60 protein-coding genes and 1 riboswitch (2 of these 61 cut by a window edge) are annotated in these 57,671 nt (G+C 38.2%); of the genes, 50 read left to right on the top strand and 10 right to left on the bottom strand.

The window, feature by feature from the left end:
* The 6 genes from ACFQRG_RS00290 to ACFQRG_RS00315 all read left to right on the top strand — a co-directional run.
* A protein-coding gene (locus ACFQRG_RS00290; protein WP_380962447.1) for a pyridoxal phosphate-dependent decarboxylase family protein crosses the window boundary here: on the top strand, positions 1-952 show its 3' portion. It extends 461 nt beyond the left edge of the window; 952 of the gene's 1,413 nt are visible here — the last part of the coding sequence; the start codon falls outside the window, past its left edge; its stop codon occupies positions 950-952.
* A 12-nt stretch (positions 953-964) separates the two neighbouring features.
* Positions 965-1,471, top strand: a complete 507-nt coding sequence (locus ACFQRG_RS00295) for a GNAT family N-acetyltransferase (protein WP_380962449.1) — start codon at positions 965-967, stop codon at positions 1,469-1,471.
* A gap of 32 nt (positions 1,472-1,503) precedes the next feature.
* Complete coding sequence (locus ACFQRG_RS00300; protein ID WP_380962452.1) at positions 1,504-2,394, top strand: DNA-3-methyladenine glycosylase family protein; 891 nt, start codon at positions 1,504-1,506, stop codon at positions 2,392-2,394.
* A 141-nt stretch (positions 2,395-2,535) separates the two neighbouring features.
* Positions 2,536-3,153 carry a LysE/ArgO family amino acid transporter gene (locus ACFQRG_RS00305; protein WP_380962454.1) on the top strand — a complete coding sequence of 206 codons (618 nt, stop codon included), beginning with the start codon at positions 2,536-2,538 and terminating at the stop codon, positions 3,151-3,153.
* 189 nt (positions 3,154-3,342) lie between these two features.
* Positions 3,343-3,525: a hypothetical protein gene (locus ACFQRG_RS00310; RefSeq protein ID WP_380962456.1), complete on the top strand. Its 183-nt coding sequence runs from the start codon at positions 3,343-3,345 to the stop codon at positions 3,523-3,525.
* On the top strand, positions 3,513-3,809 hold the full coding sequence (locus tag ACFQRG_RS00315; protein WP_380962458.1) for a type II toxin-antitoxin system RelE/ParE family toxin: 297 nt from the start codon (positions 3,513-3,515) through the stop codon (positions 3,807-3,809). Before ACFQRG_RS00310 ends, ACFQRG_RS00315 begins: the two co-directional genes overlap by 13 nt.
* Before the next feature lie 284 nt (positions 3,810-4,093).
* Here ACFQRG_RS00315 and ACFQRG_RS00320 read toward each other — a convergent pair whose 3' ends face one another.
* Positions 4,094-5,794 carry a sigma-54 interaction domain-containing protein gene (locus ACFQRG_RS00320; protein WP_380962460.1) on the bottom strand — a complete coding sequence of 567 codons (1,701 nt, stop codon included), beginning with the start codon at positions 5,792-5,794 and terminating at the stop codon, positions 4,094-4,096.
* Positions 5,795-6,172: 378 nt separating this feature from the next.
* Between ACFQRG_RS00320 and ACFQRG_RS00325 the strand changes: the two genes are divergently transcribed.
* The 6 genes from ACFQRG_RS00325 to ACFQRG_RS00350 all read left to right on the top strand — a co-directional run bounded on the left by ACFQRG_RS00325 (position 6,173) and on the right by ACFQRG_RS00350 (position 14,003).
* Entirely contained in the window at positions 6,173-7,897 is a 1,725-nt protein-coding gene (locus tag ACFQRG_RS00325; protein ID WP_380962463.1) for a urocanate hydratase, read from the top strand.
* A gap of 89 nt (positions 7,898-7,986) precedes the next feature.
* Complete coding sequence (gene hutI / locus ACFQRG_RS00330; RefSeq protein ID WP_380962466.1) at positions 7,987-9,279, top strand: imidazolonepropionase; 1,293 nt, start codon at positions 7,987-7,989, stop codon at positions 9,277-9,279.
* A 16-nt stretch (positions 9,280-9,295) separates the two neighbouring features.
* Positions 9,296-9,427: a hypothetical protein gene (locus tag ACFQRG_RS00335; RefSeq protein ID WP_380962468.1), complete on the top strand. Its 132-nt coding sequence runs from the start codon at positions 9,296-9,298 to the stop codon at positions 9,425-9,427.
* On the top strand, positions 9,415-10,464 hold the full coding sequence (locus ACFQRG_RS00340) for a M20/M25/M40 family metallo-hydrolase (RefSeq protein ID WP_380962470.1): 1,050 nt from the start codon (positions 9,415-9,417) through the stop codon (positions 10,462-10,464). The genes ACFQRG_RS00335 and ACFQRG_RS00340 overlap by 13 nt, the downstream gene beginning before the upstream one ends.
* Before the next feature lie 237 nt (positions 10,465-10,701).
* Entirely contained in the window at positions 10,702-12,213 is a 1,512-nt protein-coding gene (gene hutH, locus ACFQRG_RS00345) for a histidine ammonia-lyase (RefSeq protein WP_380962473.1), read from the top strand.
* A 428-nt stretch (positions 12,214-12,641) separates the two neighbouring features.
* Entirely contained in the window at positions 12,642-14,003 is a 1,362-nt protein-coding gene (locus ACFQRG_RS00350) for an aspartate kinase (protein WP_380962475.1), read from the top strand.
* Positions 14,004-14,085: 82 nt separating this feature from the next.
* On the opposite strand, the gene ACFQRG_RS00355 is transcribed toward ACFQRG_RS00350, so the two are convergent.
* The gene (locus ACFQRG_RS00355; protein ID WP_380962478.1) at positions 14,086-14,889 is read right to left on the bottom strand and encodes an HAD family hydrolase; all 804 of its coding nucleotides are present in this window, start codon (positions 14,887-14,889) and stop codon (positions 14,086-14,088) included.
* A gap of 192 nt (positions 14,890-15,081) precedes the next feature.
* Between ACFQRG_RS00355 and ACFQRG_RS00360 the strand changes: the two genes are divergently transcribed.
* The 3 genes from ACFQRG_RS00360 to ACFQRG_RS00370 are packed head-to-tail and all read left to right on the top strand — an operon-like array spanning position 15,082 to position 18,522.
* On the top strand, positions 15,082-16,398 hold the full coding sequence (locus ACFQRG_RS00360) for a spore germination protein (RefSeq protein WP_380962480.1): 1,317 nt from the start codon (positions 15,082-15,084) through the stop codon (positions 16,396-16,398).
* Positions 16,395-17,471, top strand: coding sequence for a GerAB/ArcD/ProY family transporter (locus ACFQRG_RS00365; RefSeq protein WP_380962481.1), 1,077 nt, complete (start codon positions 16,395-16,397; stop codon positions 17,469-17,471). The genes ACFQRG_RS00360 and ACFQRG_RS00365 overlap by 4 nt, the downstream gene beginning before the upstream one ends.
* On the top strand, positions 17,464-18,522 hold the full coding sequence (locus ACFQRG_RS00370; RefSeq protein ID WP_380962482.1) for a Ger(x)C family spore germination protein: 1,059 nt from the start codon (positions 17,464-17,466) through the stop codon (positions 18,520-18,522). Before ACFQRG_RS00365 ends, ACFQRG_RS00370 begins: the two co-directional genes overlap by 8 nt.
* Positions 18,523-18,704: 182 nt before the next feature.
* On the opposite strand, the gene corA is transcribed toward ACFQRG_RS00370, so the two are convergent.
* Positions 18,705-19,658, bottom strand: coding sequence for a magnesium/cobalt transporter CorA (gene corA, locus ACFQRG_RS00375; protein ID WP_380962485.1), 954 nt, complete (start codon positions 19,656-19,658; stop codon positions 18,705-18,707).
* A gap of 271 nt (positions 19,659-19,929) precedes the next feature.
* Here corA and ACFQRG_RS00380 point away from each other — a divergent pair, with 271 nt between their 5' ends.
* Positions 19,930-20,169 (top strand): hypothetical protein, encoded by a 240-nt coding sequence (locus tag ACFQRG_RS00380; RefSeq protein WP_380962487.1) that lies wholly within the window; start codon positions 19,930-19,932, stop codon positions 20,167-20,169.
* Positions 20,170-20,510: 341 nt separating this feature from the next.
* On the opposite strand, the gene ACFQRG_RS00385 is transcribed toward ACFQRG_RS00380, so the two are convergent.
* Both ACFQRG_RS00385 and fdhF read right to left on the bottom strand, forming a co-directional pair.
* Positions 20,511-20,990, bottom strand: a complete 480-nt coding sequence (locus ACFQRG_RS00385; RefSeq protein WP_380962489.1) for a helical membrane plugin domain-containing protein — start codon at positions 20,988-20,990, stop codon at positions 20,511-20,513.
* Positions 20,962-23,946, bottom strand: a complete 2,985-nt coding sequence (gene fdhF / locus ACFQRG_RS00390) for a formate dehydrogenase subunit alpha (protein ID WP_380962738.1) — start codon at positions 23,944-23,946, stop codon at positions 20,962-20,964. Before fdhF ends, ACFQRG_RS00385 begins: the two co-directional genes overlap by 29 nt.
* Positions 23,947-24,276: 330 nt before the next feature.
* Between fdhF and ACFQRG_RS00395 the strand changes: the two genes are divergently transcribed.
* The 3 genes from ACFQRG_RS00395 (at position 24,277) to ACFQRG_RS00405 (ending at position 26,547) form a co-directional block, all read left to right on the top strand.
* The gene (locus ACFQRG_RS00395; protein ID WP_380962491.1) at positions 24,277-24,633 is read left to right on the top strand and encodes a Na-translocating system protein MpsC family protein; all 357 of its coding nucleotides are present in this window, start codon (positions 24,277-24,279) and stop codon (positions 24,631-24,633) included.
* Position 24,634: 1 nt separating this feature from the next.
* On the top strand, positions 24,635-25,444 hold the full coding sequence (gene fdhD, locus ACFQRG_RS00400) for a formate dehydrogenase accessory sulfurtransferase FdhD (RefSeq protein ID WP_380962493.1): 810 nt from the start codon (positions 24,635-24,637) through the stop codon (positions 25,442-25,444).
* Between the two features lie 452 nt (positions 25,445-25,896).
* Entirely contained in the window at positions 25,897-26,547 is a 651-nt protein-coding gene (locus ACFQRG_RS00405; RefSeq protein ID WP_380962495.1) for a trimeric intracellular cation channel family protein, read from the top strand.
* Positions 26,548-26,787: 240 nt separating this feature from the next.
* Here the strand turns inward: ACFQRG_RS00405 and ACFQRG_RS00410 are convergent, their stop codons facing one another.
* From ACFQRG_RS00410 to ACFQRG_RS00420, 3 genes are all read right to left on the bottom strand, one after another.
* On the bottom strand, positions 26,788-27,276 hold the full coding sequence (locus ACFQRG_RS00410) for a hypothetical protein (RefSeq protein ID WP_380962498.1): 489 nt from the start codon (positions 27,274-27,276) through the stop codon (positions 26,788-26,790).
* Positions 27,277-27,909: 633 nt separating this feature from the next.
* Entirely contained in the window at positions 27,910-28,275 is a 366-nt protein-coding gene (locus tag ACFQRG_RS00415; protein WP_380962501.1) for an avidin-fold protein, read from the bottom strand.
* 428 nt (positions 28,276-28,703) lie between these two features.
* On the bottom strand, positions 28,704-30,095 hold the full coding sequence (locus ACFQRG_RS00420; protein WP_380962504.1) for an MFS transporter: 1,392 nt from the start codon (positions 30,093-30,095) through the stop codon (positions 28,704-28,706).
* Positions 30,096-30,213: 118 nt separating this feature from the next.
* Between ACFQRG_RS00420 and ACFQRG_RS00425 the strand changes: the two genes are divergently transcribed.
* From ACFQRG_RS00425 to ACFQRG_RS00460, 8 genes are all read left to right on the top strand, one after another.
* Entirely contained in the window at positions 30,214-30,906 is a 693-nt protein-coding gene (locus ACFQRG_RS00425) for an ArsR/SmtB family transcription factor (RefSeq protein WP_380962507.1), read from the top strand.
* Positions 30,907-31,002: 96 nt separating this feature from the next.
* Positions 31,003-31,512, top strand: a complete 510-nt coding sequence (locus tag ACFQRG_RS00430; RefSeq protein WP_380962509.1) for a cysteine hydrolase family protein — start codon at positions 31,003-31,005, stop codon at positions 31,510-31,512.
* 29 nt (positions 31,513-31,541) lie between these two features.
* Positions 31,542-32,459, top strand: a complete 918-nt coding sequence (locus ACFQRG_RS00435; protein WP_380962511.1) for a DMT family transporter — start codon at positions 31,542-31,544, stop codon at positions 32,457-32,459.
* Positions 32,460-32,720: 261 nt separating this feature from the next.
* Positions 32,721-34,667 carry an aconitate hydratase gene (locus ACFQRG_RS00440; RefSeq protein ID WP_380962514.1) on the top strand — a complete coding sequence of 649 codons (1,947 nt, stop codon included), beginning with the start codon at positions 32,721-32,723 and terminating at the stop codon, positions 34,665-34,667.
* A 35-nt stretch (positions 34,668-34,702) separates the two neighbouring features.
* Positions 34,703-34,879, top strand: a complete 177-nt coding sequence (locus ACFQRG_RS00445) for a hypothetical protein (protein WP_380962517.1) — start codon at positions 34,703-34,705, stop codon at positions 34,877-34,879.
* Between the two features lie 181 nt (positions 34,880-35,060).
* Positions 35,061-35,957 (top strand): PhzF family phenazine biosynthesis isomerase, encoded by an 897-nt coding sequence (locus tag ACFQRG_RS00450; RefSeq protein WP_380962519.1) that lies wholly within the window; start codon positions 35,061-35,063, stop codon positions 35,955-35,957.
* A gap of 35 nt (positions 35,958-35,992) precedes the next feature.
* On the top strand, positions 35,993-36,559 hold the full coding sequence (locus tag ACFQRG_RS00455; protein ID WP_380962522.1) for an MOSC domain-containing protein: 567 nt from the start codon (positions 35,993-35,995) through the stop codon (positions 36,557-36,559).
* A 102-nt stretch (positions 36,560-36,661) separates the two neighbouring features.
* The gene (locus ACFQRG_RS00460) at positions 36,662-37,114 is read left to right on the top strand and encodes a GNAT family N-acetyltransferase (protein ID WP_380962524.1); all 453 of its coding nucleotides are present in this window, start codon (positions 36,662-36,664) and stop codon (positions 37,112-37,114) included.
* A 111-nt stretch (positions 37,115-37,225) separates the two neighbouring features.
* On the opposite strand, the gene ACFQRG_RS00465 is transcribed toward ACFQRG_RS00460, so the two are convergent.
* Entirely contained in the window at positions 37,226-38,137 is a 912-nt protein-coding gene (locus tag ACFQRG_RS00465) for an aldo/keto reductase (protein ID WP_380962527.1), read from the bottom strand.
* Between the two features lie 221 nt (positions 38,138-38,358).
* Here ACFQRG_RS00465 and ACFQRG_RS00470 point away from each other — a divergent pair, with 221 nt between their 5' ends.
* From ACFQRG_RS00470 to ACFQRG_RS00480, 3 genes are all read left to right on the top strand, one after another.
* Entirely contained in the window at positions 38,359-38,811 is a 453-nt protein-coding gene (locus ACFQRG_RS00470; protein WP_380962740.1) for a GNAT family N-acetyltransferase, read from the top strand.
* 48 nt (positions 38,812-38,859) lie between these two features.
* On the top strand, positions 38,860-39,168 hold the full coding sequence (locus tag ACFQRG_RS00475; RefSeq protein ID WP_380962530.1) for an antibiotic biosynthesis monooxygenase family protein: 309 nt from the start codon (positions 38,860-38,862) through the stop codon (positions 39,166-39,168).
* A 243-nt stretch (positions 39,169-39,411) separates the two neighbouring features.
* Entirely contained in the window at positions 39,412-40,902 is a 1,491-nt protein-coding gene (locus tag ACFQRG_RS00480) for a peptide MFS transporter (protein ID WP_380962532.1), read from the top strand.
* A gap of 45 nt (positions 40,903-40,947) precedes the next feature.
* Here the strand turns inward: ACFQRG_RS00480 and rarD are convergent, their stop codons facing one another.
* Positions 40,948-41,913: an EamA family transporter RarD gene (rarD, locus tag ACFQRG_RS00485; protein WP_380962535.1), complete on the bottom strand. Its 966-nt coding sequence runs from the start codon at positions 41,911-41,913 to the stop codon at positions 40,948-40,950.
* Positions 41,914-42,166: 253 nt separating this feature from the next.
* Between rarD and ACFQRG_RS00490 the strand changes: the two genes are divergently transcribed.
* The 20 genes from ACFQRG_RS00490 to lysA form a co-directional block, all read left to right on the top strand.
* Entirely contained in the window at positions 42,167-42,709 is a 543-nt protein-coding gene (locus ACFQRG_RS00490) for an NUDIX domain-containing protein (RefSeq protein ID WP_380962538.1), read from the top strand.
* A gap of 69 nt (positions 42,710-42,778) precedes the next feature.
* A complete protein-coding gene (locus tag ACFQRG_RS00495; protein ID WP_380962541.1) occupies positions 42,779-43,945 on the top strand; it encodes an endonuclease Q family protein in 1,167 nt (388 codons plus the stop codon).
* A 160-nt stretch (positions 43,946-44,105) separates the two neighbouring features.
* A complete protein-coding gene (gene spoIIM / locus ACFQRG_RS00500; protein WP_380962544.1) occupies positions 44,106-44,738 on the top strand; it encodes a stage II sporulation protein M in 633 nt (210 codons plus the stop codon).
* Between the two features lie 112 nt (positions 44,739-44,850).
* Positions 44,851-45,309, top strand: a complete 459-nt coding sequence (gene fur, locus ACFQRG_RS00505) for a ferric iron uptake transcriptional regulator (RefSeq protein ID WP_380962546.1) — start codon at positions 44,851-44,853, stop codon at positions 45,307-45,309.
* A 124-nt stretch (positions 45,310-45,433) separates the two neighbouring features.
* The gene (locus tag ACFQRG_RS00510; RefSeq protein ID WP_380962549.1) at positions 45,434-45,664 is read left to right on the top strand and encodes a YqzK family protein; all 231 of its coding nucleotides are present in this window, start codon (positions 45,434-45,436) and stop codon (positions 45,662-45,664) included.
* Positions 45,665-45,668: 4 nt separating this feature from the next.
* Positions 45,669-46,562: a site-specific tyrosine recombinase XerD gene (gene xerD / locus ACFQRG_RS00515; RefSeq protein WP_380962551.1), complete on the top strand. Its 894-nt coding sequence runs from the start codon at positions 45,669-45,671 to the stop codon at positions 46,560-46,562.
* Between the two features lie 57 nt (positions 46,563-46,619).
* Positions 46,620-47,804 carry a phosphopentomutase gene (gene deoB / locus ACFQRG_RS00520; RefSeq protein WP_380962554.1) on the top strand — a complete coding sequence of 395 codons (1,185 nt, stop codon included), beginning with the start codon at positions 46,620-46,622 and terminating at the stop codon, positions 47,802-47,804.
* A 19-nt stretch (positions 47,805-47,823) separates the two neighbouring features.
* The gene (locus ACFQRG_RS00525) at positions 47,824-48,648 is read left to right on the top strand and encodes a purine-nucleoside phosphorylase (protein WP_380962557.1); all 825 of its coding nucleotides are present in this window, start codon (positions 47,824-47,826) and stop codon (positions 48,646-48,648) included.
* A 127-nt stretch (positions 48,649-48,775) separates the two neighbouring features.
* Positions 48,776-49,960: a D-alanyl-D-alanine carboxypeptidase family protein gene (locus tag ACFQRG_RS00530; RefSeq protein ID WP_380962559.1), complete on the top strand. Its 1,185-nt coding sequence runs from the start codon at positions 48,776-48,778 to the stop codon at positions 49,958-49,960.
* 171 nt (positions 49,961-50,131) lie between these two features.
* Positions 50,132-50,482: an anti-sigma F factor antagonist gene (gene spoIIAA, locus ACFQRG_RS00535; protein WP_380962561.1), complete on the top strand. Its 351-nt coding sequence runs from the start codon at positions 50,132-50,134 to the stop codon at positions 50,480-50,482.
* Complete coding sequence (gene spoIIAB, locus ACFQRG_RS00540; RefSeq protein WP_380962563.1) at positions 50,483-50,923, top strand: anti-sigma F factor; 441 nt, start codon at positions 50,483-50,485, stop codon at positions 50,921-50,923.
* A gap of 14 nt (positions 50,924-50,937) precedes the next feature.
* Positions 50,938-51,696 carry an RNA polymerase sporulation sigma factor SigF gene (gene sigF / locus ACFQRG_RS00545; protein ID WP_380962565.1) on the top strand — a complete coding sequence of 253 codons (759 nt, stop codon included), beginning with the start codon at positions 50,938-50,940 and terminating at the stop codon, positions 51,694-51,696.
* Positions 51,697-51,927: 231 nt separating this feature from the next.
* Positions 51,928-52,551, top strand: a complete 624-nt coding sequence (locus ACFQRG_RS00550; protein ID WP_380962567.1) for a stage V sporulation protein AA — start codon at positions 51,928-51,930, stop codon at positions 52,549-52,551.
* Positions 52,544-52,963 carry a stage V sporulation protein AB gene (locus ACFQRG_RS00555; RefSeq protein ID WP_380962569.1) on the top strand — a complete coding sequence of 140 codons (420 nt, stop codon included), beginning with the start codon at positions 52,544-52,546 and terminating at the stop codon, positions 52,961-52,963. Before ACFQRG_RS00550 ends, ACFQRG_RS00555 begins: the two co-directional genes overlap by 8 nt.
* 15 nt (positions 52,964-52,978) lie before the next feature.
* On the top strand, positions 52,979-53,437 hold the full coding sequence (spoVAC, locus tag ACFQRG_RS00560; protein ID WP_380962571.1) for a stage V sporulation protein AC: 459 nt from the start codon (positions 52,979-52,981) through the stop codon (positions 53,435-53,437).
* 13 nt (positions 53,438-53,450) lie between these two features.
* Positions 53,451-54,464: a stage V sporulation protein AD gene (spoVAD, locus tag ACFQRG_RS00565; protein ID WP_380962573.1), complete on the top strand. Its 1,014-nt coding sequence runs from the start codon at positions 53,451-53,453 to the stop codon at positions 54,462-54,464.
* Between the two features lies 1 nt (position 54,465).
* A complete protein-coding gene (gene spoVAE, locus ACFQRG_RS00570) occupies positions 54,466-54,816 on the top strand; it encodes a stage V sporulation protein AE (protein WP_380962575.1) in 351 nt (116 codons plus the stop codon).
* Positions 54,816-55,415, top strand: a complete 600-nt coding sequence (gene spoVAEA / locus ACFQRG_RS00575) for a stage V sporulation protein SpoVABEA (protein ID WP_380962742.1) — start codon at positions 54,816-54,818, stop codon at positions 55,413-55,415. The genes spoVAE and spoVAEA overlap by 1 nt, the downstream gene beginning before the upstream one ends.
* Positions 55,369-56,868 (top strand): spore germination protein, encoded by a 1,500-nt coding sequence (locus tag ACFQRG_RS00580; RefSeq protein WP_380962577.1) that lies wholly within the window; start codon positions 55,369-55,371, stop codon positions 56,866-56,868. Before spoVAEA ends, ACFQRG_RS00580 begins: the two co-directional genes overlap by 47 nt.
* Positions 56,869-56,977: 109 nt before the next feature.
* A riboswitch (Lysine riboswitch) is annotated at positions 56,978-57,160 on the top strand.
* A 275-nt stretch (positions 57,161-57,435) separates the two neighbouring features.
* A protein-coding gene (gene lysA, locus ACFQRG_RS00585) for a diaminopimelate decarboxylase (RefSeq protein WP_380962579.1) crosses the window boundary here: on the top strand, positions 57,436-57,671 show its start. Its footprint extends 1,087 nt past the window's final position; 236 of the gene's 1,323 nt are visible here — the first part of the coding sequence; it begins with the start codon at positions 57,436-57,438; its stop codon lies off the right edge, out of view.

The raw sequence follows: 57,671 nt of genomic DNA on the forward strand, positions 1-57,671 counted from the left end.
GTTGGCCCATAAACAGGGCGTTAATATTGCTCAAGAAGGTCTCTACGGACTTGCGCCTTTTAAGATTTTGAGCGCCAGCCCGCATTCCAGCATTTTTAAGGCGCTTTCTATGTTAGGCATGGGTAAAAATAGCGTTGAGTTAATGCCAACCTTACCGGATCGTGAAGCTATTGATGTGGCTGAACTGAAAAAGCGTTTAATAGATTTTAAGGAACCATGCGTTGTTGTCGCAAATTTAGGTACCGTCAACACCGGTGATTTTGATCATCTTCTGGACATTGTTAAACTTAAACAAGAACATGATTTCTGGCTGCACGCAGACGCGGCGTTTGGAGGATTTGCTGCTTGTTCACCAAAACTAAGCCATCTTGTCGAGGGACTTGATTTTGCCGATTCCATTACAATTGATGCTCATAAGTGGTTGAACGTCCCGTATGACTCGGCGATGCAGTTTACCCGTTACAAAGACCTGCAATTGGAAGTGTTTCAAAACAGTGCGGCCTATTTAGACAGTTCCTCCTCAGAAATTGACTATGTTCATCTGACTCCTGAAAATTCCCGCCGGTTTCGAGCTTTGCCGGCTTGGATGACCTTAATGTCCTACGGTAAAAAAGGCTATCGGGAGGTTGTTGAGAGAAACTGCAAGTTTGCTGGTGAACTTGCCTTAAAAATTGAACAATCGAACAATTTTAAGCTATTAGCACCCGTACACCTGAACATCGTATGTTTTACATTACTGCGGGATAATAAAATATTGTCAGCTAAAGAAATCCGTCAATTTTTGAAAATGCTACGAGAGGATGGAAGGATTTTTCTAACGCCAACGATTTATAAAGGCATCCCGGCTGTTCGCGCAGCCTTTAGCAATTGGCGCACAAGTGCTGAAGACGTTGAAATAGCGTGGAAAGCATTAACTGAAACATTTGAAAAATTTAAAGAAACGAAGGAATAGGTGGGAAATAAGGTGGAAATTAGACGTTTAACACCTAAAGACGCAGAAAATTATTGGAGAATAAGGTTAGAAGCATTAAAAAGAAACCCTGAAGCCTTTTCAACAAGCTATGAAGATGCAATAAAAAAGGAAAATCCAGTAAAACAATATATTAAAAGTTTTCAATCTGAAGATACGTTTACTTTAGGTGCCTTTGAAAATGAACAAATGATCGGAGTAATAACGTTATTGCTAGAAAAAACTGTTAAATTGAGGCATAAGGCAAACATTGCTGCGATGTATGTTTCTGCGGAGAAACGGAGAGAAGGTATAGGTAAAGCGCTAATGAAAGAAGCCATTAAAAAGGCAAAAAGTTTTAAGTATATCGAGCAAATCAATTTATCTGTCGTATCAAGCAATAAAATAGCCAAAGGCATCTACTTATCAATGGGGTTTAAGGTGTTTGGAACAGAAATGAGAGCATTGAAACATAATGGTGACTATTTTGATGAGGATCTGATGGTGCTGTTTTTAAGATAATTCAACAATAGCCTAAAATAGGGGGGAGCAAAGTGCAAGTAAAAACCTTCTTGCTTCATCCAATATTACCTTATAATTTAAACTTGTCTCTCCAAAGGTTGAGGCGTGATCCGATATACATTTTTGAAAAAGAGGCAGTGTATCGAACGTTAAAAGTTAATCAGTCCCTTTATTTGTTAAAAATCTATTTTCAAAAACATAATGAAAAGACTGTTAAGGTTGAATCAGTTTGCTTAGACGGGAATATGGAACCGGAAAAGGTACAGAATACTTTGGAGCGAATGCTATCGATTGATCAAGAACTTCAAATTATATACGATATCATGAATCAATTACCTAATTTAAGTGATTTAACAAAAACATTCTGCGGGTTGCATATCTTTCAGGAACCTGATTTATTTCAATGTATGGTGAAACTTATCATAGCTCAACAAATTAATACATCATTTGCTGCAGAACTGACAAGAAACCTCATTGAAGGCGTTTCAGAAACAGTTCAGTACGGCCATCAGACTTATTCAGTCTTTCCGAGTGCGTCACAAATCACAAGCCATTGCGTTGATGATTTAGTTAAAAGGAAATTCAATCAACGCAAAGCGGAGTATATTATAGATTTCGCACAGGATGTTCATAACGGGAAAATAGATTTATCCAAGCTTAAACACTTGTCAGATTCGGCTGTTATGGACGAGTTATTAAAAGTCAGAGGTATTGGCCCTTGGACAGCCCAATGCTTTATGATATTTGGTTTGGGCAGAAAAAATATTGTTCCCGAAAGTGATATTGGCATTCAGAAAGCGGTTCAGAATGTTTATAAACTTAAAGGGCGTCCAAAGAAAAATGATGTTTTGCGGTTATCAGAAACATGGCATCCTATCGGAAGCTATGTTACACGATATCTTTGGGAAACACTTCGTTCCTAATTCCTTTTTAAAAGCTTTCTAATAATCTGTGACAATCGAACAAGCCCATCCTCTAAATCACAAATAGAAGCGTAAGAATAAGAGATTCTTAGATATTGTTTGCTTCTTTAAAATACAGTTAGAAATAGAGGAGGGATCAAAATGGAGGCGTTCATTCACGGCATATTGCTCGCCTTTGGTCTGATATTGCCGCTTGGGGCACAAAATATTTTTGTATTTAACCAGGGCGCACTCCAACCAAATTTTTTTAAGGCGCTGCCTGTTATTATCATGGCATCTGTTTGTGATACAATCCTGATAACGCTTGCTGTTCTTGGTGTTTCAATGATTGTTTTTTCATTTTCTTGGCTGCAAACGATTGTTTTTGGCATTGGCTTTATTTTTTTAATATATATGGGATGGACAATTTGGAAAAGTAAACCTTCAAAAGAGGAAGAAGTACGTAAGAAGCTGTCAGCAAAAAGGCAAATGACCTTTGCGTTATCAGTATCGTTATTAAATCCTCATGCAATCTTAGACACTGTCGGCGTAATTGGTACGAATTCAATTAGCTATACCGGAGTTAACAAATTAGCGTTTGCCCTAGCCTGTATCATTGTTTCATGGTTATGGTTTTTTAGCTTGGCGATAGCCGGAAGAATACTTGGTAAAGTGGATACAAGCGGCAAATTGATTATGATGTTAAACAAATTGTCAGCTGTTATTATTTGGGTTGTAGCTATCTACATTGGGAGAGAATTTACTGATAGTCTATTTTAAATGACTTTCTGCCGTTTTTGATAGAAGTTTATCAAAAACGGTTATTTTTAAATTCAACTGGCTTATTTTAGTCAGAGTCCGTTGGGTACCATTGATAATGATAAGGTGTTAATGTATATTTATACTGAACTTTGTAAACAAAAAAGAATAAAATAAAAATAAGATTTAAACGGAATGGAGGGACAAACGTTGAGTACTAAAAAGGAAGTTATCGAACTAATCAAGGGTTTACCCGAGGATGTAACGATTGATGAGATTATGAAGAAGCTCTCTATACGGGCAGAGGTTAAAAAGGCTATACGTCAAATTGATGATGGTAAAGGCATTTCACATGAACAAGTCAAGGAGCATTTTGAAAAATGGTTAAGATAGTTTGGTCTCCTGATTCAGTTATTGATTTAGAGGAAATATCAGAATTTATTGGACAAGAATCAGACAAATATGCTTCAAATATCGTAATTCAAATTATTAAATTAGCAGAAGTTATAGCTTCTTTCCCGTTATCAGGAAGAATCGTTCCGGAAATCAACAACATGAATGTACCTGAAAAATTGTATAAAAATTATCGTATAATTTATAGAATAAGTAATGATCATAGGGTAGATATTCTACGAATCTATCATCAGTCACAAAGATTAAAAAATAATGTTGATTAATTTTTTCATTTTTTTCTTAAAAAGCCTTCCATATTTCACCTCAATCATATGCCAATCTAAAATTTTTTGGATTCTTAGCAATCGCTTATCAACTTACTTTCCGTAAAAAGTTCAAATCTTACTATTCCACTATAACTTTCTTCCCGTTGTATGTTAATAAAGTAAAGCAATACAGTTTATAATAGGGTTTTAACTGTCTAAAACTTACTTATGCTTTAACTAACTATATTAAGAGGTGAACATGACGTTTAAAACCCTATTATTTAGGATTTCAGACTCTATAGTTATTTCTTTATATTAAATTTCTTCATATGATATTGCATATTTTGGCGGGTTGTACCAATACTTTCAGCTGCTTTAGTAATATTCCAGTCTGTCTTTTCAAGCGCGTCAAGTATATATTGCGCCTCTGCTGATGCAACAGCCGACTTTAATGGTCTTCTTCGTCTCTTTTGGTTCTTCGGAGTGCGGGTAAAGGTTTCACGTAAAAATGATGGAAGATGATCAAAACTAATCAGTTTATCATTTGCTTCAGCATTAATCATAAGATTTTCAATCACATGCTCCAATTCCCTTGTATTTCCCGGCCATTTGTATTGAAGAAAAACACCAGATAGATCCTCACTTAAACCTTGGACATCCTTTTTGAATTTAAAATTGAAACGGTGGATAAAAAAATCAATAAGGCTTACAATATCATCTTTACGTTTCCTGAGTGGCGGAATGGCGAGACAAGTCCTGGCAATACGATAGTATAAATCGGAACGCATCTTGTTAAGTGAAATGAGCTCTTCAGGCTCTTCATTTGAAGCGCTAATGACGGTGCAGTGTACAGGGGTTGTCTCATTTGTACCAAGCCTCCTGATTTTCCGCTCTTCAAGAACCCGCATCAGCTTAGTTTGTAAAGCAATTGGCATGGAGTTGATTTCATCAAGGAAAATTGTTCCTTTTTGTGCGTATTCAAATAATCCTTTTTGATTTGTTGCCCCGGTGTAGGCCCCTTTAACTGTGCCAAAAAGCGTGCTTTCAAGTAAGCTTTCCGGAATGGCTGCACAGTTAACAGCTACAAAGGGATGCTTTGCTCTGTGACTGTGGTTATGAATACTTTGCGCAAATAACTCTTTTCCAGTGCCGGTTTCACCCACAATCAATACATCTGTATCATGTACGGCAACGTTCTGCGCTTCCTTTATTAAGTTTTTTAATGCCAAACTGGACCCTTTAATATTATCGAACGTATAAGTTGTTCCGTTTGTATATTCAATTTTTTGTTCATTGTCTGTGGTTAACATTTTTCTTTTTAATTCAATCGTCTCATGAAGCAGCGTTTTTAACTTTGTTTCGTTCGTGCTAACAGAAAATACCGCGACAGTCTTGCCATTTTTTATGATGGGATATGTACTGTACCTCACGTATTGCGGTACACCATTAATGTATGTGTTGTGTGCCTGATAATCTCCAATAACAGGTTTTTTTGTTTGATAAACTTGCCGATGCTCAGACAAAGAGGGATTATTATAATTATAAGCATCCCAGATATACTTACCGATCATATCCTTCTTTTTAAGGTTTTCCAATTTCTCCTCGGCCTTATTATATAAAGTGATTTTTCCTTCATAATCGCTCATAATAACCCCTTCATCAAGGGTATCAATAATTTCTTCAAGACAGGCTAATCTTGCTTCTTTATTCGATGCAATATCAGATAGATCATCAAGCAGAACAATCGTGTATGAGATATGATCAATCGAAAATGGTTTTATTCGGAGCAAAATATTTTTGCCGTTTGATGTTTTTATAGTTATCGATTTTTTGGCTTCGTTCTGAATCTTTAAAGGGAAAATGTTAGTCAAACACCTGTCTTTTTCAACCCCCAAATTGTCATCTAGGTGCCCTCCAAACCACACAATTTTACTTTTATCATTAAAAATGACAACTCCGCCGGCAAAATCAAGCAAAAGCGATCCGATGACCGAGGCATTCATGCTTTTCACGCTCCTTAATATAGATTTGATTCGTCAAAATATTCTATTATACGTATCATAAATCCTCCTTAATAGGCTTTTAAAAAAGCAAATAGTTTTTGCCCCGCAAATAATACTTGCTAATATGATTTTTTATATGATAACTCACCAAGAATAAATCCTTCGGCTCTTATTAAAAAACGTTGAATGAACAAGAGAAATAATGATAAATGTGGATGGAAGGAAAATTTATTGAGAGTTTTATTAATTTTGGCACAAGTGTTGCAAATATAAGTTTAAAGATGTAAAAGAGCGCGAACAAAAGAAGGTCAAAATTTTTAGCTCTGCAGTTAACAGTCTTTTGTAAATTAACCCAATATAAAAAAGGAGAATGATACCATGGCGAAAATTGAAACAGAAAAAAAGCCTGAAATCTTGTATTCTGTTAAAGCACAAAGAGGAACGACTTTGCGTTGCAAAGGTTGGCGGCAGGAGTCTATTCTTAGAATGCTGGAAAATAACATGGAGAATGCTGAAAAACCAGAAGAGCTGGTTATTTACGGAGGCATCGGAAAGTGCGCACGTAACTGGGAGTCCTATCATGCTATTGTTAAATCGTTAAAAGAATTAGAGGATGATGAAACGCTTGTTGTGCAATCCGGCATGCCAGTCGCTGTCTTTAAAACTCATAAATATGCTCCGACAGTTGTCATGGCGACAACAAATATTATGAAGCCATCTTGGGAGACATTTTATGATTTACAAGATAAAAACTTAACGATTTTTGCTCAATATACTGCGGCGCCTTGGGAGTACATTGGCACACAAGGCGTTATTCAAGGCACGTTCGAAACACTTTCTGCTATTGCCCGCAAACACTATAACGATTCTCTAGTCGGCAAGATTTTGCTTACCGCAGGCGCCGGCGGGATGGGCGGTAACCAAACAAGAGCTATGACGATGCATGGCGGGGTAGGTATCATTTGTGACGTTAACGAAGAGACTATTCGCCGCAGGATGGATGCCGGTTATATTGATGTACTTGCTGAATCACTGGATGAAGCGATTGAAATGGCAAAAGTATCCGCGAGCAAAGGAGAAGCGATTGGCATCGCTGTAGTCGGTAATTCAGCTGATATTTTTGAATCCGCTTTCAAAAAAGGTTTCAACCCAGATATTCTAACCTCGATGACGCCTGCGCATGATCCGATCTCTTACCTCCCATCGGGTTATACAGCTGAAGAAGCGGATGAATTGAAAAGAAGGGACCGTGAGCTTTACTTAGAAAAGGCAAGAGAAACAATGATTCGTGAGCTTAAAGTAACAAATGAATTTTTTGATAAAGGCGTACATGCTTTCGAATATGGCACAAGCCTGCGCAAGGAATGCCGTGATGCCGGAATGCCTGAAACTGAAGCTATGAAAATTCCCGGTTTCGTTGCAGAATACATTCGGCCGCTCTTCTGTGAAGGTCGCGGGCCGTTCCGCTGGACTTGTCTCTCAGGCGAAGCTTCAGACCTTAAAAAAATTGATAACATGGTGCTTGAAAAATTCAAGGATGACCTGCTTGTGACACGATGGATCAAGTTAGCGAAAAAGCACATTCCAATTGAAGGACTTCCAGCCCGGATTTGTTATCTTGGCTTCGGTCAACGGAAAGCATTTGCTCTAGAAGTTAACGAGATGGTCAAGCGCGGAGAACTGGCAGGGCCGGTCGCATTCTCCCGTGATAACTTGGACTCCGGCTCCATTGTTAACCCGACATTCGAATCCGAAAATATGAAAGACGGCGGAGATCTCATTTCCGATTGGCCGGTGCTGAATGGGCTGCTTAATGCGGTCGGCATGTGTGATCTCATTGCCCTTCAAGCCAACTATTCTATGGGTGAAGCGGTGCATACCGGCGTAACAATGATTGCTGACGGAACAGAGGATGCAAAAACACGTCTTGAAGTTTGTATGACTGTTGACTCAGGGATTGGTGTGATCCGGCATGCCCAAGCAGGTTATGACATAGCAAAGGACGTTGCGAATGGAAAAGGTAAGTTAACAGATGAAAGTATTAAAGTTCCTCTTTGGTGGACTCCAAAAGCGACATTTGGTCCTAAAGATTTAGAAGATTAATTAAAAGAATAGGGGATAATTTTTTTAACAGCTATCCCCTTCTTCTATTAATGATCAAATTTTGATCAAAAAAAGGAGAATCAAATAAAATGAGCCGGCAGAACGTAAAACTACAAGCTGATCTTATTATTTCAAATGCTTCAGAATTAATTACTTGTACTGGAGATAACACCGATGATATCGGAAAAATGACCGGCGGTTGGGTTGCCCTATCGGGGAAAAAAATTGTTGCAGTCGGCACACGGGATGAAGTTGCTGCAAAAGTTGATCTTGAGAACACAACGGTCATTGATGCTTCAGGAAAAGTTGTTGTGCCCGGATTTGTGGATTGCCATACTCATACGGTATTCGGCGGTTCAAGAGTTGCAGAATATGCCGCAAAAATAACAACCAAAGATCCTGAAAAGCTTAAAACCATGGGGATTGAAACAGGCGTTCAAGTCTCTGTTCGGAAAACCCAGGAAGCAACCAGAGAAGAACTTGTTGCATCTGCTTCAGACCGATTATTAAGAATGCTTGAATCTGGCACAACAACAGTAGAGATAAAAACTGGATACGGTTTTACCGTAAAAGATGAAGTGAAAATGCTTAAAGTTAATGCAGATTTAAATAAAACGCTGCCTATAGATGTTGTTAGTACATTTCTTGGTGCTCACGGCTGGCCTGAAGATATGTCAAAAGAAACTTACATTGACCTGCTTCTTAATGAAATGATTCCTAGGGCGGCCGGGCTTGGCAATGTATCTTTTAATGATGTTTGGTGCGAAGACAGCCATTTTACAGCAAAAGAATCGGAACGAATTTTACAAGCAGGGCTTGATGCAGGACTTAAAGCAAAAATACATACAGATGCTTACTCATATATAGGCGGTTCAGATTTAGCTGCCGAAATGAAGGTTGTCTCAGCCGATCATTTAAACTACACGCCGCCTGAGGTACTTGATAAGCTGGCAGCATCGGGGGTAACGGGCGTGATTATGCCGGCGTTAGACTTTGCTGTCAGCCATCAAAAGCCATTTAATGCACGGGCTATCATTGATTCGGGCATGAGTGTTGCCTTAGCTACGGATCTTTGTCCAGGCTGTTGGACAGAGTCAATGCAATTTGTGATGGCCTTAGCCTGCCGGCTGTACCAAATGTCACCAGCTGAAGCCATTCGGGCGGCGACACTTGGCGGGGCGAAGGCATTGGATTTGGATGGTAACAGGGGTTCAATCGAGGTTGGTAAACTGGCTGATCTTCAAATTTGGAATGTCCCTCGTTATGAACATGCGATTTATCGACTTGGCGGAAACATCGTTGAACAAGTGATTAAAAATGGAGAAATTATTGTTGATCGGTCAAAACCGAAAAAAAGATCTGCTGTACAAACATTATCTTAAGAAAGGATTGATTGAATTGGCAACTACGAATCAAGCAGTAACAGCGGTTAATGAGGAACGTTTATTAAACAGCTTTTTGGAACTGGCAAAAATCAATGCACCAAGCGGAAAGGAAAAGCCGGTAGCGATGTTCTTGTGCCGCGTCTAGAGCAGATGGGTTTCAATATCACATTTGACGAAGCGTATAAAGAATTTGGAGGCAATTGCGGGAACTTAATTGCTTATTGGGAAGGGACCAATCCAAAAATAGAACCTTTATTTTTCTCTACACATATGGACACAGTCCTTCCGACTGAAGGATTAAATCCGGTTATTAAAAACGGTGTCATTTATACTGATGGCACGACTATTCTTGGCGCTGATGACCGGGCAGCCTTAGCATCATATCTGGAAGGGATTCAAGCAATCCAGGAATCAGGAACCCCGTGCGGTCCTATTGAGCTTGTTCTAACCGTTAACGAACAGCCGGGTCTCGTCGGTGCAAGATACCTAGATTACTCAAAGGTTAAAAGTAAAAAAGGATATATTTTTGACAGCAGTGGCGATGTCGGCCAGATTATTTTACAAGGCCCATACAGCAGCCGCATCTTCTGTGAAATTGAAGGTAAATCATCGCATATTGGACTTAATCCTGAAGAAGGCATCAATGCTTTACTCATTGCCGCTGACGCCTTGAAAAATATGAAACTTGGAAAGATTGATGAGGAAACGCTTGCGAATATTGGTGTCATTAAAGGAGGCGAAATGTCGTCAATTATTCCGGGAACGGCAGTATTAGTCGGCGAAGTGCGCTGCTTTCATGCAAAGGGGCTTAAGGAGCAGCTTGATAATATAACCAATGCTGTCTTAACGGCTGCTGAAAAACACGGCGGGAAGGCAAAAGTACGGGTTGAGAAAAAATATTTAGGTTTTAATGAGAAATCGGAATCAAAACTCTCCAAGACTGCTATTAACGCTGCAAAAAACATAGGCGTCAACGGTTACTTAACAAAAACACTTGGGGGAGCCGATACTAACGTCTTAAATGAAAATGGTCTCACTTGTATTACACTTGGGAATGGGTTCCGAAATATCCATACATTTAATGAACATATCAGCATTGAAAATTTGATTAACACCGGAAGAATGGTTACTGGTCTTATAGAAGAATGGTATAACGCTCATTCGGGGGAACAGGAGAAGTAATCTTTAGATATTTGCCGGGTCGGCTTTTCAGATAGCCGGCCTGTTAATCCTATTGAATTCCTGATTCTTTAGTATTATGAGTCCAAGGACAAAAATGCAACTTGTATAATTTCTGATCCCTTTTATGCTGATCTTAAATAGATAAACTCTAGTTTCAGATGACTCAAAAATATAGTACCCGTGAATCTCTCTCATTTTGTATAAATATACTTGAAAAATGAAAGGATCTGATCAAATATGACATATGTAAAAGAAACCACAGTTGTTGAACTTGATGGCAATCAATTAAATCGTGAAAATTTAAAACTAATCATGGATAGAAAAGTAAAATGCGAGATTTCTAAGGATGCAATGCTTCGTGTAGAAGAAAGCTATAACCGCGTTCAAGAAAGGGTTTCATCAGGTGAAGTGATTTATGGTGTCAATACCGGCTTTGGCAAGCTGAGCGATGTACGTATTGATGATAAGGATGTTGAACAATTGCAAATTAATTTATTGCGTGCAGATGCGGTCGGGGTTGGAGATCCGCTGCCGACGCCTGTTGTTCGTGCGATGTTAGTGCTGCGAGCGAACGCATTAGCTAGAGGATACTCAGGAATACATCCGAAAACCTTGCAAACATTAGTTGATTTTATTAATCTTGGCATTCATCCGGTCATTCCTTGCAAAGGATCTCTTGGCGCAAGCGGTGATTTAGCACCGTTATCCCATATGGCTTTAGTGTTAATAGGAGAAGGTCGGGCTGAGTATCAAGGTGAGGTTTTACCAGGAAGTAAAGCTTTAGCCCGGGCCGGTTTGTCTCCTGTAAGACTCGGACCTAAAGAGGGCTTAGCATTAATCAATGGCACCCAAGCGATGACAGGTGTTGGCGTCATTGCGCTTACGGAAGCGGAGCATCTCGGTCTGGCGGCAGATATGGCAGCCTGCCTGACAATGGAAGCGTTGCAAGGAATCATATCTGCCTTTGATCCGGATCTCGTTGCCACACGCCCGCATAAAGAACAGGAAATGGTTGCTTCACGTATTCGAAAATGGTTGACAGGCAGTAAAAGAGTGTCTGAACAAGGTGAACTTAGGATGCAAGATGCTTATTCAATTCGTTGTATTCCGCAGGTTCACGGAGCTTCTTGGCAGGCGGTTCATTATGTAGATGAGAGACTTAATATCGAAATGAATGCTACGACCGATAATCCAGTTGTTTTGGATGATGGACGCATCCTTTCCGGCGGGCAATTCCATGGACAGCCGATTGCGCTTTCAATGGATTTTCTTAAAACGGCATGTGCCGAATGGGCTAACATCTCAGAACGAAGGATCGAACGATTGGTCAACCCGCAACTGAGCGGACTGTCTCCATTTCTAGCCAACGATCCGGGGCTGGAGTGCGGGTTAATGATTCCGCAATATGTTGCAGCGGCCCTTGTCTCAGAGAATAAGGTTCTTGCTCATCCAGCTTGCGTTGACTCGATACCGTCTTCGGCAAATCAAGAAGATCATGTCAGCATGGGAACGATAGCAGCGCGGCAAGTGCGGGAGATGATTAATAATGCAGCACATGTTATTGCCATTGAGATGATTTGTGCTTCTCAGGCGATCTTTCTGCAACAAGCAGAAGAGGACTTAGCACCGCTGACACGGCAGCATCTCGAATGGGTAAGGGAAATTATTCAGCCAATTACCCAAGATACTTCGATTCATGAACAGATTGAACAACTCGCGAAGAAGATCCTTGCAGAACCTACTTTGTAGGAGAAAGTTTATCATTTAAGAACTTTTGAAAGGGGACTGCAACTTGGAAAATCAACAGTTGCAACTGCCGAAGAAAAGTGATCAACAAGGACAATCTTCTAAAACGTTTTGTCATTTTGTGGATTTGCTATAAATTTATTAAAAAAACAAAAGTTATTCCACTTGAAAAGTGCCCGTTTGATATTGATGAACAGCAAAGTTAGCAGTTATCTTTTTTGTTTCTAATGATATGCTTATAAGGCACCTAGAAGTTTTAGGCGTTTTTTATAATGAAAAAGTTTAACTTTTTCGCAAGAGGTTAATGTGTGTTTCCAAAATAGACAAATGTTCGTGATGGATAGATTTTCTCTTGATTCTTTTCTGAGAATAGGTAATAATAGTAACCATCACAGTTTATCTGAATGTTTTGAACAGCGGGGGATACGAAAATGAAAATTGTTAAGTTTGGCGGCAGTTCTTTAGCAACAGGAGAACAGGTTGAAAAAGTTTTTAATATTGTTACGTCTGATCCTGAAAGAAAGATTGTCGTTGTTTCGGCGCCTGGAAAAAGGCACGCTGAAGATACTAAAGTAACAGATTTATTAATTGATTGTGCCAAAACATATTTGCAATTTGGGGAGGGGAAGTCTTCCTTTGATGCGGTTGTGGAAAGATACGCTCTTATTGCAAGAGAGTTAGGACTTCCTGATAAAATTACAAAAAAAATTCATGATGATTTATTAGCATCATTAAATGGAGATAAAAGACATCCGCAAAAATATTTGGATGCTGTTAAAGCGAGCGGTGAAGACAATAATGCGAAATTAATTACCGCGTATTTCAAACTTCGAGGCATCGAAGCTTATTATGTCAATCCGAAAGACGCAGGGCTTATTGTCAGCGACGAGCCTGGCAATGCCCAATGTTTGCCTGAATCGTATGAGGCTTTGTTTGAACTTCGCAATCGTCCGGGTGTGTTGATTTTTCCTGGATTTTTCGGCTATAACAAGGAAGGTGAAGTCGTTACTTTTTCAAGAAGCGGGTCCGATATTACCGGCTCAATCTTGGCGAATGGCACAAAAGCTGATCTATATGAAAACTTTACAGATGTTGATGCGGTTTACTCTGTCAATCCGACGATGGTTCAAAATCCAAAAGAACTGCGTGAACTAACTTATCGGGAAATGCGGGAATTATCCTATGCAGGATTTTCCGTTTTTCATGATGAAGCACTAATGCCTGCATTCCGGGCAGGAATACCTGTAAATATTAAAAATACGAATTATCCGTCAAAACCTGGGACAAGAATTGTAAATGAACGTGAAAACACAAATGGTCCTGTTATTGGCATTGCAAGTGATAATGGATTCTGCAGCATTTATGTCAGCAAATATCTTTTAAATAGAGAAATTGGCTTTGGACGCAGGCTCCTGCATATCATAGAGGACTTTGGTTTGTCCTTTGAACATATGCCTTCAGGGATTGATGATATTTCGATTATTTTAAGACAAGATCAAATGGACCTTGCACAAGAAGAAAATATTATAAAACGGATTAAACAAGAGCTTCAGGCAGATAATGTAAAAATTGAGCATAATTTGGCTATCATTATGGTCGTAGGAGAAGGTATGCGGCGAAACGTCGGGACAGCAGCAAGAGCCTCTAACGCCTTGGCACGGGAAGGCATCAACCTTGAGATGATTAATCAGGGCTCTTCAGAAGTAAGCATGATGTTCGGTGTTAAGGAAGTTGATGAAAATCGGGCTGTTCAAGCTTTATATGAAGAATTTTTTGTAGGTGTTCCGGTTTAATCGTTAATAAAGCAGAACCCAAGATTTATGGGTTCTGCTTTATTCTATTTGCTTAAAGAAAACACTGGGTTATCCTATATATTTAGGTATTCATGGGTATTTTTTCCAGCTGATTTAAGATAGGAAGGATATCTTTCAACCGGTTCACCTCATACGCCGGTTGATTATCATCAGGAGCCGCAGCACCATGATGGTTTATCCAAATTGACTTCATTCCTGCAGAGTTGGCTCCTTTAATATCAGTATTTAAATTATCTCCGACCATAATCGCTTCGTCTTTTTTCAGCCCCGTTTCAGCCAGGGCATGCTCAAATAAAGCAGGATCTGGTTTCCCTTTACCAAAATCGCCGGAAATGATAATTTTTTCAAAGAATGGCGGGAGCTCGTTCGCTGTTTTCAACTTATGATTTTGCAGTGACGGAGCACCATTCGTAATCAGCACAAGACGGTATTCCTCTTTTAGATTTTTTAAAACGTCCAATGTTTCCGGATAGAGGAAGGCAAGCTTTTCTCTTGTTTCTTTAAATATAACAGCCAATTCTTTACCAACTTCTCCGTCGTTAATGCCAAGGTCTTGAAGTCCTTCTGTCCAAGCCCGGTTTTGGTATTCAGATGCAATCTGTTCCAGTTTAGGAAATTCAAATGTCCCATCATGAAACGTCCCCCACAAACCTTCAAAAGGATTGATGCCGATCATTTTTGTAAACGGATAAACATCATACTGTGCGTAAATCGTCCGCGCTTTCTTTCTTACATGCTCCTCAATCTCATCTGGATTAATCCCAATTTTATTTGAAGCCTCTGAACAAGTTGCCGCAAACGCTTCTTTTATACATTTGGAATCCCAAAGCAATGTATCATCAAGGTCAAAAAATACGGCCTTCATTCTCCCACTCCTTAAAAGCACTTTTTTATCTGTGCATTTCTATTCTGAATAGTCTATTATTCTATTATCATAACAGAAAAATTTGGTCCGGCAACAGATAAGATATGAAAAGAATTAATGGACTGAATGATTAAGTATAAAAGCACAAATAACGACTAAAAATAAAAAAACATTCATTTTAGAGGTGTGTTAATGGGAAACTTAATACAGGAAATTCAAGAGAAGTTTATTCATAACGATGATTTTTTTATCCAAAAAGAAAAATTCGGGAACACAGTGCTGCATCTTATCGGCTTTAAAACGCTCGTCGATTTAGATCAATCCAAATTATATATTCAACAAATCGCCAGGTCATCCACTTCTGTACATAACCTGCTAAATAATCTAAGTGAGACGCTTGATGCTAATCTGGAGTATATCACAAAAGCCTTGTTGAAAGGGAAATTGGTGATCATTGTTGGAAACGGTAAACATAATGCGGTAATAGAACCCGTTTCACTGAATTTAAAAAGAATCATTGATGAACCTAAAAGTGAGAGCCCTATTCTGGCTTCCTTGGATGCTTTTGTAGAGGATATAAAGGCCAATGTAGGTTTGATTAGAAAATGGCTGAACACTGACCGTCTTTGCCATTATTCTTATGAAGTCGGCAAATTGCAAAAACGGAAAATTTCTATGCTATATATTAATGGCTGTGCCCAAAGCAGTCTTGTTGAAAGAGTTGATCAGCAATTAAAAAACATTCAATCTGATATCGAAACGATTGACGATTTAAATAGGTGCCTTGGTTATGGGAAAAGATATATTGTGAGTCACTTGTATTCAACTGAACTTCCAAATCAAGCTGTTCATTATCTAAAAAGAAACAGAATCGTTATATTTCTGGATAATCATCCTTATGCACTTGTGTTTCCTCAATTGATATGGGATATGTTTAGTTTGGCAAGTGATCGTAATTTCCCGTTCATGTTGGCACTTATGCTGCGTTCCATAAGGGTTATTGGGGCTGTTACTACATTGACCCTTCCAGCATTATATGTCGCTTTAATTTCCGTTAATCCTGAAGTATTAAAAATTGACTTTGCCTTATTCGTCGCAAAAAGCAGACAAGGCGTTCCATACCCGGCTTTACTTGAAACTATCCTAATGGTTTTTCTTGTCGACTTAGTTTTAGAAGCGATTGTAAGACTTCCAAAAAGTGTAGGGCCTGCCGTTACAATGGTTGGCGGAGTCATATTAGGTCAGGCCGTTGTTGAAGCAAAATTAGTGAGTAATTTATTGATTATTGTGATTACCGCTATTGTGATCGCAGGTTCGACAATAGTGGGTATGCAAAATTCCATTTATATTCGTCTGCTTAGATATCCTGTTTTAATTTTGGCATCGATTTATGGTATTTTTGGGGCATTTATTGGTGTTACTTTTATAGGTATCTATTTAACAAGTCTAACGTCAAATGGTTTTCCATATACGGCGTTTAACCTGAAGCAAAAAGGAGATACAAAGTGATTCAAAGATGGCAAGTCGGTATTATTTTTATCAATATGCAGTTAAGTTTAGGGTATATCATCTATCCCGATCTTATTTACAAGTCAACTTATTCAGGTCATTGGGAGGTAGTTCTATGCCAAAGCTTGTTTCAACTTATTTTAATTTTGATTTATATAAAGGGGTTAAATTACTTTCCTAATAAAGATGTTATTGATATTTATATGAAAATGGGAAGATGGGCTGCTTTCCTTATACTTATTCCGTTTGCTATTCACCTGATTGTCATTGTTGGGCTTAATTTACGTATTCATACTGAGGTTATCAGGTTAGTTTTTTTACCGCGTACACCTTTTTGGGCAATTCTGGCACTGCTTTTTTACGTATCCGCTTACACGGCTGTCAAAGGATTGCCCACTATTTTTCGCTCGTCTAATTTTATATTTTTTACAGCCATTCCATTAGTTATTTTTATTATCGCTTCATCTATTACGAACTTTGACTTTCATAATGCTTCTCCCATCTGGCAATTATCCTTTAAATTTATCGTTAAAAAGCCCTTTCTTTATAGTTTAGGAATTTCACCATTGTTATTTTTGGGATTAATAGCCTCTAAATCGAAAATTAACTTTAGTCGTATTTCTTTGGCATGGGCCATCGTTACAATTTTCTTTTTAAGTTTCGTGTACATACCACTCTTTATATTTGGTGCTGAAACGGTTCATACATTTCAGTTCTCTTTTATGGACGCGATCAATTCGGTTGATATCAGGTGGTTTGCGCTGAATCGTGCAGCCATGTTCTTCTGCATTTCATTTTCCGCATTTACGATTCTTTATAACAGCGCTATTCTTTGGATGATCGGGCGAATCATGTGGAAAATGATCGATTGTCATTTTATAAAAACATCATATTGGATTACAGCTTTCTCATTGATTGCATTTATTATGGCATTATTTTTAACAAATTGGGCTTGGGTTGAGAAATTACTAAGATGGGATACAATGATTAATTTGTATGCGATGATCATTATTCCAGTCTCTATTTTTTTCTATGGCGTATTAACCCAAAGGAACGTGACCGAACATGACTAAGCATAATTTGTATAAATTCATGGCAGTATTTATTTCGTTATTCATTCTTAGCGGCTGTTGGGACAATAAAGATATAGATAAGAGGGTTCTGCCATTAGTTATGGGAATTTCTAAGAAAAATACAGAAGGTTATAAGGTAACATTACAAATTCCGATACCGGAACAGAATGGGCAAATTTCAAGGGTAGTAACGGGACAAGGCGGGACAGTTGCAAGCGTACTTGGCAAAATCCGGGTGAATTCGGAGTATGCCGTAGACTATTCACATATCGGGTTAATTATCATTAACAAAAAATTAGGTACTAATCAGCAGGAAATGAAAGGTATTATAAAATTTTTAATGAAATCAGGAGAAGTACCGACAAAGGCAATGGTAGCCATTACTGATGACAATATTAACAATGTATTAACAAACATTAATAAAAGGTTGGGCATAAATGCAACTTCTTTATTTGACTACTTTAATAAAGGTGCTGGGTGGGCACCTGAAATTTCGAGAACTCCCATTTGGGAAGTCTATCAAAGTTTGTTTTCATATACAAAAGATATAGCGGTTCCAGTTGTACGTTCTGGAAAAAATACTGTATTAAGATATGATGGCTCAGCAATTTTAAAAAATGGAGAAATAATTGGGAAGATCAGTCCTGACGAGACTCAAATATATAATATATTTCAAAATCAAGGTGCAAGTGGAAAAACAGAGACCTTTGATTTTACTAGTGTCATGGTTTCAGACAGTTCGTTGCAACATAAACTTTTGATGAAGGAAAATAAACCCTCATTGTCATTTCATTTAAACTTAGGTATCACCATCTTAGAAAAAAAGGAAGGATTAAACGACAAAAAAGTAAAAGAAAAACTTGAAAAGGTTATAGAAAACCGTTTTTATAACATGTTAAAACAATCACAAAAGAAAAAAATTGATCTTTTTGGATTTGGCCAATATTTCCGCAATCAAATTCCCTATAATGAGTTAAAAGACTGGAGAACAAAATATTACCCCAATTTAAACGTAGATTTTAAAGTGAATGCTTATCTCGAAAATGTTTAAGCTTTGAATGAAAACGGGACGGTGGGACAGGTATAATGTCCCACTGCGCTGCTCCTGGGCCCCAGTTCTGCTTTTTAATAGCAAAAAGGTGAGAGATGAAAGTAGTTAACGCTTGGACTCAACCCTTACGTTTTTCTTGAGTTTAAAGAATACGATAAAAAATTTGGGTGCAATCGTTGAAATCATTTAAAAACATTGAACCAACCTTTTATTTTGAACCATAAAACCAAAGCGACACCGATAATGGCCATTACCCCAAGCACGATGAAGTATCCATATCGCCAATGAAGCTCAGGCATATTTGTAAAGTTCATACCATAAATACCTGATATAAACGTTAACGGAATAAAAACGGATGTAATAATCGTTAATGTAAACATGATTTTATTCATTCGAAAAGAGTTTAATGAGAGATAGTTATCACGTAAATCCGAGGTCAAATCCCGGTTTGATTCGATAATCTCCGCAAGCTTAAGTAAATGATCATGGATATCAATGTAGTAGGCCCTATGCTCTTTGATAATATCTAATCGATCAGAGTTTAGGATCTGATACAAAAGATCACGCATTGGCACAATCGTTCTTCGAAGTTTTAATAAGTCACTTCGAATATCAAACACTTCATCCATCAAAACCCCGCTTTTTTCATCCTTATCCTCAATTAGATTTAGCTGGTCTTCAATTTGATGAACTATAGGAAAATAGTCATCTACTAACTTATCAATGATCATATAGCTAATATAACTTGAATCATGATGCCAAATCTCCTTATTGGATAATACGTTTTGCCAAACAGTATCAACTACTCTTAAATGAGCATAATGAAAGGTAACGATAAAATTATCGCCAACAAAAAGATCTACTTCGTCGGGTTTTAAAGTTTTTTGATTAAGAGCATGTAAGACAAAAAAGTTGTAATCCCCATAATAATCAATTTTAGGCCTTTGTAATAAATGGTAGCAATCTTCAACCGCTAACTGATGAAAATGAAAATGATCTTCTAAAAGGACAGCTTCTTCTTCACTTGGGGAATTAAAATCAACCCAGTACCAGGCAAACTTTAAGTCTGACAATTCTTCAAGAGGAACATCTTGCATTATATCTAATTCATTCGTTATTGCCAGTGTTCTAATCAATACATTTCCTCCCTTTGAAATTTAACGGGATATAATTTGCTTAATTTCAGCTGAAAATAACCTTAAACCATTATATGTTATACATTTAAGCTCTTGTTCCCGATCCTGCTGAATACTATTGTTTTTTAGCTTTGGAATTAGTAAATAGGCTCGGGTTTATAACGTGCAGGATTTTTTCGTAACGAAAGCTGCAATGTTTAAACACCTCTAACCGTATCATAAGTATGTATAGTTTGCGAATAGGGAAAACTTTTTCCATGGAGGTGTATCGATGAGCCATCAACAGGATTATGACCGTAATCATGATCGAGAAGATCGGGTATCTGCTCGATCATTACGCAAGATTCTAGAAGAATCACTTCAAATGGAAGAAGAAATGATGAGAGTGTATTTGATAACAGCTGAACGAGTTCATGATAACGAGGAGTTACAAATCCGTTTAAGAAATTTTGCTGAAGGGAACGCCAAACGTTCACAACAATTAATTGATGAACTAAAACAAATACATTGAAAGATATACGTTGTCACAATAACCGCGGAGAACCATGTTATAGAAACACCGACCATATGTTGGTGTTTCTTGTTTCATTCATATAATGGTTACGCCGTTTAATAATAAGAAATATGATACTATTAGCCTGTTAAATTATGGGGATAAGGAGAAATTAATGAAGGTTTGTGAAGGTACCAAACAAGAAGAAAATGAAAAGGCACTTAACAGAAGAATCCTGTATGTATTTGAGAATTGTCAAAGTGATCCCAAATGTTGCCACAACAAGGTTTGAAATCCCAAGCCAATAAATAAGCCGCATGCTATAATAGCACACGGCTTATCCATTTAGTGTGACACGCCTATTCTTTCAGTTGTTTTCCCATTCCTTTTAGAAAATAGATACCAAAGCCAATGGCTCGGTTAATATCAGGGTCTTTTAATGTTTTCATGAGGTCGATGACCCGGATTTTTTTGTCAGCTTGAACAAATTGATGCCCTTCGTTTATACCCGCCAAGGCACTGCTGATAAGTGCTTTGGTTTGTTCTGGATCAGAACTCATAATCTCACCAGTTGCGCCAATAATTGTGTTAAGGAGGTTAGTGACAGGCTCTCTAGACACTTGTTCTAAAACAATTTTGGCTATGTTTTCTTTTGCATGCAGCATGGCATCTGCAGCTTCTAGAACACCTATATCATTTAGCTCTTCAATTATATCAAGAATTTTATTTAAGCCTTCTTCATTATTAGCAAACTGCTTTTTTAAGTTATTGAGTTTCATTTCGGTTTGCTGCTCTTCTGTGAAGGCAGGTCTATGAATGTCTGTAATTGGTTGGGCCATTAAAAACATCCTTCCTATTTTTTTTAGTTGTCAAATGGACATAACCTGGACGATGCCATTTGCGCTCTACCTCAACGCCATTTTGCGGATGACGTTTTTTATCCCTTGGGTTGGTTTTAGGCAGTGGATCTTTTCCGTCAGCACTTAGCACTTCCATCCGTACTTTAGTTTGTTTATAGGCAGGTGTATTCGTACGGCTGTCGTAAATTGGACCAGTTAAAAAGTTAATCGCAGACTCTTTGTTAACGGAGTTCATAGGCAAGAACAGTTCATTTTTTTGCACACGATCCGTTACAAGTGATGTTAGTTTTACTGATCCAAAAGGCGAGACAAGACGGACAAGAGAACCGGTTTGAATGCCGCGCTCCCGGGCAAGTTCAGGAGATACCTCAACAAAAGTTTCAGGAACCTTTGAGTGTATGCCCGCTGATTTATTAGTCATATTACCTTCATGGAATTGTTCCAGCAATCTTCCATTGTTGATATGAAGGTCAAATTCTTCCGAGAATGCATATGGCTCCACCCAATCAGAGAGAGCAAATCGTGCTTTTTTGTCAGGAAAGTTAAAGCCATTTTCATAGAGAAGAGGGGTGCTTTCTCCATCATGACTCCCCCACAAGAAGCTATTCCAACCTTCAAGAACTTGATAGTTTGCTTTTCCAAAGATAGGTGATAAACTTGCCATCTCATCAAATATGTCACTAGGGTGGTTATAGTCCCAGTTGGCACCTAGTCGTTTAGCAACCTCTTGTATAATCCACCAATCTGGCTTGGAGTCTCCAAGAGCAGGTAATGCTTGATATAATCTTTGTACTCTGCGTTCTGTATTTGTAAATGTTCCTTCTTTTTCAAGCGAAGGGGCTGCAGGTAAAATAACATCAGCATACCGTGCGGTTCTGGAAAAGAAGATGTCTTGAACAACGAAGAAATCAAGCTGTGACAACACTTTATCCACATGGTTTGCATCAGCGTCTACTAATGCCATATCCTCACCTACGAGATACATAGCTTTCATTTTGCCAGCTTCAATTGAATGAAGCATTTCAATATTATTAAGACCAGGACTTTCATTAATTTTCACACCATATGCAGATTCGAATTTTTCCCGGGCAACATCATCAGTTACATGCTGATAGCCTGGCAGCCAGCCTGGAAGAGTCCCCATATCACATGCGCCTTGTACGTTATTATGACCTCGGAGCGGGTAAGCGCCTGCACCTGGACGACGATAGTTGCCGGTAGCAAGTAATAAGTTCGAAATCGCTGCGGAGGTATCAGAACCGCCATTGTTTTGTGTGACACCCATGCCCCAAAGCACACAAGTTCCATCAGCATCGCGAATCATCTCGGCTATTTGAATGAGTGTATGCTTAGGAATGCCTGTTTTTTCTTCCGCATATTCAAGCGTATATTTTTCTAGTATTTCCTTATATTCACTAAAGAAGTTTACATTATCTTCAATAAATTTTTGATCATGCCAGCCTTGCTTAATCATGAAATTAGTAACAGCCATTAACCACACTTGATCGGTTCCTTGCTTAGGGCGAATAAAGACATCGGAACGTTCAGCCATTTCGTTTTTGCGAATATCAGATACAATAAGTCTTTGTCCGTGCAGTTTATGGGCACGTTTTATACGAGTGGCTAATACTGGGTGACCTTCGGCGGGATTGGCTCCGACAATAATAACAAGACCTGCTTCAGCGATATCTTTAATTGTACCTGCATCGCCGCCCATACCTACTGTTCGTAACAAACCATCGGTAGCAGGAGATTGACAGTATCTGGAGCAGTTATCGACATTATTCGTTTCAAAGACTTGCCGTGCCAACTTCTGGATAAGATAATTTTCTTCGTTTGTAATTTTGGAAGAAGAGATAAAGCCAACTGAGCCGCTTCCATGTTGATCTTTAATCGCACCAAATCTTTGGGCCACTAAGCTTAATGCCTCCTCCCAACTGGATTCAACAAAAGCGCCATTTTTACGAATTAATGGTTTTGTTAAACGCTCTTCAGAATTGACAAAATCCCAGCCGAATTTTCCTTTGATACATGTAGATACAGCATTTACTGGGCCATCACTTGGTTGAATTTTAAGAATCTCACGGCCTTTAGTCCAAACCTCGAAGGAGCAGCCTACACCGCAAAAAGTACATACTGTTTTTGTCTTTTTGGTACGTGTTTCCCGCATTGCTGCTTCAACCTCTGATACAGCAAAAATCCCGCTATATCCGGGTTCAACCTCTTTTACAAGATCGATCATCGGCTCTAACATATCAGGCTTAAGTCCGGTCATAAAGCCTGCGTTACCTAGCATTGATTTTTCCATTAAGGCATTACAAGGACAAACAGTGACACATTGCCCGCAGCTGACGCATGAAGACTCATTGATTGGTACACCATCATCCCAAATGACGCGCGGACGATCAGCTTCCCAGTCAATAGAAAGTGTTTCATTGACTTGAAGACTTTGACAGACCTCTACACATTGCCCGCACGTAATACATTGATTAGGATCGTAACGGTAAAAAGGGTGTGACATATCAACTTCACTGGAATCGACTTTTGGTGTATATGGGTATTTTTGATGTTCAATTTGCATCATTTCTGCTGTGTTGTGTAATTTACAATTCCGGTTATTGTTATCACAAACGGTACAGTACAAAGAATGGTTAGCCAGTATACGATCCATAGCTTCTGTTTGTGATGCTTTGGCAAGGCTTGAGTTTAATTTTATATCCATACCTGGAGTAACCTTCGTAGAACATGCTCTAACCAGTTCCCCATCCGCTTCAACAATACATGTATCGCATGTCTCAATAGGGTCTACTGAGGGGAGATAGCAAATTTGCGGATGATCAATATTATTTTGATTAATAATTTCGATGATGGTAGATCCTGGCTTTGCTTTGTATTCTACATCGTTAATTCTGATGCGGAAGGATGAATCATTCATCATGTTGCCTCCTTTTTTTTGTAAAAAAAATCCACCATGATCACCAGCTATTAGAAAAAAGCGGTGTTATCATGGTGGAATAGTTTAATAGCAGAGCCTACTAATATACCAATCCAGTCCAGTAAATTAATTGATTTTTTTAAGAAGATAGAAACATAACAACGCATTATTATGAATCCATCAACATTGACTCATTTGTTATTTTAACGCTAACCTTAAAAAGATTCAATTATTGTTTTAAGGTTTTAGCTTTTTTAATGTTTTGATTTGTAATAATAAAATTTTGGAGTAAAATGAGACACGTATTCTTTTGGGAGAGTGGTCATTGATATGTCTAAAGTTATTCATGAATTTAATGATATCATACGTAAACTCCGTAAAGACTGTTTTGGAAAGGGACCTGAACGGATTCATACCGTATTTGTAGAGAACATGGCAATTACAAAATTATATGGCAATTTAACCCCGACAGAACGGTTTATTACATCTACGAAGGAAGGGGTGGAAATGGTTCATTCTGCTAGAACGAAAATGATTCAAGATATGTATGCTGTTAAACCTCCTTCGAACATGGAAGCATTGGTCGGAGCTAAATTAGTTCATCTATTTTCCGACATGAAAGTTGAAGAGGATATAGCAGTTTCTGTGTTTATTTTTGATAAAGATATAACGCAAGAGGGCATGTAATATGGGATCAACAGAAACAAAACGAGAAATTATTCGTTTTTCCAGAGGAAAATGTTCACGTGAAAAGGACCTTGTTGTTACAGAATTTCCAGTGACAGTTAAAATCAATGGCGAAGAATTTGTTACGATGATTTGCACACCAGAGCATATTGAGGACATGGTCATCGGCTATCTAGCATCAGAAGGTGTCATAAAAAAGTATGAGGACATAAAAAAGATTTGGATACAGGAAAAAGAAGGATATGTGCACGTGGAAACGGTTAAGTTGAATCCTTACTATCAAACCTTTCAAAATAAACGTTACATTACCTCGTGCTGCGGCGCTGGCAGGCAGGGGTTTGTTTTTATCAATGATGCTTTAACAGCCAAAAAAATGAATGATATTAATATACGCATAGCACCTGACGATTGTTTTCGCCTAATGGATGAGCTGCAAAGTTCTGCCCGAACCTTTAAAGAAACCGGTGGTGTCCATAACTCAGCTTTATGTGATGTAAATGGCATTATCTTGAGAAGGATGGATATAGGCAGACATAATGCCTTAGACAAAATATATGGTTATTGTTTAAAAAATAATATCCCAATTAAAGGAAAAGTCATTGTTTTTAGCGGACGGATTTCATCAGAGATTTTACTAAAAGTGGCTAAAATCGGTTGTGAAATTGTATTGTCAAAATCGGCGCCTACAGAGCTGGCTTTAAATCTGGCGGAAGGATTAGGCATTACAACAGTAGGCTTTATTCGCGGGGATTCGTTTAATATTTATACAAGACCTGAACGTATTGTTAATGCTGAAGATTCTTTGCAATAAAGTGAAACTTCCATGACGGCAATAAATGAAAGCTTTGTAACAAATCAAGAAGGAATAAAAGAAGGAGATAACTGTTGCTTTTATTCCACCTGTCAGCGGCGGCGGAATCCAGCTTTTTAAGAGGATAATTAATTTTTAAAATAAAAAGGTAAGTTAAAACGAAAAATTATGTTCGTCCTATTTTTCTTAGAAATAATAGCCAATTGACAAGAGTAAGTATTTAATTTTTGTTTGTCGAACAGCGCAATATCATTTATACTTAATGTTAGAAACAACACCGTTGGGGCTTTGGTATTGTTTGCCATAGCTCTATCAGCTGTTTAAATGATGTTGGAATGGTATATTAGTACGAAATTGCTAATTTATTACTCCTCTATAAGGTTCAGTGTCGCTTATGACATCTGTCCTTGTGGAGGAGTTTTTACTTTTTCAGAGAAATTGGAGGCTGAAAATTGTCTTGGGTCGTGTTACATGTCATTGGAATCATTGCGTATACAGCTAGTGGTGCGTTAGTAGCGATTGAATCAAAATATTCCTTTATAGGAATATTTGTGTTGGGATTAACAACTTCTTTTGGCGGTGCCATTGTAAGAAACCTTATCATTGATGCACCAGTTTCCGGGGTGTGGGATTCAAATACAATAGCTGTCGTATTTGTAACCTTAACGCTTATTGTATTTTTGCCGCTAAAATGGGTTCATCATTGGAAAAGATGGGGGTTATTCTTCGATTCTATTGGCCTCGCGACTTTTGCATTACAAGGTGCACTATCAGCTAAGTATGCGCATGACCACTTAGGTTTGATCCTTTTATCTGCAATGTTTACAGGATTAGGGGGAGGCATGATAAGAGATATACTGGCAGGCCGAAAACCCCTTGCTTTAAAAGAAGAAATCCATGCCGTTTTAACGCTTATATGCGGATTGTGTGCTTGGTTGGATTGGATTCATCCAATTCAGCTTACACTAGTTGTTTTCTGTATAGTGACTATACGCATGTTGGCAATCAAATTTAATTGGAAATTACATCTTCCTTACCGTATAGAAACTCATAAAAAATTTAGAAAAAATGATGGTAAAGCGAAGTCATCGTTAAATGATTAATTGTATAATCCTGCTTTCAAATCGCTATTCCTATCTTTACTTTTTTTGTTAGTTTACCGCTTTTCTTTTCTCTTGATCTTACTGCCTGAAGACCACACAAAGTGTTTTATAATTTAATTTTATTATTAAAATAAACACACGGAGACCACAAATGTTCCTTATCATTAGATAAAGAATAAAAATGTGATCTCCTAAATTTATTCATTATAAAGTCGGCAATATTCGATTTAAGAAATAATTTTATCTATACTTTTCAGATATTTTTATGATTATTGCCCCGATAACCATACCTAATAAAAAGCCTCCTAATCCCACAAAAATAGGGTCTATCGAATATGAACCATAAATAATTCCTACCGTTGAGAGCATAGCAGCCAAAATAAATGGAAAGGCATGTGAGATAGGTGGTTTTACAGAATTATCCCTTATAAATCCAAATTTATAGGCATCCCACTGGGCATAAGCAAAATATGCTGGATAATTTAAAATCCACTGGTAGTTTAAAATTTGTTTAGCGGATTCAATATTTCCCGTAAAGCTATACATCATAGCTTGATTGAGATGTCCATATTGATTATTGAAGGTATTAAATATTACAAATAATAACCCCTTTAAATATTGCCCGTTGTAAAACTGCCCAAATCCTGTATATAACCAACCAAATAAAATAGCTATGTAACAGTGTTTATTAATTACCATATGAATGTATCGGGCTATGATCTTAATCATAGGATGCTCCTATCAACCTTTTTAAATAAAGTATTCCCCTTAATACAAAGATTTTTTTCTAGTTTTTTTTATCTTTTCTTTCCTACGTAATATAGGTCTTATGTTCTTTACTTTTAAACTGAACAACTTTATTTTTCGGATGGAGCAGTTTCACAACGTAACGATACGGGTTTGAACAATCTTTATTAAACATCTTTATGGAAATGAGTTCTGTACTGCATTAAATAATCTAACTATATGACATGCAGATAAAAAAGTTATTAAATAATTTCCACACCAAGCATTTCTAAAGTGTAATAGAGTTAGAGTTGCCTTGGCGTTTTGTACATTTACATAATATCCTTGATTTTTCATGATGCCCTGTTGCCGTATGGCGGCAGGGTTTTCCCATGCCAAGGGTTCCAAATAAATTAGGGGGTTTCTTGCGGGGGGTTCGAATAATCGAAATGCTTATGGGTGCTTTAACCCATCCCATTGTTTATCATTCATATGATTGTTTATGTAAATTGACAACACAGATGGTATTCGACGTAGGGGCCAATTTTAGGTGTGAAGTTATTAGCACAACTTGGCCCCTCTGTCTTCGCCTTTTAAGGCTTGGCAACCGGCAAGTTTTCTTTATAAGGCATTTAGTTATATGACTTCTTCTGCAATGGATTTTCCTTCACTTTGGTCACAATCAAACCACTCCCAACTTTTATGCAGCCTAATTCTTCCGTCTGATTGAATTTCCGGTGTAGAATAACATTGACCCTCTTTTATCTCATTTTTGGTATTTACATGGTTATATCTGAACTGTAAGCAGCCATTTTTCTTTACTATTCCTATCATTGTTCCTTTTACAATTTCTCCTCCACTATAGGTTGCTGAAAGTATTTTGCCTTCTTGTTTATATTCAAAAAAAGTTTTTGAATATACTTCTCCATTTGCTGTGTTTTCAATTGATACAAATTTACGTCCATCATAATTTATCACAATTAACACCCTTCCAATTTTCATCGTTTTTCTTCCAAACCCTAGTCTTAAAATACTAAAAAATCTATAATTAAACAATACAAAATTTAATATTATTTTAAACTATTCCCATTCTTAGCTATACAATAGGTGTTTTACATAATGAATCTTAGGGGATCCAACGAAAATGAAAAAATCGATATTAGGTTAAATTCACTGATATGAAGCTTTTTTTGATGCTGGGTATAATGGGAATTGGGCTTATAATCAATAACAACGATCTCTCGGTTTCCCCGGATTTCTCCAAATTCTATATAACTTAAATAAAAGAATATATATATACTAAAATTGGGGTTCTGTCCTGGAAGTGCGGATTTACTATGAACAGCCAGGATAAACAAATAAGTGGCGCGAGTTTTCTGAGATATAAATATAGAATTAAAGAAAGGCAGATTGATTTGTCGGCCTTTCTATTAAATAGATTTAACCTGACATCGAATGAAAACAAAAACAAAAGTCAACAGACTTAAAACCAATGTAATGGCGGCAAAAATCCATGCTCCCTGATAGCCATTCATTAAATCGTTGATACCATTATGTGAGTGACCTTGAATCAACGCTGTAGCTATTACTGTATATAGTGCAATTCCCAAGTTTTGAACCATTCGCTGGACAGCGCCGATAGTTCCTTGGATTTCATAAGGTACAGCGCCCATAATAGCTGCAGTGTTAGGAGGTTGGAAGAGTCCCGCTCCAATACCGTAAATAAATAAAATACCTGAGATCAAGAAAGGACTCCAATTAACTTCCATTCCGCCAAGAGTGCCATAGGCGCTGGCCATAATTAAAATACCGGTGATCATCAGATGAGTTGTTTGAACTTTTTTTATAAGTTGACCGGACACTTTGGAAAAGATCACAAGTGCCATCGGTGCAGATAAGTTTACAATGCCTGTTTGCCATGGTAAGAGATGTTTGACATGTTCCAAAAAGTATGGAGGAACAATAAATCCCAGCGATGTAGCGCCTCCGAAAATTAGCACAGCTAAGATAGATGCCGACAAGCTACCGCACCTAAATAACCTTAGATCGATAATTGGATGCCTAGTGTGAATTTCCCAAATAATAAAAGCAGTGAATAATATGATGAATACAACAAAAGGAATTACCGTATAAAAACTTAACAGGCCTTTTATCGGCCATATGGAAAGCCCCCAAAGTATGAATAAAATAGAAACAGATAATAATATATTGCCAATAAGATCGAGTTTAAAATTATTACGTAATTCCTTTACTTTTTTTCTTATAAGGACACACCCTGAAAGCCCAATGACTGAAATAGGAACATTAATCAAAAAAATCCACCGCCAACTTCCTATAGATATGAGAAGTCCGCCAAGACTTGGACCGAGAACAGGACCTGCAGCTATTAGCATTCCTAACGTACCAAGTGCAGACCCTATTCTTTCTTTTGGGATAGTTGTTGTAATAATTGCGGCAGCTGTAGCCTGAAGCATTGCGGCACCTATTCCCTGAATAGCCCGAAATAAGATTAATTGGCCCGGTGAATGCGAAAGACTGCATAAAATTGAAGCGAGTAAAAATACAATTAGTCCCAAGGAATAAACTTTTAAGCGTCCAACGTTATCACTTAACCTCCCGAATATAATGATTGTTCCGGTAAGGACCAAAGTATACAGTGTCACTGTCCATGAGATAACTGAAATCGAAGAATGGAAGGTTTGGGCAAGTGCAGGGAGTGCTACATTAATAATACCTGTGTCAAGAGTGGATAAGAATAAACCTATACCAGCTGTAAAGATAACAATTTGATCATTTATTTTTCTTTTTAGTCCGATTTTCATTGCTCGAATCACTCCGCCTCGTTTTGCTGCTGTTATTATAAATCCTGAATATTTCACGTGGCATCGAAATATTAAGATGATATACTTTGGTTGATATATCCATTGGGGGTGAGTATTTATGGAAATGTATTCAGGTATTTCTGAAACCGCTTCATTAATGGGTGACCCAACGCGTTTATCTATCCTTATGTCATTAGCTGATGGACGGGCGTTAACAGCAGGTGAACTTGCAAAGATTGCAAAAGTAACGCCTCAGACAGCAAGTGCCCATCTTACAAAATTAGTACAAGGATCTCTAATAACTGTGGAAACTCAGGGAAGGCATCGTTATTACAGCCTCGCAAGTCATGAAGTTGCGTACGCTATTGAAGCTGTTGCAGTCATTTCACCGCCTCTTGAAGTTAGATCTTTGAGCGAATCAAGCCATAAAAAAGCGCTTAGTTTCGCACGTACCTGCTATGGTCATATTGCCGGGGAGCTTGGTGTAGCGTTAACAGATGCAATGCTTAAGCTTGGCTATTTTCGGGATTTTGGAAAAGTATATAAAGTTACCGAAAAGGGGAAACAATGGTTACAAAAATTTGGCATCGATCCTCTACCGGAAAAAATAAATCTTAATGCTGTCCCGCATCACATTGATTGGACGGTCAGAAGGCATCATATAGCCGGTCCATTGGCACTAGCAATTACCGAACGTCTTATTGATCTTGGCTGGATTCAGCGCGGGTCCATTCGCAGATCAATTCGGATGACAGAACTTGGCCATTCTAAAATACTTGAGGAATTTGGCATCGATTCAACTTCTTTATAACGAAGGGTTTTAAATTTAGGAAAATTTTAATATCTTATACCTTAAGAAATTAAAATTTGGAATGGAAGTGATGGAGTGAGTAAGGGGACTGCTTTGTTGATTGTGGATGTTCAAAACGCAATGTTTTTACATGACGACGCTGCCTTATTTAATGGGGAAAAGGTACTTGATAATATTAGAAATCTAATAAAAAAAGCACGTGATTCAAAAATGCCTGTGATTTATATCCAGCATACCGAACAAGCTGACGACCAATTCGCCGAAGGCAGTTTCACATGGCGAATTCATTCCGCAATTACACCGTTAAAGGATGACATTATTGTACAAAAAACAACTTGCGATTCGTTTCATAAGACTAATTTACAAGAGGAACTGGCACTGCGAAATATAGACAGCTTGGTTATAGCCGGTATGCAAACTGAATTTTGTATTGATACGACATGCAGAAGGGCTTTTAGTATGGGATATCATAATATCTTAGTTGAAGATGCTCACAGTACGTTTGACAGCAGAGTGCTTTCGGGCTCTCAAATTGTTGAACACCATAATAATATATTAGGCGGCGGGTTTGTACAGTTGAAAAAAACTGATGAAATCGTTTTTTAATTTCATACTTAATTGAGGTGTTTGGTCATATGAATCTGAAGAGGGCGTATACTGTAGCTGTCATCGGCGCTGCCTTATGGGGAATTATAGGATTGTTTGTGGCCCGGCTTTATCAATTTGGCTTTACGCCATGGGAAGTTGTTGCCATCCGGGTCATTTCATCCTTCATTGTTATGTTCATTTACCTTATTGTTTTTAAACCCAAGTTATTAAAAATCAAAATAAAAGACTCGATTTATTTTATTGGAACGGGCATTTGCAGTATTGTGTTTTTTAACTGGTGTTATTTTGAGGTTATTAACAAATCGTCATTATCTTTAGCTGTGATCTTGCTATATACAGGACCATTATTTGTGGCATTAATGTCCCGAATCATCTTTAAAGAAAAATTGACCGTATTAAAGATCCTGGCCCTTATTTTCACTTTAGCCGGCTGTGCCTTTGTTGTTGGCATTCTCCCAAAATATCATGTGAGCATTTCATGGTATGTGTTAATCATTGGACTCGGTTCAGGCTTTTGTTATGCGCTGTATAGTATTTTTGGCAAGTATGTCAGCAGTAAATATTCATCATTAACGATTACTTTTTATTCGTTTTTATTTGCCAGTCTCTTTATGATCCCCGCCGGCGGCTTATGGAGAAAAAGTGAGGCTTTCGGTCAATGGCAGGTTTTATTATGTATTTTTGGGTTAGCTTTAATCCCAACATGCCTTGCTTATATTTTATATACATATGGGCTTTCATATATTGAATCGAGCAGAGCTTCAATTCTTGCAACGGTTGAGCCTGTTGTAGCTATTATTATAGGTGTTGCGGTTTTAGGAGATGCTTTATCTGTTTGGCAATTTATTGGGATTATATTCGTTCTTGTCTCGATTTTATTAACGACTAAAAAGACAAAGATGTATGAAGATAATAAGGGTATTAAACAACAAAATTTAATGTAATTTTACCTAATAAGAACCAAATTTTTTATGTTTTGGTTCTTTAATTTTTTAATGAAAAAATCTTAACAGGAAGTTCTTATCTTGAACGAGTTATTATTTGTCACAATAAGAAGGCGGGGACGCTTTTTTCTTATTTAATAGAGTTTCAATTGAATAAATAAATATAGAAAATGGTTTGTCTTCTTTCGGTGTATATTTATGTCACTTATTTACAAAAATAACATGGATTGATTTAACTTCTGTTCATTTGGGGGTAATAGGATGGCATATAATGTGGCCCAAAAGCTGATTAAAGATCATTTAGTTTCAGGTGAAATGACGCCTGGAAATGAAATTGGATTAAAGATTGACCAAACACTAACACAAGATGCTACAGGTACGATGGTCATGCTGGAACTTGAAGCAATGAAGCTCGATTATGCGAAAACGGAGGCTTCTGCACAATATGTAGATCATAACATCATTCAGGAAGATAGTAAAAATCCAGATGATCATTTATTCCTGCAAAGTGCAACAAGGAGATTCGGTTTGTATTTCAGCCGTCCAGGCAACGGTGTCAGCCACCCGGTACACATGCAGCGGCTGGCGAAACCAGGAAAAACATTGCTTGGATCAGACAGCCATACATGTGCCAACGGTTGCATGGGAATGCTTGCAATGGGAGCCGGCGGTATTGATGTTGCCATGGCAATTGCCGGCGAACCCTTTTATGTAAAGATGCCAAAGATTTGGGGCGTAAAATTAACCGGCGAACTTCCTGATTGGGTGAGCGCTAAGGATGTTATTTTAGAATTGCTGAGGCGCCATGATGTTAAAGGCGGTGTCGGGAAAATTATTGAGTATTATGGTCCCGGGCTCAAAAATTTAAGCGCGATGGATCGTCATGTCATTGCCAACATGGGTGCAGAACTTGGCGCAACGGGGACAGTTTTTCCTTCGGATGAAGAGATTAAACATTTTCTTAAAAGTCAAGACAGGGAAAAAGACTGGGTAGAACTTGTTGCAGATGATGGTGCAACGTATGATCTTAACGAAGAAATAAATCTTTCAGAAATTGAGCCATTGATCGCGAAACCGTCCAGCCCGGGCAATGTTGTTCCGGTCAAAGAAATAGCAGGAGAAGACATCTACCAATCATATATAGGGTCATCCGCAAACCCCGGCTATCGTGATTTTGCCGTTGCTGCTGAAATGGTAAAAGGAAAAAAGATTGCGAAAGGCATTTCTTTTGATATTAATCCATCAGCAAGACAAATGTTGACTGATCTTGTGAAAGATGGATATATTGCAAGCCTTCTAACAGCAGGTGCCCGTCTCCATCAGGCAGGGTGCAACGGCTGTATAGGTATGGGCCAGGCGCCTGCCACGGGCCGCAACAGCTTGCGGACAACACCGCGTAATTTCCCCGGAAGATCTGGAACAAGGGAAGACAGTGTCTTTCTATGCAGCCCGGAAACCGCAGCTGCTTCCGCCTTAACAGGAAAAATAACCGATCCAAGAACGCTTGATTTCGATTATCCAAAAGTTAAGGAGCCTGATCAACCGACTGTTGACGTTGATTTATTAGATGAGCCTCTTTCACCTGAAGAAGCCAAGAAAGTTGAACTCGTGAAAGGACCGAACATTGCTTCCATACCGGAAACAGATGCGCTTCCAGATGAGTTGGAGATCCCTGTTTTATTAAAAATGGGAGACAACATATCAACTGACGAAATTCTCGCCGGGGGTGCCCGGGTTCTGCCGTATCGAAGCAATCTGCCAGAGATAAGCAAGTTCGCCTTTGAAATTGTTGATGATACTTACTATGACCGGGCAATGGCGACGAGAAACAACAGCGGTCATGCAATAGTTGGCGGCTTTAATTACGGCCAGGGATCAAGCCGTGAACATGCGGCGTTAGCCCCTCGATATCTTGGATTACGAGTGGCTTTAGTAAAAGACTTTGCCAGGATTCATTGGCAGAACCTTGTTAATTTCGGTGTGCTGCCTCTTACATTCAGTAACCCAAACGACTATGACCTCTTGGAAAAAGGTGATGTGATTCAGTTAAGCGATTTAAGAAATCAAATCCAACAAGGAAAAGAACTGACTGTTAATTTAAAAGGAAAAGATCAAAAGATCAAAGTGACCCATGCCTTATCAGAAAGACAAATTGACATTATGTTAAAAGGCGGTCTCATCAATTGGGTAAGAGATCGTCAGAAATAGAGATGATGTTCTTATTAAGAAAGGAGTAATTTTTTATGGTGGACAGAAATCATATTTGTAAAGCCTGTGACGGCACCGGTTTGTTGGCAGATGACGAAAACTGGCAATACAGCTGCACCGTTTGCGGAGGAGATGGCATTCTTTTGCCAGGTGAAAGTACGGAACCAGCGGCGAAATTTTCTGTTGATGAGAATAATCGTACATTAGAATAAATGGAAAAATTGTATCTCTGCAGACCCTAGTGATGGTATGGGTCTGCTTTCTTTTTGAACAGCTATGATTACCATAAGTATTTAGTTTGTTTTCTAAAAATACAATCAATTCCTTTCTTATTAAAAACGATTAGGTTAAAATATCAATAATTAGTCTTAAATAAAGTGGGGGATTAACTGAATGAATGCGATAAAAATTTATCATTATGATGCTTTTTCAAATAAACCGAATAAAGGCAACCCTGCTGGTATTGTTTTAGATGGTGAAAATTTATCAGATGATGACATGCAGAAAATTGCTTATAAGGTAGGTTTTAATGAAACGGCGTTCCCTCTTCAATCGAATAAAGCGGATATTAGAATTCGTTATTTTACACCCGGTCATGAAATGAGTCTTTGCGGTCATGCGACAATAGCAGCTATTTATGCCCTAAAAACAAAAGGATTGCTGAATAATAAGTGTCAGCTGACTATTGAAACGAAGGCAGGTATTTTACCAATACGAATAAATTGTCATTCCAACGATCAATTATACATAACTATGAAACAAGCAATGCCGGAATTTCAAGCTTTTAATGGATCACTTGATGATTTAGCTGTTTCTATTGGACTCGATTCAAGTGATTTAGAAACAGATTTACCAATTTTATACGGAAGCACTGGAACTTGGACTTTGCTAGTCCCTATAAAAACGCTTGATGCTTTCCAAAGGATGGAACCTAGCAACAAGTTATTTCCTTCGATTTTAAAAGAAATGCCAAAAGCCTCCATTCACCCTTTTTGTTTAGAGACGTATGATGCAAATGCGCAAATGCATGCGCGCCATTTTTCTTCGCCTTTTTCCGGAACGATAGAAGACCCGGTTACAGGTACAGCTTCCGGGGTGATGGGAGCGTATTATTTTGAACATATCAATACAAATGAATTATCAAATCCGTTAAATCTATTAATAGAACAAGGACAAGAAATTGACAGGGATGGCCGCGTGAAAGTGGCAGTAAGAAATGTAAATGGTTCTATGGAAATTGAAATTTCCGGACCTGCAGTATATGTGGATGAATTCAATATTTCTCTATAAAAGAAAACTTTTTTGATAGTTAGGGAGGAACCAAAATGAAAACATTAGAAGCCACCGTTGATGCCGTCCTTATAGGCGATCATCCGGAATCATTCATCACGCGCCGGCTTGAAGAAGTTAACCTTGAATTTGGCGGCATCCCGGGTGACAGGCATTTCGGTATGATAATTGCTTCAAATTCTCGTCAACCAATGTATCCGAAAGGAACAGAAATTTTAAATCGAAGACAGATTTCAATATTGTCTGTTGAAGAATGTTCACAGATAGCTGAAAAGTTGGGATTAGAATATGTTCTGCCTGAATGGCTGGGGGCTAATCTATTATTAAGCGGTTATTCTGACCTAACACAATTACCTATGGGGTCACGAATTCTATTTCCAAATGGAACAGGGTTAATTTGTATGGGAGAAAACCAGCCTTGCGTATTGCCTGGCGAGGTGATTCAAATTTTACATGGTAATCAGCCAAAGCTGGCCGCTCAATTTGTCCGTGCAGCCTATAAACGAAGAGGCGTCGTTTGTGCGGTTGAAAGACCTGGGAAAATTCAGAAAGGAGACCAGGTTAAAATTCTTGTTAATGACTTTTCGAAACCGATGCAGTAGAGGATTACATCATTTACTCTAAAGCCCCTTTCCTGTTGGCATGCTGTTTGCATGTTAAAGGTTAGTTAATTAATTTAATCAAAGAAAAGGGGAGATCAATATATGAGTGATTTAATGATTAGAAAAGCACATTTTCACGACATCCCAGAGCTTATCGATTTGATGAATCAATATATTGTGGACTTTTACGAATATCCGCGCCCAAAGGAGAGCGGCCTGGAATCTTTAATTATTGATTTGCAAAACGGGAAAATAAGAGGGACGCAATTTGTGGCCGAGTTAGATAAGAAGTTAGTTGGTTTTGCGACACTGTATTTTACAATGAACACGTTATATGTTAAGGAATTCGTATTATTGCATGATTTATTTGTATTGCCGTCTGCCAGAAGAAACAAAGTAGGCGAAAGGCTTTTTCAAACCTGCTTAGATTTTACTAGAGCTAACGATTTTGCTTATATGAGCTGGGATACTGCCAAAGATAATACGGTTGCCCAAGCCCTTTATGATAAGATGGGGGGGAAACATTCACCTTGGCTGCAATACGAAATTGAATAATTAATTCAGAATTGCATAATAATTATCTTTGATTAAAAGGAAACTTAAAAATATATAAGCAGTAAGGATAATAGCCTTTCCTTACTGCTTCCCGGAAATATGTAATATAAGTTATCGATGTTGTAAATATTGATTGGCTTTTGATAGCTCCCTAATCTCTTGAATCTCTTGATCAGATAAATCAGGGGACTCGGCAGCTTGGATGTTGCTGATCAATTGCTCTTCACTGCTTGCTCCCGGGATAGTTACAGCGACCGCCGGGTTGGCCAGTACATATCGAATGGCTGTATGAGATAAACTGCGTTCACTGCTTGTTTTCTCTTTTAATTGAGCCACTAATGTTTTTAATTCTTCATCCGTATAATCAAGATAACCTTTTTCAGATATTTTATTTAAGCCGTTATCAGATAAAATACCTTTACCGACAGGGCCTCGGGCAATGACACTAATATTATTTTCTTTTAGAAAGTCCAGGATTTCTTCTTCTGGCCGCCGGTCTAAGATACTGTATTGCATCATAACGCTGACAATTGAAGACTTTTGAACGTATTCGCGAATAACATTCGGCCGGATCGAGCTGATGCCGTAATATCGTATAATCCCTTCTTGGACTAATTCTTCAAAAGCTTCGATTGTTTCATCGACAGGATCTTCAATCGTGCCGCCGTGTAATTGAAAAAGATCAATATAATCGGTATTTAACCGTTGGCAACTTTTTTTAACGGCTTCTTTTATGTAGGTTTTAGAAGGGTCCCAGAACCATCCTTCTTGCCCAGGTTCCCAATGGTTACCGGCTTTTGTCGCCAATATAACCTGATCCCTTTTTCCTTTTAAGGCTTTACCAAGAACTTCTTCAATTCGCCCAAAATCGTATAAGTCCGCGGTATCAATAAAATTAACGCCCTTATCTATAGCTTTATTTACCAGATAAACAGCATCTTTTTCATCTTTGGGGAGAGACATCGTGCCATATCCAATTTCACTGACATAAAGATCAGAGGTGCCTAATTGATTTTTCTTCATTCTTTTCCTCCTGCCCTTGATAGATGATTATATTTTTTATTATATAAAGATACAGGAGTAAAAGTCGAATAATCGGATTTTTTATTATAAGAAAAACTTAAAATCGGAAAAGAGGTGTTCATAAATATATCATGACCCGTTAACAAAGGTAATTTGGAGTGAACAAAGATAGAATTTTGAAAAAATCTTGGAGGTGTTTACATATGTCTGAAAGTAAAAATATCCGTATTATTAGAGCGGGAGTGAATGATTTAGATCTTATTGCACCGCTTTTTGATAAGTACAGAACTTTTTACAAGCAATCATCCAATATAACTGTAGGAAGAAATTTTCTGAGAGAAAGGTTAAATAATAACGAATCAATTATCTTTTTGGCAGTAGAAGAACAAGACTCGGAATTAAAAGCATTGGGATTTACGCAGCTTTACCCGTCTTTTTCATCAGTATCCATGAAAAGGCTTTGGATACTTAATGATTTATATGTTGATCAAACTGCAAGGAGAAAAGGGGTGGGGGGAAAATTATTGGACAAAGCGAAAGAACTTGCCATAGAAACAGATGCTAAAGGGTTAACGCTTCAAACAGACATTGATAATTATTCGGCCCAGCATCTCTATGAATCAAACGAATATATCAAAGACGTTGAATGTTATCATTATAATTTAACTTTTTAGAAAAACAATAATGACAGTTTAATAACCGAATGATTGGGAGGCTTTGTTATGGAATCATATTATGCAGTTATTTTCTCTTCCAAGCGGTCAAATGTTGGCCAAAAAGGGTATGATGCTATGTCGGAAAAAATGGTTAAATTAGCAAAACAGCAGCCGGGATTTATTGATGTCGAGAGCGCAAGGGATGAAAGGGGATTTGGAATAACCGTTTCTTATTGGGAATCACTTGAAGCTATTAAACAATGGAAAGAACATGCGGTTCATAAAGCGGCACAAGAAAAAGGGAAAGAAGTCTGGTATGATCACTATACAACACGGATTTGCAAAATTGAAAGGGAGTATTCTTTTAAAAAATAATCAAAAAATAATTATTTTCTTGCGGCATAGCTGTCTGAGTTGTGCTGCATTTTTTATAATTCGCGTTTTCGATATTTTCCTTATTTAACAAATTTATTCCATTCTCTTGAAAGTTAGTATAAAGAAATGGCAAAATAAAAGAGGATAACATACTTAAGGGGTGCTTTGGGAATTTTCATACTATTATCTGTTGAGTGATAAAACCAACATCATAGAATTTCACATAAAAAGGAGCAACTTGTTATGACAGATGATAAACAAAAAATATTGGAGACCATCCCTCAGAAAGGCTTTTTTGGTCATCCGAAAGGACTTTTAACCCTATTTTCAATTGAATTTTGGGAACGCTTTTCTTATTACGGCATGCGTGCCATTCTATTATTTTATATTTATTATGCCACGACCAAGGGCGGCTTGGGGCTGGATAAAGCGACAGCGGCGTCTATCATGTCAATTTATGGTTCACTGGTCTATATGTCAACAATTATCGGGGGATGGCTCGCTGACCGAATTTTGGGCAGTCGATCAACGATTATATTTGGCGGTATCTTGATTGCTTTCGGACACTTGGCGTTATCAGTTCCCGGCAGTGTACCGGCATTATACATTTCAATGGCACTTATTATTTTAGGGTCGGGTATTTTAAAGCCTAACTTATCAAATATCGTAGGTGATTTGTATTCCAAGACGGATTATCGCCGTGACGCGGGCTTTAGTATTTTTTATGCCGGAGCCAACGCAGGGGCTTTATTAGCACCGCTGATTGTTGGAACAGTCGGCCAAATGTACAGCTTCCATTTAGGTTTTTCTATTGCAGCAATCGGCATGATTATCGGTCTGATTTGGTATGCTTTAACGTCTAGAAAATCTTTGGGACAAGCCGGACGGTATGTTCCTAATCCATTGACACCGGATGAGAAGTCTAAAGTATTGACACGTCTTGGTATTGGTGCTTTAGTCATTATTATTTTATTAATTGTAACGATTACAACTGGATTATTAACAATTAATAGATTTACCTATGTTGTCAGTATTTTGGGAATTATTATTCCGCTGGTTTATTTTATTGTTATGTACACAAGTAAAAAAACAACTGCTGATGAAAAGTCCCGGATTGTAGCTTATATACCATTATTTATTACAGCGATTTGTTTCTGGTGTATTCAAGAACAGGGATCAACGATTTTTTCTGAAGTCGCAGACTCTCAAACAAAACTGGATTTTGGCTGGCTGCATATCCAATCATCTTGGTTCCAGTCCGTTAACCCATTATATATCGTTATTTTGGCTCCAGTATTCGCTGCGGTATGGACAAAATTAGGCAAACGTCAGCCATCTACGCCGGTGAAATTTTCTGTTGGCGTTATCTTGTCTGGTATCTCATTCCTAATTATGGTCATTCCTTTCGTATTACCGGGTAATCATCATGCTATTAATCCATTATGGCTTGTCATCAGTTTGTTATCCGTAACGTTAGGTGAATTGTTCTTATCTCCGGTTGGTGTTTCTGCAACAACGAAATTAGCGCCGGCTGCTTTTGCTTCACAAACAATGAGCGTGTGGTATTTAACCGATGCTTCAGCGCAAGCCATTAATGCCCAATTAGTTAAGTTTTTTAACTTTAATACAGAAGTTGTTTACTTTACTGTTATAGGAATTATTTCTATTATCATTGGGATCATTCTACTTTTACTATCGAAAAAAATTCATGGTCTTATGCGCGGTGTGGACTGATTTCGATCACTATAACTTTAGAAAACTATCAAAAAATGCAGGAGCCTATTGGCTTCTGCATTTTTTGCTGGTGTAGCTGTGCTGCTTCTTATGCAATATTTTATCTTCGATGATAACTAACCATTTTGTCCTGGAAACAGCATATAAAATTAATGATGCCCAAATAAGAATAAAGGTAACAAGATTATCTCTATTAAAAGGCTCATGATAAAGAAGAGTACCAAGAATCAACATGAGGGTCGGTGCAATGTATTGAAAAAACCCGACCATTGTGAGTGATATTCGGTTTGCGCCTACCGCGAATAACAGCAGCGGTATAGCTGTAACGATGCCTGCCCCCATTAGTAGCAGAGTCAAACTTGGCTTTACAAACATCATTGAATGGCCAGCGTGCGAATTAAAAAAGACAAGATATATTAATGCGATCGGTGCGACGATAAATGTCTCGATTGTTAAACCTGTCATGGCCCGTAAATGAATTGTTTTTTTGAGAAGGCCGTATAGTCCAAAACTTAAGGCAAGACCTAATGAAATCCATGGAAAAGTACCGGTCTCAATGGTCATTAACAATACTCCGATAAGTGCAATGATAAAAGACACAATTTGCCACATTGATAGCCTTTCCTTTAAAAAAATAACACCCATCAATACACTGATTAATGGATTAATATAATAGCCGAGACTTGATTGGACAACGTGACCGTGTCCAACAGCCCAAATAAATATATACCAATTAATGGTGATAACAAAGGAAGCGGCAATAATACTGAACAATTTTTTAGGTGTAGCAACCAATTGTTTTATATCGCAGACTAAGAGCGGCATATTTCTAGTGATTAAAACAATGATAAACATAAAAATAAATGACCAGATGATCCGTTGGGCAAGAACCTCTTCAGCAGTCACGCCATCAATTAGCTTCCAATAAATAGGTAAAACTCCCCAGAGGACATAAGCCCCTATAGCTGCCAATGCACCGAGCATTAATTCCTTTGATTGGGATGATTCCATCCTCCTACCCCCCATTTCTCTGTGATGATAAAGTGAACTTTTCACCAGCAGGGGAGACCCCCTGCTGATGGTTACGTAAGCCAATCGGGATAAATCAATTTTAGAGATTCCAACCAATATTTTCAAGGGGTAAAGTTCACGAATTCAAATGATATATAAATAATCAACAATATTGATTAGGGATTTATTTTTTTTGTGAAAATGATGCTTATGATAAACTGAAAAAAGATTGATAAAGAAGGGAATGTCTTTCTTGGAAACATTAAATGAAAAAACAATTCATTCAGAAACGATTTATGAAGGGAAAATTATAAAAGTTAAAGTTGATGATGTTACCCTTCCAGACGGCGGGAAAAGTAAAAGAGAAATTGTCGAGCATCCAGGAGCGGTTGCTATTATTGCACTTAACCCGGAAGGAAAGCTGCTGTTAGTTAAGCAATTTAGAAAACCGCTTGAAAAAGTTATTTATGAAATTCCGGCCGGGAAGCTTGAACCTGGGGAAGATCCTAAAGAAACAGCATTACGGGAGCTTGAAGAGGAGACAGGTTATCAATGCGAAGAAATGAACCATGTTATTTCCTTTTATACATCACCTGGGTTTGCGAATGAACTTGTCCATATTTACTTTACAGATTCATTAAAAAAAGGTAAGCAGCAATTAGATGAGGATGAATTTCTTGTGAATAAAGAAGTAGATTTGCAAACGGCCATGGCAATGATGGACGACCATCGTATATTTGATGCGAAAACCGTTTATGCTGTTCAGTATATGCAGCTGATGAAGCACAATAAATAAATAGATGTTCAAAAAGAACAATTGTAAAATGTTCTCCTTTTGAACTTTATGCAAAAAGGAATGGCTTGTATGAACACTTACTTTGCGGACTTGCATATTCATATTGGCAGAACCCAAAGCGGAAAACCTGTCAAAATAACCGGTGCAAAAACGTTAACAATTGATCGGATATTAGAAGAAGCGTCAGACCGAAAAGGAATTGATATTGTCGGTGTTATTGATTCACAGGTTCCGGAAGTTATAAGGCAATTAGAAGATATGATTAAAGATGAATTAGTTCAACCTCTTACAGGCGGAGGATTAAAATACCGTTCAACAACTTTGCTGCTGGGTTCCGAAATTGAAATTAATGATGAGACAACAAAAGGGCCGATTCACGTTCTGGCCTTTATGCCGACACTTGAAAAAATGCGAGTCTTCAGCTTATGGTTATCAAAATATATGACAAATGTTTCCCTTAGTACACAACGATTTTTAGGATCAGCAAAAGTTTTACAAGAAAAAGTTAAATCACTTGGCGGTTTATTTATTCCCGCGCATATTTTTACACCTTTTAAAAGTTTATATGGTTCAGGTGTCTCTTGTACTTTAACAGAAGTATTTCATCCCGAAATGATTGACGCTGTAGAATTAGGGTTAAGTTCAGATACCTCAATGGCGGATCAAATTCCAGAGCTTCATCATTATACATTTTTAACAAATTCAGATGCCCATTCGTTAAAGAAAATTGCGAGAGAATATCAAAAACTTCAATTAAATGAGCCGACTTTTCAAGAGTTTTCTTATGCTTTAAAAGCAATAGAAGGACGCAGCGTTGCTTGTAATTATGGTCTTAATCCCCGATTGGGCAAATATCACCGTACTTGCTGTGCGAATTGTTTTACGGTGCTTAACAGTCACGAACAAGGTGACCGCTGTCCAAATTGCGGTCATAAACGTGTCATTAAAGGTGTCTATGATCGTTTGTTGGAGTTAAAAAAAGAAGAACGGCACCCGGACCGGCCGCCTTATGTTCATCAAGTGCCGCTTGAATTTATTCCAAAAGTCGGTCCGAAAACCTTAGAAAAGCTCCTTAACCGCTTTGGCACGGAAATGAATGTCATGCATAAGGCGCAAGAGCAAGAATTAATAAAAGTCGTTGGGGAGAAAACAGCTGAATTCATCATTAAAGCAAGAAAAGGGGAATTATCATTGGAAACCGGCGGGGCAGGCAGGTACGGTAAGGTTAAAGGATAGTTAATTTTAAGAAATTCTTTATATTAAATTTTTTACACTATGGGCAGTTGCCTGCGCTGTTAGGCTTGGCACCAGCCGAGTTTTCTTTAATAGATTTTTGTCATAGACTTTCACCTCCCTTAATAGACTCTTTATAAGTCTATGAAAGGGAGGCGTCAAAATGAACAGCAGGGAAATCAGAAAATGGACGACACGGCATATTCAAGATAATCTTTCAATTTATACGTTTGTCATTGTTCTCTTTTTTACCGGCATTATTTTTGGGGCGGTTATTGTCAATAGTTTGCCTTATGAAGCGAAGCAAAACTTATTTGACTATTTAAATCAGTTTTTCAAAGAATTGTCTGGCGGGAAAATAGCTGTTCCTTCAGCAATGTTAAGTGAGAGCTTCCTGCAGTATGTTCAATACCTCGGATTTATGTGGGTGCTTGGTCTATCAGTGATTGGCTTGCCGGTGATTTTCATACTTTTATTTTTAAAAGGGATTGTTATTGGTTTTACTGTCGGTTTTTTAGTTAATCAAATGGGATTTCATGGTTTTTGGGTGGCAATGGCGAGTGTTTTTCCGCAAAATCTTATAGTCATTCCGGCATTTATTATCATGGGGGCTGTCTCAGTCAGCTTTTCACTTAAAATGTTCCGGCAATTATTAATGAGGACACGTAAAAAACCGCTTTTACCGCAATTTATTCGATATGCATTATTAATGTTTGCTGTCAGTCTGCTGATGTTTGTTGTATCAGCGTATGAAGCTTACCTTTCCCCAATATTGATTCGCGGCATTATTGGTTAATTCAATTGCAAATTATAATTATTATAAAATGTAAATTATAATTATTTTAATTTGACACCTCTTTTCGTAAAGTCTATAATAATTTTGTATAGAATGCGAGGGAGGTTAGGGTATGGAGAACCGTATAGACCGTATTAAAAAGCAATTGCATTCACAAAAATACAAATTAACGCCTCAACGTGAAGCAACTGTCAGAGTACTCTTGGAAAATGAAGAAGATCATTTAAGCGCTGAAGATGTTTACCTCCTCGTAAAAGAAAAAGCGCCTGAAATCGGCTTAGCCACAGTATACCGAACACTTGAATTATTGACTGAATTAAAGGTAGTAGATAAGATTAATTTTGGTGATGGTGTCTCACGCTATGATTTAAGAAAAGAAGGGGCGGCACACTTTCATCACCATCTCGTATGCATTGAATGCGGGGCAGTTGATGAAATACAAGAAGATTTATTAGGGGATGTTGAGAAAGTCGTTGAAAAAGACTGGAATTTTAAAATAAAGGATCATAGATTAACCTTTCACGGCATCTGTCACCGTTGTCAAGCAAAGCATAAAGAAAATGATGATTAATAAAATATGTTGATAATGGATGATATACCTTTTCCAGAAAGGAGAAGGTTTTTTAATGTATAAACCCTATTAAAATTGGCATATCTTGTACTAATAATGATTTTTGCCAATGGGGTGTACAAAAATGAAAGACGGATTAAAAATTATTTTTGATACAATAAAGGTAACCGTTTTATTTGCTGTATGCACAGTTGCTTTTTATTTTGGTTTGAAATGGCTTGATCATAATTACGAAAGCTATCACAAGTATGATGAGCCGAGCGGCCGTGCTGTTAAGGTCTATGAACCTATTGATTCCAATAAAAAGACTGATTGGTCTGGACGTTTGATCGAGTTTTTCAGAAATGGGGAATAAAATCATGAAAGACCAAGTGGAGGATTTTATTCATTATTTGCATGTAGAACGTGGTTTGGCAAATAATACAATGCAATCATACCGCAGGGATCTTAATCAATATTCAGCTTACATACAAGATGTCGAGAAGGTATCTAATTGGCAAGATATTAACAGGACAATGATTACCAAATATTTATATCAATTAAAAGATCAAGGAAAGGCGCCTGCGACCTTAGCTCGTCAAACCGCAAGCATCCGCAGTTTTCATCAATTCTTATTAAGAGAAAATATTGTTAATCATGATCCGTCCCATCATGTCGGCGTGCCGAAAGCTGAGCGCCGGTTGCCGAAGGTTCTGTCCTTAGGTGAAGTTGAAGCGCTGCTTGCTGCGCCTGCGACCGCGACAGCCATTGGTTTAAGAGATCAGGCAATGCTTGAAGTGCTGTATGCGACCGGTATTCGTGTTTCCGAACTTATGGGGCTTAATTTGGAAGATATCCATTTAACAATGGGTTTTCTTCGCTGTATGGGAAAAGGAAGCAAAGAAAGAATTATTCCTCTTGGACGTATGGCTTTAAAAGCAATGAAGCAGTATATAGAGGAAGCACGCCCAAAATTATTGAAAAATAAGAAGCAGCAAGATGCCTTATTCTTAAATCACCATGGCAATCGTTTAACAAGACAAGGTTTTTGGAAAATATTAAAACAATTGGCTTTAAATGCGGGTATTACAAAGTCAATAACTCCTCATACTTTAAGACACTCCTTTGCGACTCATCTGTTGGAAAACGGTGCTGATCTGCGTTCTGTTCAAGAAATGCTGGGACATGCTGATATTTCAACAACGCAAATTTATACCCATGTGACGAAGCAGCGCTTGAAGGATATTTATACAACGTATCACCCCAGAGCTTAAAATTGCTGCAAGGGTGTTCTTTAATTAATCAAATAAGGAAACGGAGTAAATAAAGATATGAAAAAAAATGCTTTTGAACGCATCTTTTTAATCGTATTAGATTCAGTGGGCATTGGCGAAGCGCCTGATGCTGAGAAATTTGGGGATAAGGGTGCTGATACTATCGGCCATATTGCTGAAAAAATGAATGGTCTTAAACTGCCTCATTTGGAGACGTTTGGGTTGGGGAATATTAGAAATGATATAAAAGGGGTAACGCCTGTTGAACATCCAAAAGCCCATTATGGCCGCATGCAAGAGGCATCAAATGGTAAAGATACAATGACCGGTCACTGGGAAATTATGGGCCTCAAAATTGAAAACCCATTTATTACTTTTCCTGACGGTTTTCCAGATGAATTAATCAGGCAGCTTGAGGAGAAGACAGGAAGAAAAGTCATCGGTAATAAACCGGCTTCAGGTACGGAAATTATTAAAGAACTTGGCGCTGAACATATGGAAACAGGTGCTTTAATCGTATATACCTCCGCTGACTCAGTGCTACAAATTGCCGCACATGAAGATATTATTCCGATTGATGAACAGTATCGTATTTGCGAAATTGCCCGTGAATTGACAAAAGATGAAAAATATATGGTTGGACGGGTTATTGCACGTCCGTTTGTTGGTGAGCCTGGACAATTTGAAAGAACAGCTAACCGCCATGATTATGCACTGAAACCATTTGGTCATACTGTTATGAATGAACTGAAAGATCAACATTTTGATGTTATCGCTCTTGGTAAAATCAGTGATATTTATGATGGCGAGGGTGTGACCGAAGCCATCCGTACCAAAGATAATATGGACGGCGTAGACAAGCTGTTAACCGTCATGGATAAACCATTCCATGGGCTTTCTTTCTTGAATCTTGTTGATTTTGATGCAAAATACGGCCATCGCCGTGATCCGATTGGTTACGGTGAAGCGCTTGAAGCATTTGACCGGCGTCTTCCTGAAATTCTTGGGAAATTGACCGACAAAGACTGTCTGATTATTACTGCTGACCATGGTAATGATCCAACCCATGCGGGAACCGATCATACGAGAGAATTTGTACCATTGTTCGTTTATTATAATGGCATAAAAGAAGGTCATGAAATACCTCTTAGGCATACTTTCTCAGACCTTGGCGCGACAATCAGCGACCAGTTCGATATTCCAATGCCTGAACATGGTACAAGCTTTTTAGACGAGATTTAATAATAGGAGCGAATAAGTAATGTCAATGGAAACAATGATAAATGAAGCAATGAATGTCATCAAACCGGAATTAAAGGAGCAGCCTAAAATTGGTTTAATTTTAGGTTCGGGGCTTGGTGTATTGGCTGATGAGCTGGCTGAAGCTGTAACCATTTCCTATCAGAAGGTTCCTTATTTTCCGGAGTCAACTGTTAAAGGACATGCGGGGCAATTTGTTTTTGGCAGACTTGAAGGTGTACCGGTTGTTGCTATGCAAGGGCGCTATCATTTTTATGAAGGCTATGATTTAAAGCAGGTAACATTCCCGGTCCGTGTCATGAAGGCCTTAGGTGTTAAGCAATTAATTGTAACTAACGCCGCTGGGGGTGTTAACACTTCTTTTAAACCTGGCGACTTAATGATTATAAATGATCACATTAATATGCTTGGTACGAATCCGCTTATCGGGCCAAATGAAACAAATCTTGGCGTCAGATTTCCGGATATGTCAGAGGTCTATAATAAAGACTTAATCGAAATGGCAAAGAGTGTTGCAGGCGAGCATCAAATAGATATAAAAGAAGGGATCTATTATGCAACGAGCGGCCCGAGCTACGAAACGCCGGCAGAAGTAAGGATGATTCGTACGCTTGGCGGTGATGCTGTCGGAATGTCAACTGTACCGGAAGTGATTGTCGCAAGGCACAGCGGCTTAGAAGTCCTGGGTATCTCCTGCATTACCAATGCTGCAAGCGGGATTCTTGATCAGCCGTTATCACATGAAGAAGTCATCGAAACAACAGAAAAAGTTAAAGCGACTTTCGTTCAGTTAGTTAAAGCAATTGTACAGAAAATGGGAGAATAAAAAATAAGCAACCTTTACCGGTTGCTTATTTTTTATTCAGAAAAAAGCTTCCCTGCTGATCACTAATTTGTATAAACATGAAAGTTTTGGAAAGAATATTAGAGATTATGGATTGGAGGGATTGCAGATGAAGGCGTTTGCGGCAGTGTTTACAAGTTTTATGATCTTTTTTTCGTCACTTACAATGCCGGCAGTTACTTGGGCTAAGCAAAATGATCAAAATAACCAAAATAACAAGCTTGTAGATCAAGTTAAATCAGCCATTCTTATTGAAAAAGATACTGGACGAGTGTTATTTAATAAGAACTCAAACAAAGAGTTACCGCCGGCGAGCATGACTAAAATCATGACATTGCTGATTATTTTTAAAGCATTGGACCGCCACGATATTTCATTATCTGATAAGGTTAGAGTCAGTGAACATGCGGCATCTATGGGAGGTTCGCAAGTATTTTTAGAGCCTGGGGAAGAAATGACAGTTAATGAATTATTAAAAGCTATTGCAATCGGCTCTGCCAATGATGCTTCTATGGCTATGGCCGAGTATATCGCAGGATCAGAAGGTGATTTTGTAAAAAAAATGAACGAGGAAGCTAAGGATTTAGGTCTCAAGCATACTCACTTTGAAAATCCAACCGGTTTGCCTGCGAAAAACCATTACTCTACAGCTCATGACATGGCTATCATGGCAAAGGCTCTATTACACTATGAGAAAGTCTTAAAATACACATCAAAGTATGAAGATTATTTAAGAGAAAATTCAGATGAAAAATTTTGGTTAGTTAATACAAATAAAATGATTAAAACATACCCAGGAGTAGATGGTTTAAAAACAGGTTATACCAATGAAGCAAAATATTGCTTAACAGCAACAGCAAAACGAAATGATATGCGGGTGATTGCTGTTGTCATGGGAGCACCGACTACAAAAGAACGTAATAAGCAAGTAGCAAAGTTATTTGATTATGCTTTTGCCAATTATCAAACGAAAAAATTGGTTAATGCCGGGCACGTGGTTCGGGAAGTAGAAGTCAGCAAAAGCCAACAAGGAAAGGTGCCTGTAATAACACAGGACCGTGTTGTTTTACTTCTCAAAAAAGGCACAGATAAGAATAAAATTAAAACCAAGATACAAATCAATAAAAATTTGCATGCACCTATGAAAAAAGGTACAACAGTCGGCTATTATACAGTGACAAGTAAAGGTAAGACTTTATCGAAAACGCCTTTAGTTGTAGCTGAAAATATTAAAGAAGCCTCATGGTGGCAATTATTTAAAAGAAATATTGGAAAAATGACGAATTGGGGTTAGATCCCCTCGAAACCCCACTAGTTTTGTCATGATGAAGGAATCAGCGATATTAATATAGAAAAATTGGTTTATGAGAAGATGTTCAAAAAGTCCGGGAAACATGGCATCGGCCCTGTTTGTCCTCCTTTTTGAACTTGATTTAAAGAGCGATGAAGTGAGGAGGAGAAGTCAGTGAGTCTTCGCATTGAATTGGAGGTAAAGCATCAGGTTTTGTGCATCCGCTTGGAAGGGGAACTTGATCATCATACGTCGGAAAAATTAAGGAATCAAGTCAATGAAGTGCTACAAAAGCAGCCCATACACCATATTCTTTTAAATCTTGGGGAATTGCAATTTATGGACAGCTCTGGTTTGGGTGTTATTTTAGGCCGTTACAAACAAATTTCGAGTCAAGGCGGCGAAATGGTAGTTTGTTCAATATCTCCAGCTGTTCGCAGGTTATTTGAAATGTCTGGAATGTTTAAAATCCTTCGTTTAGAGGAAAATGAACAAAATGCACTACAGACTTTGGGGGTGGCCTAATTGAAAAATGAAATGACACTTGAATTTACGGCTGTTAGTGAAAATGAATCATTTGCAAGGGTGACAGTGGCTGCTTTTGTAGCACAGCTTGATCCAACGATGGATGAATTAACCGAAATCAAGACAGTCGTTTCAGAAGCCGTAACAAATGCCATCATTCACGGATATAACAATCAAGCTGATGGTAAAGTCTACATTAAGGCGGAATTAATTGATGGGGCAGTTAATTTAACGATTCGGGATGAAGGTGTAGGTATTGAAAATCTCGAAGAAGCCCGTCAGCCTTTGTTTACAACTAAGCCTGAACTGGAAAGGTCAGGAATGGGCTTCACTATTATGGAAAATTTTGTAGATCACGTTGACGTATATACCGCTTTAGGACAAGGAACAACAGTTTATTTGACTAAGCATTTATCCAAAAGTAAAGCCTTATGTAATTAAGGAGATTGATGCCAATGGATCTCGATTTGAAAAAAGAGGCTCGGGAACCTTTACTGGACGATGATGAAATCAAAGAGCTTATAGAAAAAAGCCAAAAAGGCGATAAGGAAGCAAGAGATCTTATCGTCCAAAAAAATATGAGACTGGTTTGGTCTGTTGTTCAAAGGTTCCTGAATAGAGGATATGAATCAGATGATTTATTCCAGATTGGCTGCATCGGTCTCTTAAAGTCCGTTGATAAATTTGATCTGTCATACGATGTGAAATTTTCAACGTATGCCGTACCGATGATTATCGGTGAAATTCAACGGTTTATCAGGGACGATGGGACAGTTAAAGTCAGCAGATCTTTAAAAGAAACTGGAAATAAGGTTCGAAAGAAAAAAGATGAATTATCAAAAAAATTGGGAAGAAATCCGACCGTTAATGAAATCGCGGAGGCTTTAGAGCTTTCTGCTGAAGATGTTATTATGTCTCAGGAAGCCATTAGAACACCTTCTTCGATCCATGAAACGGTCTATGAAAATGACGGGGATCCAATTACTTTGCTCGATCAGATTTCCGATAAAGATGAAAATAAATGGTTTGATAAAATTGCTTTAAGAGAAGCTGTTCAGCACTTACAGGAAAGAGAACGGCTCATTGTTTACCTCAGATATTTTAAAGACCAGACGCAGTCTGAGGTAGCCAAACGATTAGGTATATCACAAGTACAAGTTTCCCGGTTAGAAAAGAAAATATTAGATGATATTAAAGGTCAGATGGTTGATTAACCAGCTGGCCTTTTTTATGTACGTTAAGCTTATAAATTGGCAGCAGCGGATGCCAATTCAACGCAGCGGCCAATTTTAGGTCTTAAGTATCAGTGCAACTAGGCCTCTGTCTTCGCCTTTTAAGGCTTGCCAATCGGCAAGTTTTCTTTATGGAAAGTTATGGATAATACAAGACGGAAGAATGTTTGTAAAAAAGCCAATCCATACTAATTATACGAGGGGGAAATAGCAATGGGCTCTGCTGTCATTTATATTCGGTTACGGCAAAAATTTAAAGCGAAGGTTAATGATGTTATTCGAATTAACAAAATGGCGCAAATTATTGCTCCTGATGATTTAAGGCAAAGGCTCAATCAGTTGGCTGTTTACCGTGTTACTCCAGAGGACAATTCATTTATTGTCATTGATGTTATGGATGTCATTAATGAAATATATCAACAGTATCCGGACTTGGATATCCAAACAATTGGTCCGCCGCAAACAATAGTTGAAGTTGAATCAAGAAAAAGAAAGATTGCTCCTTTGTTTTTTATCATTGTTTGGCTGCTTTTATTTATAGGCGCTTCATTAACCATTATGAACTTTCATGAAGATGTTTCTATGAGGGCTGTTCATCAAAAAATTTATTACCTTATAACTGGGAAAATAAATGATAAACCGCTGATTTTACAGATCCCATATTCATTTGGTATTGGGATTGGGATGATACTCTTTTTCAATCATATTTTTAAAAAGCGCTTTAATGAGGAACCTAGTCCATTAGAAGTAGAAATGTTTAATTATCAACAAGATTTAGATCAGTATGTCATTGTACAAGAAAAGCAAAAAAGTGAGTTAAAGAAACATCATGATTAAAGATGTTGTTCTTATCATTATTGGCTTTTCAAGCGGGTTGGCAGTAGGCTGCGGATTTGTCGCTTTTCTCACTGTGCTTGGCATTATTCCCCGTTTAACACAATTAACTAAGACTTTACATTTTATTAGGGAATATGAATGGAGTATTGTATTTGGTACTTTATTCGGTACATGGTTCGGTCTAAGGGACATTCATTTAACATTAATATCTTTGATTTTAATTCCAATAGGATTTGCATCGGGTATTTTTGTCGGAATGCTGGCAGCTGCTTTAACAGAAGTACTTAATGTTCTGCCGATTTTATCTAAACGGATAGGCATAAATGAAAAAATACTTATTTTATTAATGGCTCTTGTTTTGGGCAAGGTTTTCGGATCGTTATTTCACTGGACAATATTTGTTGACAAATAATGAGGAGGTCATTCCATGGGTCAACTTAATAATAAAACAAATTATAAAAAAAATATTAAGCCGTACCAATTGAAACCAAATTACTTTATGAACTGTATTAAAGCTTTTCTTGTAGGCGGCTTTATCTGTTTGTTAGGAGAATTGCTGCAGAATTTTTATATAAGATTCTTTGACTTTACAGAAAAAACAGCAGGGGCCCCAACGCAAGGAACATTAATTATTATTGCTTGTTTACTTACTGGATTCGGTATTTATGACAAGATCGGTCAATTTGCGGGTGCGGGTTCTCTTATACCAGTAACCGGTTTTGCGAATTCAATAACATCAGCTGCTCTTGAACATAAGAGTGAAGGCATTGTTCTTGGAGTTGCAACTAATCTATTCAAATTGGCAGGTGCTGTCATCGTGTTTGGTGTCGTTTCGGCAGCAGTACTTGGCGTTATACGATTATTTATTAATAATTTACTCGGTTAAAGGAGGCGGGATTATGCCGAAAATGGGAAAGCAAACATGGAAATTTATGACCAATATCTACCTGTCATCCACCGGTACCACGGCTGGTCCATTAGAATCCCAAGGTCCTCTGGGAAACAGCTTTGATCAAACGTATGATGATATGCACTGCGGTGAATCAAACTGGGAACTTGCGGAGAGGACTTTAATGAGGGAAGCAATTGGCCACTGTTTAAGAAAAGTAAGCAAAAAGGAGCAAGATATAGATTTTTTCTTAGCCGGTGACCTATTAAATCAAACAGTCACATCAAATTTTGTAGCAGGAGAAAATCAAATTCCATTTCTAGGGATGTTTGGCGCTTGTTCAACATCAATGGAGACACTGGCTATCGCAGCTCAATTCGTTGATTCCGGTTTTGCAAATTTTGTTATAGGCGCAGTAAGCAGTCATAACGCAACGGCTGAAAGACAGTTCCGTTACCCTACCGAATACGGCGGATCAAGGCCGAAAACAGCAACTTTCACAGTGACAGGGGCCGGAGCAGCTTTAGTAAGTAAAGAGGCTTCGCCGATTTTAATTAAAGAAGCAACAATAGGCAAAGTAATTGACTGGGGTATCAAAGATGCCAATGATTTGGGTTCGGCAATGGCGCCTGCAGCTGCTGATACAATTGCTGCTCATCTGAAAGATACTGGAAGACAGCCTGATGATTATGATCTTATCGTTACAGGTGATCTTTCCAGTGTTGGCAGCCCGATTGTTAAGCAATTGTTATACGAAAAAGGATATAACGTTGACAGTGTTCACCAAGATTGCGGATTAATGATTTATAGACCTGATCAGCCGGTTTTTGCCGGCGGCAGCGGGGCTGCGTGTTCTGCTGTGGTGACATACGGTTATATTGCCAATCAAATCACTTCAGGATTATTAAAACGTGTTCTTGTTGTAGCGGCTGGTGCGTTATTTAACCCAATAGTCTCACAACAAAAAGAGACAATTCCATGTATTGCCCACGGGGTTGTTCTTGAAGCAGCAGGAGGTCAGTAAAATGGCATATCTTATAGCTTTTGTTATCGGCGGTTTAATTTGTGTCGTCGGACAATTATTATTGGATGTCTGTAAGCTGACGCCCGCTCATATCGTTGTAACATTTGTTGTAATTGGGGCATTGCTGGATGCATTCGGTTTATACGATCAGCTGATTGAATTTGCCGGAGCAGGAGCAACGGTTCCGATTACAAGCTTTGGTCATTCATTATTACATGGGGCAATGGCTGAAGGAAAAGAGCATGGATATATTGGCATTGCAATGGGTATCTTTAAACTAACCTCTGCAGGTATAACTTCCGCTATTTTATTTGGATTTATTGTTGCCTTAATTTTTAAACCGAGAGGGTGATTCCAATGAAGCGGCATGTCATTTTAATAACCGATGGCGATAAATACGCACGCGAGGCGGTAGAGCATACCGCAAAAGTACTTGGCTGCCGCTGTATATCGCAATCTGAAGGAAACCCGACACAACTAAGCGGTGAGGAGCTTGTTAAATTTATTCAACAAACACCTTATGATCCAGTGCTTGTCATGTTTGATGATTGCGGATTTAAAGGCAAAGGTCCGGGTGAGGCCGCCTTGGAGTATGTAGCAACACACCCCTCAATCAATGTGCTCGGCGCTATTGCGGTAGCTTCCCATAGCAGTTTTCGTGAATGGACAAGAGTTGATGTCAGCATTGATCAGTTTGGCGAATTAACAGAATACGGGGTTGATAAAGAAGGGCTTGCTGATTTAGAAATCGGCAGAATTTCCGGCGATACAGTTTATGTTCTGGATCATCTAAATATCCCGGTTATTGTTGGCGTAGGCGATATAGGCAAAATGAGGGGGCTTGATAAAGTTGAAAACGGATCTCCTATAACAACGAAAGCAGTTGAAATCATTTTAGAAAGGAGTGGTTATCATCGCAACCAATCAGAAAGAAAAAAAACCGATCTCTAAAAGAATTAAAGATAATGAACAATACTTAACAAACCAGCTTGATATCGGTGCTACTAACTTTGACGTCGGCGTACGCAAGATGAAAGTCCTTAATGAAGAGATTCAAGTGTATTATTGCAACTCACTATGCAATTCAGAAATGGTCATTTTGTTATTTAGGGAACTCATGAGAATGGTTAACACCCATCGGCCAAATGTGAAGACGAAAGATGTCATTAAAAACCACTTAGCTCATGAACAAGTGATGGAAATTAAAACATTGGATGAAGTTTTGCTTTATATGCTATGCGGTTTAATCATTGTTCTCATTGACGGCGAGACGATCGGGTTTGCTGTTGATGTTCGGAATTATCCAGGCCGGACGCCGGAAGAGCCGGATGTTGAAAAGGTTATTCGCGGCTCGAAGGATGGTTTTGTTGAAAATATTATTTTGAATGCAGGACTGATTCGCAGACGGGTTCGTGACGAAAATTACCGGAATGAGCTTATAAGAGTTGGAAAACGTTCTAAAACAGATGTTTGTCTAAGTTATATAAAGGACGTTGCAAATCCCGGGCTTCTAAAGACAATAAAAAAAGAACTTAAACAGATAGAAATTGATGGTATTCCAATGGGTGATAAAACGATTGAGGAATTTATCGTCAAGCAAGGCTTTAACCCTTATCCATTAGTAAGGTATACAGGACGGCCTGATGTAGCTGCTGAACACATATTAGAAGGGCATATCGTCATGATTGTTGATACGTCACCAAGTGTTGTCATTTTGCCAACGACATTATTTCACCATGTTCAACATGCTGAAGAATACTTACAAACGCCATCATCAGGCGCTTTTCTTAGATGGGTCAGGTTTATAGCGATGCTTGCCTCTGTTTTTCTTGTTCCTTTTTGGTATTTGCTTGTTCAGGAGGGGTCACTGCTCCCTCATTGGCTAAGCTTTATTGGTCCAAATAAACATACTTACCATATACCAATCTTCTTGCAAATTTTACTTGCTGAATTTGGAATTGAAGCATTGCGAATGGCTGCTATACACACGCCGACAGCACTTTCAACGGCGCTCGGCTTGATCGCGGCTATTTTAATCGGTCAGGTAGCCATTCAGGTTGGAATATTTTTACCTGAAGTTATCCTTTACACGTCAATTTCAGCTGTTGGCGGGTTCGCCACTCCGAGTTATGAGCTGAGTTTGGCAAATAAAATGGTTAGAGTGTTCCTGATTATAGTTACGGCTATTTTTGACGTTCCTGGATTTGCCGTTGGAACGACTTTAATAATTATTTTCCTAGCCCAAATCAAAAATATTAACACACCATATCTCTGGCCGTTTATACCTTTTAATCCAAAAGCCTTATTTAATATAATGGTAAGAACCGCAATGCCGACTGCTTATTCAAGACCGAGCATTGTAAGGTCCATTGATGATTCAAGACAACCAAGTAAAACAGACTGATGAACCCGCCGATTGGCGGGTTTTTCCCATATAGCTGTTCAAAAAAGTGATTGTATGTTCAAATAAGGTGTGATATAATTCAAAATAAATTTTTATATAACCTCATCATTTGAGGAGTATGGGGCGCAAAACGAATCAGTACGGTATCGAGCAACGGGCAGCTATGAAGATGTCGGAAAGGTCAATTTGCCGAAGCAAATCATTTTGCCCAAAAAATGATTTGCTGGGTTAATGCTGAAGAAGCATTAAACTGTCACTGCTATAATATAAGTAGTGGAGTACTATTCCGACTAATGAGGTACCGGCACAAGCTTATGTACTTCGTTGCATAAGCTTTCTTTGCTCTATCAATTATATCTAGGCAGCATGAAGCGGCTCAACGCAGGTGCCAAGATAAGGAAGATAGTATAAGAGCAGCAAAGCGAGTCTGCGATCAGAGTGAGCTAGTGAGACTTGTGCTCTGGAGTACTAAGCGGTTGACTTCGCCGGGAGGCTTGTCACCAGCCAAGTTTCCTTTATTTTCATCATGTTGGAGTAGTGCCCGCCTAGGAAAGGGGAATATTTTTTATGCGAGGCACACAAGAAGTTAATGAGAATGGTCATCTTACAATTGGCGGTGTAGACACTGTAAAGTTAGTTAGGGAATATGGTTCACCGCTATATGTTTACGATATTGCATTAATTAAGGAAAAGGTGGCAGAATTTAAAAAAGCTTTTTCGCGGCGTGAAGTACCGTGGCAAGTGGCATATGCCAGCAAAGCTTTTTCCTCAATTGCCATGATACAACTTATAAATGAATTAGA

Source organism: Scopulibacillus cellulosilyticus, from assembly GCF_042665295.1.
Classification (GTDB): domain Bacteria; phylum Bacillota; class Bacilli; order Bacillales; family Sporolactobacillaceae; genus Scopulibacillus_A; species Scopulibacillus_A cellulosilyticus.

Bases quoted from the DNA above. Each gene is read 5' to 3' on its own strand.
- ACFQRG_RS00305 (WP_380962454.1), top strand. From the start codon at position 2,536: ATGGAGGCGTTCATTCACGGCATATTGCTCGCCTTTGGTCTGATATTG.
- ACFQRG_RS00315 (WP_380962458.1), top strand. From the start codon at position 3,513: ATGGTTAAGATAGTTTGGTCTCCTGATTCAGTTATTGATTTAGAGGAA.
- ACFQRG_RS00320 (WP_380962460.1), bottom strand. From the start codon at position 5,794: ATGAATGCCTCGGTCATCGGATCGCTTTTGCTTGATTTTGCCGGCGGA.
- ACFQRG_RS00325 (WP_380962463.1), top strand. From the start codon at position 6,173: ATGGCGAAAATTGAAACAGAAAAAAAGCCTGAAATCTTGTATTCTGTT.
- hutI (WP_380962466.1), top strand. From the start codon at position 7,987: ATGAGCCGGCAGAACGTAAAACTACAAGCTGATCTTATTATTTCAAAT.
- hutH (WP_380962473.1), top strand. From the start codon at position 10,702: ATGACATATGTAAAAGAAACCACAGTTGTTGAACTTGATGGCAATCAA.
- ACFQRG_RS00350 (WP_380962475.1), top strand. From the start codon at position 12,642: ATGAAAATTGTTAAGTTTGGCGGCAGTTCTTTAGCAACAGGAGAACAG.
- ACFQRG_RS00355 (WP_380962478.1), bottom strand. From the start codon at position 14,889: ATGAAGGCCGTATTTTTTGACCTTGATGATACATTGCTTTGGGATTCC.
- ACFQRG_RS00360 (WP_380962480.1), top strand. From the start codon at position 15,082: ATGGGAAACTTAATACAGGAAATTCAAGAGAAGTTTATTCATAACGAT.
- ACFQRG_RS00370 (WP_380962482.1), top strand. From the start codon at position 17,464: ATGACTAAGCATAATTTGTATAAATTCATGGCAGTATTTATTTCGTTA.
- ACFQRG_RS00380 (WP_380962487.1), top strand. From the start codon at position 19,930: ATGAGCCATCAACAGGATTATGACCGTAATCATGATCGAGAAGATCGG.
- ACFQRG_RS00385 (WP_380962489.1), bottom strand. From the start codon at position 20,990: ATGGCCCAACCAATTACAGACATTCATAGACCTGCCTTCACAGAAGAG.
- fdhF (WP_380962738.1), bottom strand. From the start codon at position 23,946: ATGAATGATTCATCCTTCCGCATCAGAATTAACGATGTAGAATACAAA.
- ACFQRG_RS00395 (WP_380962491.1), top strand. From the start codon at position 24,277: ATGTCTAAAGTTATTCATGAATTTAATGATATCATACGTAAACTCCGT.
- fdhD (WP_380962493.1), top strand. From the start codon at position 24,635: ATGGGATCAACAGAAACAAAACGAGAAATTATTCGTTTTTCCAGAGGA.
- ACFQRG_RS00410 (WP_380962498.1), bottom strand. From the start codon at position 27,276: ATGATTAAGATCATAGCCCGATACATTCATATGGTAATTAATAAACAC.
- ACFQRG_RS00415 (WP_380962501.1), bottom strand. From the start codon at position 28,275: ATGAAAATTGGAAGGGTGTTAATTGTGATAAATTATGATGGACGTAAA.
- ACFQRG_RS00420 (WP_380962504.1), bottom strand. From the start codon at position 30,095: ATGAAAATCGGACTAAAAAGAAAAATAAATGATCAAATTGTTATCTTT.
- ACFQRG_RS00425 (WP_380962507.1), top strand. From the start codon at position 30,214: ATGGAAATGTATTCAGGTATTTCTGAAACCGCTTCATTAATGGGTGAC.
- ACFQRG_RS00435 (WP_380962511.1), top strand. From the start codon at position 31,542: ATGAATCTGAAGAGGGCGTATACTGTAGCTGTCATCGGCGCTGCCTTA.
- ACFQRG_RS00440 (WP_380962514.1), top strand. From the start codon at position 32,721: ATGGCATATAATGTGGCCCAAAAGCTGATTAAAGATCATTTAGTTTCA.
- ACFQRG_RS00445 (WP_380962517.1), top strand. From the start codon at position 34,703: ATGGTGGACAGAAATCATATTTGTAAAGCCTGTGACGGCACCGGTTTG.
- ACFQRG_RS00450 (WP_380962519.1), top strand. From the start codon at position 35,061: ATGAATGCGATAAAAATTTATCATTATGATGCTTTTTCAAATAAACCG.
- ACFQRG_RS00455 (WP_380962522.1), top strand. From the start codon at position 35,993: ATGAAAACATTAGAAGCCACCGTTGATGCCGTCCTTATAGGCGATCAT.
- ACFQRG_RS00460 (WP_380962524.1), top strand. From the start codon at position 36,662: ATGAGTGATTTAATGATTAGAAAAGCACATTTTCACGACATCCCAGAG.
- ACFQRG_RS00465 (WP_380962527.1), bottom strand. From the start codon at position 38,137: ATGAAGAAAAATCAATTAGGCACCTCTGATCTTTATGTCAGTGAAATT.
- ACFQRG_RS00475 (WP_380962530.1), top strand. From the start codon at position 38,860: ATGGAATCATATTATGCAGTTATTTTCTCTTCCAAGCGGTCAAATGTT.
- ACFQRG_RS00480 (WP_380962532.1), top strand. From the start codon at position 39,412: ATGACAGATGATAAACAAAAAATATTGGAGACCATCCCTCAGAAAGGC.
- rarD (WP_380962535.1), bottom strand. From the start codon at position 41,913: ATGGAATCATCCCAATCAAAGGAATTAATGCTCGGTGCATTGGCAGCT.
- ACFQRG_RS00495 (WP_380962541.1), top strand. From the start codon at position 42,779: ATGAACACTTACTTTGCGGACTTGCATATTCATATTGGCAGAACCCAA.
- spoIIM (WP_380962544.1), top strand. From the start codon at position 44,106: ATGAACAGCAGGGAAATCAGAAAATGGACGACACGGCATATTCAAGAT.
- fur (WP_380962546.1), top strand. From the start codon at position 44,851: ATGGAGAACCGTATAGACCGTATTAAAAAGCAATTGCATTCACAAAAA.
- ACFQRG_RS00510 (WP_380962549.1), top strand. From the start codon at position 45,434: ATGAAAGACGGATTAAAAATTATTTTTGATACAATAAAGGTAACCGTT.
- xerD (WP_380962551.1), top strand. From the start codon at position 45,669: ATGAAAGACCAAGTGGAGGATTTTATTCATTATTTGCATGTAGAACGT.
- deoB (WP_380962554.1), top strand. From the start codon at position 46,620: ATGAAAAAAAATGCTTTTGAACGCATCTTTTTAATCGTATTAGATTCA.
- ACFQRG_RS00525 (WP_380962557.1), top strand. From the start codon at position 47,824: ATGTCAATGGAAACAATGATAAATGAAGCAATGAATGTCATCAAACCG.
- ACFQRG_RS00530 (WP_380962559.1), top strand. From the start codon at position 48,776: ATGAAGGCGTTTGCGGCAGTGTTTACAAGTTTTATGATCTTTTTTTCG.
- sigF (WP_380962565.1), top strand. From the start codon at position 50,938: ATGGATCTCGATTTGAAAAAAGAGGCTCGGGAACCTTTACTGGACGAT.
- ACFQRG_RS00550 (WP_380962567.1), top strand. From the start codon at position 51,928: ATGGGCTCTGCTGTCATTTATATTCGGTTACGGCAAAAATTTAAAGCG.
- ACFQRG_RS00555 (WP_380962569.1), top strand. From the start codon at position 52,544: ATGATTAAAGATGTTGTTCTTATCATTATTGGCTTTTCAAGCGGGTTG.
- spoVAC (WP_380962571.1), top strand. From the start codon at position 52,979: ATGGGTCAACTTAATAATAAAACAAATTATAAAAAAAATATTAAGCCG.
- spoVAD (WP_380962573.1), top strand. From the start codon at position 53,451: ATGCCGAAAATGGGAAAGCAAACATGGAAATTTATGACCAATATCTAC.
- spoVAE (WP_380962575.1), top strand. From the start codon at position 54,466: ATGGCATATCTTATAGCTTTTGTTATCGGCGGTTTAATTTGTGTCGTC.